At 31.9% G+C, this 48,713-nt stretch carries 47 protein-coding genes and 2 pseudogenes; 33 read left to right on the forward strand and 16 right to left on the reverse strand.

Going from position 1 to position 48,713, the window contains the following annotated elements:
• Positions 1 to 106: 106 nt before the first annotated feature.
• The gene (locus AC1RRU_RS09005; RefSeq protein WP_011275332.1) at positions 107 to 667 is read right to left on the reverse strand and encodes a thioredoxin family protein; all 561 of its coding nucleotides are present in this window, start codon (positions 665 to 667) and stop codon (positions 107 to 109) included.
• A 212-nt stretch (positions 668 to 879) separates the two neighbouring features.
• Between AC1RRU_RS09005 and AC1RRU_RS09010 the strand changes: the two genes are divergently transcribed.
• From AC1RRU_RS09010 to AC1RRU_RS09020, 3 genes are all read left to right on the forward strand, one after another.
• A complete protein-coding gene (locus tag AC1RRU_RS09010; protein ID WP_011275333.1) occupies positions 880 to 1,365 on the forward strand; it encodes a hypothetical protein in 486 nt (161 codons plus the stop codon).
• An 84-nt stretch (positions 1,366 to 1,449) separates the two neighbouring features.
• Positions 1,450 to 2,007: an HAAS signaling domain-containing protein gene (locus AC1RRU_RS09015; protein ID WP_046464813.1), complete on the forward strand. Its 558-nt coding sequence runs from the start codon at positions 1,450 to 1,452 to the stop codon at positions 2,005 to 2,007.
• Positions 2,004 to 2,846 carry a DUF4097 family beta strand repeat-containing protein gene (locus AC1RRU_RS09020; protein ID WP_049426421.1) on the forward strand — a complete coding sequence of 281 codons (843 nt, stop codon included), beginning with the start codon at positions 2,004 to 2,006 and terminating at the stop codon, positions 2,844 to 2,846. The genes AC1RRU_RS09015 and AC1RRU_RS09020 overlap by 4 nt, the downstream gene beginning before the upstream one ends.
• 71 nt (positions 2,847 to 2,917) lie before the next feature.
• Here the strand turns inward: AC1RRU_RS09020 and AC1RRU_RS09025 are convergent, their stop codons facing one another.
• Complete coding sequence (locus tag AC1RRU_RS09025) at positions 2,918 to 3,958, reverse strand: C45 family autoproteolytic acyltransferase/hydrolase (protein ID WP_011275336.1); 1,041 nt, start codon at positions 3,956 to 3,958, stop codon at positions 2,918 to 2,920.
• Between the two features lie 336 nt (positions 3,959 to 4,294).
• Between AC1RRU_RS09025 and AC1RRU_RS09030 the strand changes: the two genes are divergently transcribed.
• Together AC1RRU_RS09030 and pglS are read left to right on the forward strand one after the other, a co-directional pair.
• The gene (locus AC1RRU_RS09030) at positions 4,295 to 4,468 is read left to right on the forward strand and encodes a hypothetical protein (RefSeq protein WP_011275337.1); all 174 of its coding nucleotides are present in this window, start codon (positions 4,295 to 4,297) and stop codon (positions 4,466 to 4,468) included.
• Positions 4,469 to 4,609: 141 nt separating this feature from the next.
• Complete coding sequence (pglS, locus tag AC1RRU_RS09035; RefSeq protein ID WP_011275338.1) at positions 4,610 to 5,644, forward strand: 6-phosphogluconolactonase; 1,035 nt, start codon at positions 4,610 to 4,612, stop codon at positions 5,642 to 5,644.
• A gap of 51 nt (positions 5,645 to 5,695) precedes the next feature.
• Here the strand turns inward: pglS and AC1RRU_RS09040 are convergent, their stop codons facing one another.
• The 3 genes from AC1RRU_RS09040 to AC1RRU_RS09050 form a co-directional block, all read right to left on the reverse strand.
• Entirely contained in the window at positions 5,696 to 7,078 is a 1,383-nt protein-coding gene (locus AC1RRU_RS09040; protein WP_493196571.1) for an aldehyde dehydrogenase, read from the reverse strand.
• A gap of 166 nt (positions 7,079 to 7,244) precedes the next feature.
• Positions 7,245 to 8,174 (reverse strand): manganese-dependent inorganic pyrophosphatase, encoded by a 930-nt coding sequence (locus tag AC1RRU_RS09045; protein ID WP_016931031.1) that lies wholly within the window; start codon positions 8,172 to 8,174, stop codon positions 7,245 to 7,247.
• Positions 8,175 to 8,224: 50 nt separating this feature from the next.
• Positions 8,225 to 8,785, reverse strand: coding sequence for a cysteine hydrolase family protein (locus AC1RRU_RS09050; protein ID WP_011275341.1), 561 nt, complete (start codon positions 8,783 to 8,785; stop codon positions 8,225 to 8,227).
• A gap of 168 nt (positions 8,786 to 8,953) precedes the next feature.
• Here AC1RRU_RS09050 and AC1RRU_RS09055 point away from each other — a divergent pair, with 168 nt between their 5' ends.
• Positions 8,954 to 10,036, forward strand: coding sequence for a glycosyl hydrolase family 28-related protein (locus tag AC1RRU_RS09055; RefSeq protein WP_048667939.1), 1,083 nt, complete (start codon positions 8,954 to 8,956; stop codon positions 10,034 to 10,036).
• A gap of 158 nt (positions 10,037 to 10,194) precedes the next feature.
• On the opposite strand, the gene AC1RRU_RS09060 is transcribed toward AC1RRU_RS09055, so the two are convergent.
• Both AC1RRU_RS09060 and AC1RRU_RS09065 read right to left on the reverse strand, forming a co-directional pair.
• A complete protein-coding gene (locus AC1RRU_RS09060; RefSeq protein WP_011275343.1) occupies positions 10,195 to 10,995 on the reverse strand; it encodes a prephenate dehydratase in 801 nt (266 codons plus the stop codon).
• Positions 10,996 to 11,024: 29 nt separating this feature from the next.
• Positions 11,025 to 12,092, reverse strand: coding sequence for a nitric oxide synthase oxygenase (locus tag AC1RRU_RS09065; protein ID WP_016931030.1), 1,068 nt, complete (start codon positions 12,090 to 12,092; stop codon positions 11,025 to 11,027).
• A 179-nt stretch (positions 12,093 to 12,271) separates the two neighbouring features.
• Between AC1RRU_RS09065 and AC1RRU_RS09070 the strand changes: the two genes are divergently transcribed.
• The 10 genes from AC1RRU_RS09070 to AC1RRU_RS09115 all read left to right on the forward strand — a co-directional run bounded on the left by AC1RRU_RS09070 (position 12,272) and on the right by AC1RRU_RS09115 (position 23,757).
• Positions 12,272 to 13,741 (forward strand): nicotinate phosphoribosyltransferase, encoded by a 1,470-nt coding sequence (locus tag AC1RRU_RS09070; protein ID WP_016931029.1) that lies wholly within the window; start codon positions 12,272 to 12,274, stop codon positions 13,739 to 13,741.
• On the forward strand, positions 13,734 to 14,555 hold the full coding sequence (nadE, locus tag AC1RRU_RS09075) for an NAD(+) synthase (protein WP_493196573.1): 822 nt from the start codon (positions 13,734 to 13,736) through the stop codon (positions 14,553 to 14,555). The genes AC1RRU_RS09070 and nadE overlap by 8 nt, the downstream gene beginning before the upstream one ends.
• Positions 14,556 to 14,639: 84 nt before the next feature.
• Positions 14,640 to 15,248, forward strand: coding sequence for a DUF2179 domain-containing protein (locus AC1RRU_RS09080; protein ID WP_011275347.1), 609 nt, complete (start codon positions 14,640 to 14,642; stop codon positions 15,246 to 15,248).
• Positions 15,229 to 15,399, forward strand: a complete 171-nt coding sequence (locus AC1RRU_RS09085; RefSeq protein WP_011275348.1) for an NETI motif-containing protein — start codon at positions 15,229 to 15,231, stop codon at positions 15,397 to 15,399. The genes AC1RRU_RS09080 and AC1RRU_RS09085 overlap by 20 nt, the downstream gene beginning before the upstream one ends.
• 276 nt (positions 15,400 to 15,675) lie before the next feature.
• A complete protein-coding gene (gene purB / locus AC1RRU_RS09090) occupies positions 15,676 to 16,971 on the forward strand; it encodes an adenylosuccinate lyase (protein WP_011275349.1) in 1,296 nt (431 codons plus the stop codon).
• Between the two features lie 94 nt (positions 16,972 to 17,065).
• A complete protein-coding gene (locus AC1RRU_RS09095) occupies positions 17,066 to 17,368 on the forward strand; it encodes a YerC/YecD family TrpR-related protein (protein WP_011275350.1) in 303 nt (100 codons plus the stop codon).
• A 276-nt stretch (positions 17,369 to 17,644) separates the two neighbouring features.
• A complete protein-coding gene (gene pcrB, locus AC1RRU_RS09100) occupies positions 17,645 to 18,340 on the forward strand; it encodes a heptaprenylglyceryl phosphate synthase (protein ID WP_011275351.1) in 696 nt (231 codons plus the stop codon).
• Entirely contained in the window at positions 18,337 to 20,532 is a 2,196-nt protein-coding gene (gene pcrA / locus AC1RRU_RS09105; protein WP_011275352.1) for a DNA helicase PcrA, read from the forward strand. Before pcrB ends, pcrA begins: the two co-directional genes overlap by 4 nt.
• Positions 20,533 to 20,535: 3 nt before the next feature.
• Complete coding sequence (gene ligA / locus AC1RRU_RS09110; protein ID WP_070487611.1) at positions 20,536 to 22,539, forward strand: NAD-dependent DNA ligase LigA; 2,004 nt, start codon at positions 20,536 to 20,538, stop codon at positions 22,537 to 22,539.
• Positions 22,540 to 22,551: 12 nt separating this feature from the next.
• Positions 22,552 to 23,757 (forward strand): CamS family sex pheromone protein, encoded by a 1,206-nt coding sequence (locus tag AC1RRU_RS09115; RefSeq protein WP_011275354.1) that lies wholly within the window; start codon positions 22,552 to 22,554, stop codon positions 23,755 to 23,757.
• A gap of 58 nt (positions 23,758 to 23,815) precedes the next feature.
• Here AC1RRU_RS09115 and putP read toward each other — a convergent pair whose 3' ends face one another.
• Positions 23,816 to 25,354 (reverse strand): sodium/proline symporter PutP, encoded by a 1,539-nt coding sequence (gene putP / locus AC1RRU_RS09120; protein WP_016931028.1) that lies wholly within the window; start codon positions 25,352 to 25,354, stop codon positions 23,816 to 23,818.
• Positions 25,355 to 25,819: 465 nt separating this feature from the next.
• Here putP and gatC point away from each other — a divergent pair, with 465 nt between their 5' ends.
• The 7 genes from gatC (at position 25,820) to dinB (ending at position 33,586) form a co-directional block, all read left to right on the forward strand.
• Positions 25,820 to 26,122, forward strand: coding sequence for an Asp-tRNA(Asn)/Glu-tRNA(Gln) amidotransferase subunit GatC (gatC, locus tag AC1RRU_RS09125; protein WP_011275356.1), 303 nt, complete (start codon positions 25,820 to 25,822; stop codon positions 26,120 to 26,122).
• 1 nt (position 26,123) lies between these two features.
• The gene (gatA, locus tag AC1RRU_RS09130; RefSeq protein ID WP_011275357.1) at positions 26,124 to 27,581 is read left to right on the forward strand and encodes an Asp-tRNA(Asn)/Glu-tRNA(Gln) amidotransferase subunit GatA; all 1,458 of its coding nucleotides are present in this window, start codon (positions 26,124 to 26,126) and stop codon (positions 27,579 to 27,581) included.
• 12 nt (positions 27,582 to 27,593) lie between these two features.
• Entirely contained in the window at positions 27,594 to 29,021 is a 1,428-nt protein-coding gene (gene gatB / locus AC1RRU_RS09135) for an Asp-tRNA(Asn)/Glu-tRNA(Gln) amidotransferase subunit GatB (protein WP_016931027.1), read from the forward strand.
• Positions 29,022 to 29,269: 248 nt separating this feature from the next.
• On the forward strand, positions 29,270 to 30,262 hold the full coding sequence (locus tag AC1RRU_RS09140; protein WP_011275360.1) for a diacylglycerol kinase: 993 nt from the start codon (positions 29,270 to 29,272) through the stop codon (positions 30,260 to 30,262).
• A gap of 102 nt (positions 30,263 to 30,364) precedes the next feature.
• Complete coding sequence (gene rlmD / locus AC1RRU_RS09145; RefSeq protein ID WP_011275361.1) at positions 30,365 to 31,729, forward strand: 23S rRNA (uracil(1939)-C(5))-methyltransferase RlmD; 1,365 nt, start codon at positions 30,365 to 30,367, stop codon at positions 31,727 to 31,729.
• Positions 31,730 to 31,855: 126 nt separating this feature from the next.
• Positions 31,856 to 32,404, forward strand: a complete 549-nt coding sequence (locus tag AC1RRU_RS09150; protein ID WP_011275362.1) for a DUF3267 domain-containing protein — start codon at positions 31,856 to 31,858, stop codon at positions 32,402 to 32,404.
• A 105-nt stretch (positions 32,405 to 32,509) separates the two neighbouring features.
• Positions 32,510 to 33,586: a DNA polymerase IV gene (gene dinB / locus AC1RRU_RS09155; RefSeq protein WP_493196575.1), complete on the forward strand. Its 1,077-nt coding sequence runs from the start codon at positions 32,510 to 32,512 to the stop codon at positions 33,584 to 33,586.
• A gap of 57 nt (positions 33,587 to 33,643) precedes the next feature.
• Here dinB and AC1RRU_RS09160 read toward each other — a convergent pair whose 3' ends face one another.
• Together AC1RRU_RS09160 and ftnA are read right to left on the reverse strand one after the other, a co-directional pair.
• Positions 33,644 to 34,195, reverse strand: coding sequence for a 3'-5' exonuclease (locus AC1RRU_RS09160; protein WP_037551142.1), 552 nt, complete (start codon positions 34,193 to 34,195; stop codon positions 33,644 to 33,646).
• 256 nt (positions 34,196 to 34,451) lie between these two features.
• Entirely contained in the window at positions 34,452 to 34,952 is a 501-nt protein-coding gene (gene ftnA, locus AC1RRU_RS09165) for an H-type ferritin FtnA (RefSeq protein WP_011275365.1), read from the reverse strand.
• Positions 34,953 to 35,147: 195 nt separating this feature from the next.
• Between ftnA and murT the strand changes: the two genes are divergently transcribed.
• Positions 35,148 to 36,458 carry a lipid II isoglutaminyl synthase subunit MurT gene (gene murT, locus AC1RRU_RS09170; protein WP_016931024.1) on the forward strand — a complete coding sequence of 437 codons (1,311 nt, stop codon included), beginning with the start codon at positions 35,148 to 35,150 and terminating at the stop codon, positions 36,456 to 36,458.
• 2 nt (positions 36,459 to 36,460) lie between these two features.
• The gene (gene gatD / locus AC1RRU_RS09175; protein ID WP_016931023.1) at positions 36,461 to 37,180 is read left to right on the forward strand and encodes a lipid II isoglutaminyl synthase subunit GatD; all 720 of its coding nucleotides are present in this window, start codon (positions 36,461 to 36,463) and stop codon (positions 37,178 to 37,180) included.
• Positions 37,181 to 37,244: 64 nt separating this feature from the next.
• Here gatD and AC1RRU_RS09180 read toward each other — a convergent pair whose 3' ends face one another.
• Positions 37,245 to 38,234, reverse strand: coding sequence for an FUSC family protein (locus tag AC1RRU_RS09180; RefSeq protein ID WP_016931022.1), 990 nt, complete (start codon positions 38,232 to 38,234; stop codon positions 37,245 to 37,247).
• Between the two features lie 151 nt (positions 38,235 to 38,385).
• Here AC1RRU_RS09180 and map point away from each other — a divergent pair, with 151 nt between their 5' ends.
• A complete protein-coding gene (gene map / locus AC1RRU_RS09185) occupies positions 38,386 to 39,138 on the forward strand; it encodes a type I methionyl aminopeptidase (RefSeq protein ID WP_016931021.1) in 753 nt (250 codons plus the stop codon).
• A gap of 115 nt (positions 39,139 to 39,253) precedes the next feature.
• Here the strand turns inward: map and AC1RRU_RS09190 are convergent.
• Both AC1RRU_RS09190 and AC1RRU_RS09195 read right to left on the reverse strand, forming a co-directional pair.
• Positions 39,254 to 40,063: pseudogene (locus AC1RRU_RS09190) on the reverse strand (SDR family oxidoreductase); the annotation flags it as partial.
• Between the two features lie 119 nt (positions 40,064 to 40,182).
• Positions 40,183 to 41,187: pseudogene (locus AC1RRU_RS09195) on the reverse strand (HoxN/HupN/NixA family nickel/cobalt transporter).
• 213 nt (positions 41,188 to 41,400) lie between these two features.
• Between AC1RRU_RS09195 and AC1RRU_RS09200 the strand changes: the two are divergent.
• From AC1RRU_RS09200 to vraR, 4 genes are read left to right on the forward strand one after another with little or no spacing between them, the layout of a single operon-like run.
• Positions 41,401 to 41,787 carry a hypothetical protein gene (locus AC1RRU_RS09200; RefSeq protein WP_011275373.1) on the forward strand — a complete coding sequence of 129 codons (387 nt, stop codon included), beginning with the start codon at positions 41,401 to 41,403 and terminating at the stop codon, positions 41,785 to 41,787.
• 24 nt (positions 41,788 to 41,811) lie between these two features.
• On the forward strand, positions 41,812 to 42,513 hold the full coding sequence (vraT, locus tag AC1RRU_RS09205; protein ID WP_011275374.1) for a cell wall-active antibiotics response protein VraT: 702 nt from the start codon (positions 41,812 to 41,814) through the stop codon (positions 42,511 to 42,513).
• The gene (gene vraS, locus AC1RRU_RS09210; protein WP_011275375.1) at positions 42,510 to 43,556 is read left to right on the forward strand and encodes a sensor histidine kinase VraS; all 1,047 of its coding nucleotides are present in this window, start codon (positions 42,510 to 42,512) and stop codon (positions 43,554 to 43,556) included. Before vraT ends, vraS begins: the two co-directional genes overlap by 4 nt.
• Positions 43,546 to 44,175 (forward strand): response regulator transcription factor VraR, encoded by a 630-nt coding sequence (gene vraR / locus AC1RRU_RS09215; protein ID WP_011275376.1) that lies wholly within the window; start codon positions 43,546 to 43,548, stop codon positions 44,173 to 44,175. Before vraS ends, vraR begins: the two co-directional genes overlap by 11 nt.
• Before the next feature lie 63 nt (positions 44,176 to 44,238).
• On the opposite strand, the gene AC1RRU_RS09220 is transcribed toward vraR, so the two are convergent.
• The 3 genes from AC1RRU_RS09220 to AC1RRU_RS09230 form a co-directional block, all read right to left on the reverse strand.
• Positions 44,239 to 45,450, reverse strand: coding sequence for a YihY/virulence factor BrkB family protein (locus tag AC1RRU_RS09220; protein WP_011275377.1), 1,212 nt, complete (start codon positions 45,448 to 45,450; stop codon positions 44,239 to 44,241).
• A 196-nt stretch (positions 45,451 to 45,646) separates the two neighbouring features.
• On the reverse strand, positions 45,647 to 45,931 hold the full coding sequence (locus AC1RRU_RS09225) for a YtxH domain-containing protein (protein WP_011275378.1): 285 nt from the start codon (positions 45,929 to 45,931) through the stop codon (positions 45,647 to 45,649).
• A gap of 5 nt (positions 45,932 to 45,936) precedes the next feature.
• Positions 45,937 to 46,401, reverse strand: coding sequence for a low molecular weight protein-tyrosine-phosphatase (locus tag AC1RRU_RS09230; protein ID WP_011275379.1), 465 nt, complete (start codon positions 46,399 to 46,401; stop codon positions 45,937 to 45,939).
• 141 nt (positions 46,402 to 46,542) lie between these two features.
• Here AC1RRU_RS09230 and AC1RRU_RS09235 point away from each other — a divergent pair, with 141 nt between their 5' ends.
• The 3 genes from AC1RRU_RS09235 to AC1RRU_RS09245 are packed head-to-tail and all read left to right on the forward strand — an operon-like array spanning position 46,543 to position 48,579.
• Positions 46,543 to 46,752, forward strand: coding sequence for a DUF1128 domain-containing protein (locus AC1RRU_RS09235; protein ID WP_011275380.1), 210 nt, complete (start codon positions 46,543 to 46,545; stop codon positions 46,750 to 46,752).
• Positions 46,753 to 46,765: 13 nt separating this feature from the next.
• Positions 46,766 to 48,013: an aminopeptidase gene (locus AC1RRU_RS09240; RefSeq protein WP_011275381.1), complete on the forward strand. Its 1,248-nt coding sequence runs from the start codon at positions 46,766 to 46,768 to the stop codon at positions 48,011 to 48,013.
• Between the two features lie 32 nt (positions 48,014 to 48,045).
• Complete coding sequence (locus AC1RRU_RS09245; protein WP_011275382.1) at positions 48,046 to 48,579, forward strand: acyl-CoA thioesterase; 534 nt, start codon at positions 48,046 to 48,048, stop codon at positions 48,577 to 48,579.
• Positions 48,580 to 48,713 lie beyond the last annotated feature (134 nt).

Consider the following 48,713-nt stretch of genomic DNA (forward strand, 5'->3'; position numbering starts at 1 on the left):
CGCCATTTTTGTATTCAAACATAAAAATTGGACTGATGATTTTTAGTCATCAGTCCAATTTATTATAGAGCCATTTTGTTTTATTACCCTCTTACTATATATACTTTTATAGCATTAACTTACTGATTATAGAGTCATAAACTTGATTCCATAAGTCAGTATCTGATTTATATTTAGAAGTGATTTCATGATGTACTTCTTTTTCTTTATCCTCATAATTGTGTGCATCTTTAGGTGGTAGTTTTTCAGCTCTAAGTTGAGTAACAAATTCTTGGGCTTCACGAGCTCTAGGGCCCCAAACACTCACCTGTTCAAATTGATCATTCATAAAGATAAAGATTGGAATCGAGCGTGCTGTACCATTTGTTAAATATTGATCAATGAGATTTGTGTCTTCATCTCTATGGAATACGCGTACTTCTAGCTGTAGTGATTCACTTATACGCTTTAATATAGGTAAGTTCATCATAGCGTCGCCGCACCAATCTTCACTTATAACCAAGACTTTAGAATAAGAACTATCTTTAAGTTGATTGATTCTATCGTCAGACGAAGGTAGTGTGAATGCATTGTAAATTGTTAGTACATTATCTTTATTCACAGTCATGCTATCGATATATTCATCAAGTGGCTGACTATTATTAAAATATGTTTCTAAATTAGCCATAAATAAAACCTCCCCGTTAAATTTATATCATTATAACAATTTTTACTAAGAATGAATAATTATAAAACTTAAAATATATTAGTTTTATCACAATTAATAAGAACGTTAAAACAACGTTACAATTCTGTAAGAAATGATTGTAGTGGTTTAGATGTTTCTCAGTAAGTGGTTATGATATATTTAAGTTAATAAGAATAGAAGTGGTGGTACGGTTGCGCATTCAAAATCGATGGATAATCTTTAGTATTTTTACAATAATAGCTTTTATAGTGGTTACGTGTCTTACAATCTATAAAAATGAAAAAACAATTAATCTTACTGAAGTGAAGATAAATGATATTCAATTAAATGAACCATTTAATGAAAATGATTATGAGATAAATCATCACATAAAGTTGGATAGATACAAATTCTATAATGATAAAAAACATAAAGATTTAACTGTAAAAGTAAAAAATAAACACCAAACAGTAAAAGGGATCGTATTGATTAATGATCATGATGTAACAACAAACTTTGGTGTTAAAATTGGAGATAGAGTGGATCATGCAATCAATTATTTAGGTGATAATTATCGTAAAGATAAAGTAGGTAAGGGATATGATGCGTTAATTTATGTTGATAAAGAGCACCATATGAAGCTATCCATTTTATATAAGGATAATGTGGTTAAACGAATAGAATTTTTTAGTCGTTAAAAAGTGATACTTTTACAATGCACTTCAAAATAAGCTACTTTTCGATAAGATAGAGATAATTCAATTAAGAAAGTAAGTGAAATAATGGATAAGATTACCTTTTTAAATGAACTTGAATTAGAACTTGATGAATTACCAAGAAAAGAAAAAGATAAACTCATGGATGATTATGAAAATCATTTCTATGAACAAGAATCGAAAGGGAAATCAGAAAAAGATATTATATCGGATTTAAGAGAACCACATGATATAGGTAAAGAAGTTAAAGCCAAAGAAGCAATATCCTATGCTAAAGTAACACCTAACCTACGTAATATTATTAGGGCTATAATGGCTTCATTAAGTCTTGGCGTGCTTTCTTTTTTCTTCATCATCATCCCTATTGTAATATTTATAGCATTATTGATTGTAGTGTTTATATTCTCTGTTTTTTTAATTTCTCTTCCATTAATAATAATATCAATGAGTATCATTAAAGGGATTGTTGATTCGTTTAGCAATTTCTTATTTAGCATTTCATATGCCGGATTAGGTATCGTCTTATTTGTAGTTACCATGAAAATTACACAAAATTTATATCGACTTGTATTAAAATATTTAACTTGGTATATCCAAACGGTTAAAGGAAGAATTAAACAATGAAGAAGGCAATGATAACAGGCATAGTAATATTTGTAGGATTTTTCTTAGCAGCAACTTTAGTCTGGTTTGTGCATGATAAAGATGAATATAAAAAGCTAAAATATGATAGAGCATACAGTAATGTGAAAATGAATAATTTAAATATTGACAGCTATAATTCAGAACTCACAATTAAGCAAGGAGAACATTGTGGTGTTAAATATTATGGTGATAATGATGTTAAGGTATATCGCACAAAAGATACATTATATATAAAAGAGCATAAATCTGATAAGAGGGGTTATAGCGTTAATATTAATCCTTTTAATCAAAGTAAATCAAAAATTGAAGTTACACTTCCAAATAAAAACATTAATAATTTAGATGTATATTCAGGATTTGGAAATGTGAATCTTGATGGCATTAACGCGAAGAAAGGTTCGATTTATCAAGACAATAAATATTTAAAAATTCAAAATTCAAAATTTGATAATCTTTCCTTCAAGAGCGATGCTGGTGGAGTAAAAATTAAAAACAGTGATATCTTTAATAGTGAATTTAAGACAGGGGTAGGTAACGTCGAAGTAAATAATTCAAAGTTAAAAAAATCGTTATTTGTAAGTGAACTTGGTTATCTTAATTTCACAAACATGAATAGTGAAACAGATGTAAAAGGCTCAAGTAAGCTTGATTATATTCATTTGGACTATAAAGATGAACCTAAAAATACTTTATTAAAATTACACCCAGGTACAGGAGAGGCAAAAGTTGAAAATAAAGCTTTTAATAAAGGTAAGGTAGGAAATAGTAATAATGTAATTGAATTTTACACGGTAAAAGAAAATATCACAATAAAGTAAAATGATTGCCTACACAATAAGAGGCAATCACTTATATAAGTCGACGAACGATTTTAAAGTTCGTCTATTTTTTAATAATTTGCGAATGTTAAATCGGTATCAATTAGACCATTAAATTGTTGGATAGTTAACTCATTTCCATCTAACCAAGATTGAAAATTTATTGATGTGGGTGATTGATTTTCACCTAGTGTCATCCAAGCGGTTAAGTTTTGCGGTTCATACATTGAAGTGTGTATCGTACCTGACCAACTTTTAAATAATTTGCTATATATTTCGAATTTTGGATCATTAAATAATTTAAAAGCTGTATGTTTATCTAAGCTTTGTGAAGTTTGTGAGACAGTACGTTCTAGACGTTCACGTGATTCTTTTGTGTAATTTCGGTTTTCATGCGTTAAGATTTCGAAATGATTTGTACATACTTTATCATATCTGACATCAAAAGAACGTGGTGTAACCTCAACGATTGCGTGATTAAGCTTTCTATCCATTAAAATATAACTGAAAGAGCTTCTATGAGGGAGTTCTTTCAAGAATCTAACGGCTTCATCAACGTCTTTACAATATTCTAAAACAAGACGACCAATCATATAACATACAAAGCCATTAGCAGGGTGTTTACGATGCATAAAGTTATAGCCCATCGTCAAACCAGCTTCATTCATACCATCCATACGACCTGTTACTCTAGACGTAGGCCCAATTTGCGCTAGCCCTCCGTCATTAGGTTGGAATAATAAATATCTCCCATCGTATGTGGCAGGATGATAATCATAATTGCGCACCATAAAATCCTTACCTTGAAATACAGTACATCCACTTTCTTTTAAATCTGTGAAACGATAATGTGCAAAATTTAATATCATTTGTTTTGTAGGTAAGTTCAGTACTTCTTGCATACCCATTAACTCTTCCCATATTTCTGGCGCGTATGTTTGAAATACTTGATACGTTTCGTTAACATCTATATCAAATCGGGGCATACGTTTTTTCCATTCACGTTCACGATTTTGCAATAAGGGTGTTTGTTTTAGCCATAGCGCTGTTATGACCCCTAAATCATAATGCGATCCTCTAAACGTCATTATATCTGATTTCACTTGTTGCATGAGAAGGCCTCCTGAAAATTCTAAATATTGTAAAATAGCATTAATTGAAAACTAATATAATTATTATTATACTGAACATGATAGCAAGAAAAATTTAAAAAACAAGGAGGGGTACTATGTTTCAAGACGCTTATTTAAAAGTATATAACAAAGTAAAAGCTTGGTGGTTGTATTAAACTAATTTACAATTGAAAATTTATGAAGTTTTTGAATTTTGAAATTTATTTTATAGTTATTATTATAAGACGAAAAAAGGTATCTATTTAACCATAACAGTAAGTATGATAATATATAATATTGTAAACATACTTATATCTATTTAGAGGTGAAACATACATGTGGGATTTAATTAAAGGTTTATTCAAATTCTTATTAAGCTTAGTAGTTATTACATCAGTAGTAGTTGGTGTAGGTGTTGTAGCATTTGCTTACATCTTCAAGAAAGACTTTGAAGATATCGAAAGAAAAACTAAAGAAATCGTTTCAGATATCGAAAGTAATAACGCGTAATAATAGTAATTTAACCAGTGACTTCCGTTTTGAAGTTACTGGTTTTTTATTTCAATAAATTCAAACAATGATTAAGAATAATTGTCATAGACACCAATCTTTTAATAAAATAAAGGTAATTAGACAATAGGAGGTATTCTGATGACGACGAAGGGTTATATTGGTTCATACACAAAAAAAGAAGGTAAAGGTATTTACTTATTCGAATTAAATGAAGATAGTGGACAAATTAGTTCTGTTAATACTGGTTATGAGATTGAAGCATCTACTTATCTTGCTCAAACAGATGATTATTTATACGCAATCACTAAAGAAGGTGAACACTGCGGGGTAGCTGCTTTTAAAAAAGAAGCTTCTGGTTCGTTAACATTAATTAATAAATGCTTAGAATCTGTAGAGGGTACAGGTTGCTATATATCGGTATCATCTGACCACAATTTTTTATTTGAAGCAGTGTACGGCGCTGGTATCGCTAGAATATATCAATTGAATAAAGATACAGGTGAGATCATTAAGTTAATTCAAGAATTAAATCACGACTATCCACTTGGAAGTCATGAACGTCAAGAGCATTCACATGTCCACTATATAAATGAAACACCCGATTGCAAATATGTTGTAGCTACTGATTTAGGTACAGACAGAGTTGTAACTTATGAATTCAGTAATGAAGGTCTTAAAGAATACAAAGTTTCTAAATTTAAAGATCAAGATGGTCCAAGACATATTGCATTTCACAATAATGGTGAATATGCCTACATTGTTCATGAATTATCTAATTATGTTAGCGTAGCTAAATATAAAGATGGTCAATTTGAAGAACTAGAACGTCATTTAACTGTTCCTGAAGATTTTAATGATGACACTAAATTAGCGGCTGTTCGCTTATCGCATGATCAACAAACTTTATATATTAGTAACCGTGGTCATGATAGTATTGCGGTATTCACGATTACAGAGAATGGCGCGGGACTAAACCCTGTAGAAATCGTTAAAAGTGGGGACCAATTCCCAAGAGATTTTAATATTACTGAATCAGATGACTATCTAGTTTGTGCCCATCAAGAGGGTAATTATGAAATTACAGTTTTTAAAAGAGACACAAATACTGGTAAATTAACGCCAACAGATAATCAACAAATTGCACCTGAAGGTGTACATGTTAGTTTTATTTAAGTAAAATACTAAGCCACGGCAGTGTAAAATGTCGTGGCTTTTTGCAAATTTTTATAAGTTTTTAAAAAATGTTCTAATATATTTAAATTTACCTTTATAAGGCGGATACATAACACTTGAATCTAATCGCGTAGACCTAAAGATGTATGACTTGCTATGGCTAAAGGTTTGGAAAGTATATTTACCATGATATTGTCCAATGCCAGACATTCCGACACCACCAAATGGTAAATTAGGATTAGCAAGATGCATTAAAGTATCATTAATTGCACCGCCACCGAAAGATAATTCGTTTAATACACGGTGTGTAGTATTCTCATCTTCACTAAATAAATATAAACTTAACGGTTTAGCTTTACTCTGAATAATATCTACTGCCTCATTAAAATCATCATAAGTAATAATAGGTAATATAGGTCCAAAGATTTCATCTTGCATGATTTTAGAACTTGACGTAATACTATCTAAAATAGTTGGTTCTATATAGCGTGTTGTAGCATTTGCATTACCACCGAAAATAACATGGTTTTGGTGCACGTTAAGTAATTCATTTAAGCGATTAAAGTGTTTATCATTAACTATGCGACCAAAATCTGGACTTTCCTCTATGTTAGTACCATAAAATTCTTGAATACTTTGTTTAAGTGCTTCAACCAATTCGTTTTTGACCTTCTTATTAACTAATATATAATCCGGAGCCACACATGTTTGTCCTGCATTAGTAAATTTACCGAAACTAATACGATCACTAGCAACTTTAATATTAGCAGTATCATCTACAATAACTGGAGATTTACCGCCTAATTCAAGGGTAACAGGAACTAAATTTTTGCTTGCTGCTTCATACACGATTTGACCAACCTTGTCACTACCTGTAAAGAATATGTAGTCAAATGGCAGATTAATTAATGTTTGTGTTTCTTCTATACCACCCTCGATAACACCTATATAATCAGTAGTAAATACGTCTTCAATAATTTGACGAATGACCGTGGCAACGTGAGGTGTTAATTCAGATGGTTTTATAATAGCAGTATTTCCAGCTGCAATAGCCCCAATTAAAGGTTCAAATAGTAACTGTACAGGATAATTAAATGGACCAATGATTAATACTGTGCCATATGGTTCTTGTTTGATATAACTTTTTGCCGGAAACATAAATAGAGGTGTATCAACTTGTTTTGTTTTAGACCAATTTTTAAGTTCTTTTCTCGCAGTTTTAATACTTTTTAGTGTGATAGCAATTTCTGTGGCATATGCTTCAACAGGACTTTTTCCCAAATCAGTCTTTAGAGCATCTAGTAAATCATTTTCATGATTTTTAATACTTTTACTTAGAAGTTTTAATTGATGTTTTCGAAATTTTAAATCTTTCGTTTTATGTGTTTTGAAAAAAGCTTTACTTTCTTCAAATTGTTGCTCAATGCTTGGCAATGTGTGATACCTCCTAAATAGTAAAATCTATATTAAAGAATTAAATTAAAATAAATGATGTAATTCATCATATCTATACCCTAAATATTTTTCAATAAAAAACAGTTGAATGAAAAGATTCATTCAACTGCGTATATAAAGGCGATAACTAAATTGCCAATATGTTTTATTTAATTAGAGCATCTGTGATTTGAGGTACCACTTGTTTTTTACGTGATACAACGCCTGATAAGAATGCCATGCCATCATCTAATTGAACTTTAAATGCCTCGCCGACTTTATCTTTTTCAGCACCTACTACTAAGATTTTAGAATCACTATTAATAATGTCAGTAACTACTAATACAAATAAATCATACTTTTCATTAGCACTTGTTTCTAACATTGCTTTTTCAAGATCTTCTTTACGATTTAATACTTCATCAATGTCGACAGTATTTACTTGGGCAATGCGTGTAACATAGTCGCCCATATTAAATGATTTAGCATCCATGTCTAATAATTCCTCTGCAGATTTATCAGTAGTTGATGCACCAGCTTTTAACATTTCTAAGCCATATTCATCTAAATCAACATTTGCTAAATCTTTTAAATCTTTAGCAGCATTTACATCCTCATCAGTACAAGTAGGAGATTTGAATAATAAGCTATCAGAAATAATTGCTGAAATCATCAAACCTGCGATATGCGGTTTAATTTCAAAGCCACGTTCTTTGTACATTTTGTAAAGAATAGTAGCAGTACAACCAACTGGTTCTGCGCGGTACCAAAGCGGTGAAGCAGTTTCGAAATTAGCGATTCTATGATGATCCACAACGTGTTTAATCTCTGCGTCAGAAATTGTTTCAGCACTTTGTTGGAACTCATTGTGATCGACTAAGATTACTTCTTGACCATCTAAATTATCACTTAATAATTCTGGTGCTTTAACTTCAAAATGATCTAAAGCAAATTTAGTTTCAGGATTAATATCTCCTAAACGATATGGCGTCGCTTCAGAGTTACCAGTTAATTGTTCAAAATCAGCCATGATGATAGCTGATGCTATTGCATCTGTGTCTGGATTTTGATGTCCAAAAATATAAGTTTTTGCCATTGTTATTATCCACCCTTATCATTTAATTTTTCATCTTATTTTATCATGTTTCATTTAGCTACATCTACCTCTGCGCCTAATGAGTTTACAAAATGTCCTAAAGCCCATTTATGACCACTCTCATTGAATGAAGCAACACCATCTTTCGGAATAGTAATGTTATACCCCAAATTATAGGCTGAAACAGCAGTGTGTAAAATACAAATATCTGTACAAACACCCACAATTTCAATATCTTTTATATTTCTCTCTCTCAATAGACTATCTAGAGGTGTACCATAGAATGAATCATAACGACGCTTATTTAAATAATGAATATTACTGTTTCCACTAATGTTATTATAAAAGGCTTTAATCTTACCATATAATTCACGTCCTGCTGTGCCCTCAATATTGTGAGGAGGGAATAACTTTGTCTCAGGATGGAACATATCGTTCTCATAATGTAAATCCATCATAAAGAAAATATCTTGGCCTTCAGACTGATATGTCTCTAAACGTTTCAGTATAAAAGATTCAATATCTTGCCCAGGTTTACCACATGTTAATCGACCATCATCTGCAATGAAGTCATAAGAATAATCTACTACTATTAGTGCTTTTCTAGTCATAATCAATCTTCCTCTCTATTAAATGTTTGAGCTATTTAAAAATTGTATAATTATATAGAAACGATTAAATTATTACCTCATTAATCATTATATATATTATAGCTAATCCCATTCTAAAATGGTATATAGCAATAAAATAGGTTTGAAAGTTTAGATAGGGGATACGTTATGTTAATAAATGCTCAAGATTATGGATTAAAAGGATGTAATAAACGCAAAGACACTAAAGCAATACAACGAGCACTGAATAAAGCAAGATATGGTGAACACACTGTACTTATACCTAGCGGTACATATTATATTTCGAAAGCACTCATCATTTATGACTCAACAACTTTATTACTAGAAGATGATACGACATTACTAAGATGTGGTAAGGATGCACTTTTAAAAAATGGCCATCGTTTTGGTTTTTATAAAGGATATCAAGGTAATAGTCATATTTATATTAAAGGTGGAACGTTTGATATGAATGGCTCTAAATATCCATACAATAATACTGCGATGTCAATTGGACATGCAGAAGATATTCAATTAATAGGTGTAACAGTATTAAACGTAGTTGACGGACACGCTCTAGACGCTTGTGGTATCAATGGTTTGTATATCAAAAATTGCAATTTTAAAGGTTTTAATGATTTTGATGGGGATCGTTCATTTTCTGAAGCAATTCAATTAGATATTCAAGTACCTGGTGCGTTTCCTAAATTTGGGACGACAGACGGAACCATCACTAAAAATGTAGTCATTGAGAATTGTTATTTTGGGAATTCAGATGACCATCAAATGCGTCCATGGAATAGAGCAATTGGCTCACATGCAAGCAGGTATAATAAGTTCTACGAAAATGTGCATATAAAAGATAATTGTTTTGAGGGGACTGAAGACTATGCACTAACACCCCTAAAAGCTAAAAATATGATTATTTCACGCAATAAATTCAAAAATTGTAAAGGTGGTATTCGATTTTTAGGGGTAAAAGATGGAAAAAATGCTGCTGATCCTGTTACTGGCAAAGTCATGGAATCTCAAGCTGGTGAGAATTTCAGTGTGATTGGTAATCACTTTATTGGAGAAATGAAAAAAGATGCCATTCACATTAGAAGCTATAATAATGTAAAACATCAGCAAGTGTTTATCGCCGGTAATACTTTTGATAAAGCATCACAAACTATACATTTAGAAGATATAGAAGATTTAACCCTAAACCAGGGTGAAGATGTTACCATTAAAAAAATTAATGTAGACTGAGTAGAGATAATGTTTTCGAACACAACCCAACAATAAATAGCCAGTAAATACGTTTTGAAGACGCATTTACTGGCTATTTAATTTCGATACATCAGTGTTAAATAAGGACAAGACAGCAAATTTTTTATAATTTCGTCATAATGCCTTTCGATATTTATCTAATGGTGATTAAATGCACCTATAATTTTAACTTCAAAATCTAAAGTCTGTAATATTGTGATAACCTTATTGAGTTTTTCATTTTTCCCAATATCGGTTTGAACAAAAAATCTGTACATACCTAACTGCGTCTTAAGAGGTCTAGACTCAATCCATGACAAGTTAATATCAAATAAAGCAAATGTGTTAAGTATACTAGCTAATAATCCAGCTTTATCGTGTTTAGGTGTTATCAGTAATAGCGTACTAGAAGCAGATTCATTGTAGTGCTCGTTACTTTTTACTACTAAAAAACGAGTGACGTTATGTGGATAGTCTTGTATATGTGTATCTATCGGTTCGAAACCATATGACTCTCCGCTTCCTAATGGTGCAATAGCAGCGACATGTGTGTCAATTTTTTCTAAACTTTGAATCGTACTATCAACATAATCATATAAGAAATGATGTCGATGGATATATTGACTCGTTTGACTTATTGCAGGTGCAATGGAATAAACCTTTTTAATATCATCCAGTGAAGTACCTTTATTAGCGTATAAACCAAAATTAATATCTAAATGGATTTCGCCATGAGCGTATATATCTTCTTGTGCAAGTGCATCCGCAACAATATTAATAGTACCTTCAATTGAGTTCTCAATAGGTACGATACCTACAGCATCACTATGACTATTAACGGCTTTAATTACTTCATAAAGATTTGATTTAGGTGAATATGTAACTTCTTCCTCAGATAAATAAGTTTTTGCAGCTAAATAAGAAAATGTTCCCTTAGGGCCTAAATAATATAAACGCATCTTTGTTCGTCACCTCGTATTATCGAACACTAGTGAAATGGACATTTCATTGACTGTTTCTTTTTATAATGAAAATTAGGATCCTTGATTTCATTATTATAACCATGATGATAATTTGAAGTTAGGGTCGGTGAAAGTGGTGGGGCTAACCAAGACCATTTACCTGTGACATCACGGTTATTTGCTAGTTCCTTTTCTTCAAATAATTGAAATTGTTTTGATGCAGTAAGGTGATCAACAATAGAAACACCTTGAGATTTAAATGAATGGTATACAGCATAATTAAGTTCAACGAGTGTTCGATCTTTATTAAAAGAATTATTTTTTAGTGTACCAAATTCAAACGCTTCTGCAATACTTTCCAATAAATTATAGCGGTAAGAGTCAGTGAAATTGCGTACTGCAATTTCTGTTACCATATACCATCCATTAAACGGGGCAGTTGGATAAGTAATGCCACCAATTTTCAAATCCATATTAGAAATGATTGGAACACCATACCATTTTAAATTTAAATCCTTTAACTTTGGATAATGTTCATGTTCTATTTCAACTTCTTTTATTAATTCATGGGGTAACTCAAACCATTTTATAGAATCATTAGGTAATTGATAAATGAGTGGTAGTACATCGAAATCAGTACCTTTGCCTTTCCAACCTAAATGCTCAGCTAATTGTGTGATTTCACGTTCAGATGGATCACCGGCATGTTCATAACCAGCATATCTAATAAGTTGATTATTATAGATACGAGGTGCTTGATTAGGTGAAAAAATCGTTATATAAGGCTTGATCTTACCATTATTCGTCGCATGTTCAAGATGATGATTGATTGTATCTATAAAATCACGCTCATTATCAACGTTTCTAGCATCTTCTACATTTAAAGAATCCCAAAATAAGCGTCCAATACAGCGATTAGAGTTACGCCAAGCAAGTTTAGCGCCATACGACAACTCTTCCAAAGTATGCGTATATGTACCAGTATGTTCAATTTCTTTTTCTATCTCTTTTATTCTTTTATCAAAAATAGATGGATTGTAATTAAGTTCACGATACATCGTTTCGATAAAACTTCTTGCTTCTTCCAATAACATATAACCACCTCGGTTCATATTATAATCTAGACAATAAATTAACTCATTCAATTACATAGATTGTCACGAATTTGTCTTATTGATACTTATTTAAATTTTAATTGTATCAATAGGATGTGAATACGCACTTCTACTGAATTATGATAAAATGTACTAAAACATCGTTAGGAGAGATTGTGGTGTATCGTTACGAAGATGACAGTTTAATGTTACATAATGACTTATACCAAATTAACATGGCAGAGAGCTATTGGAATGATGGTATTCATGAACGAAATGCAGTATTTGATTTGTATTTTAGAAGTATGCCATTTGAGAGTGGATATGCAGTTTTTAATGGTTTAAAAAGAGTAATTCAATTTATTGAACATTTTCATTTTAGTGATTCTGATATTGAATATTTACAGTCAATAGGTTATAAAAATGATTTCTTAAACTATTTAAAAAATTTAAAGTTCACTGGTAATATTCGCTCAATGCAAGAAGGTGAATTGTGTTTTGGAAATGAACCATTACTTAGAGTGGAGGCACCATTAATTCAAGCGCAACTTATAGAAACCGTATTACTTAATATAATCAACTTCCATACATTAATTTCGACTAAAGCAAGTAGAATTCGTCAAGTAGCACCTGATGATACATTAATGGAATTTGGAACTCGCCGTGCACAAGAGTTAGATGCTGCGTTATGGGGGGCTAGAGCTGCTTATATCGGTGGTTTTGATTCTACTAGTAATGTGCGTTCCGGTAAATTATTTGGTATACCCGTTTCTGGTACGCATGCACACGCTTTAGTTCAAACATATGGTGATGAATATAAAGCTTTTAAAATTTATGCAGAACGCCATAAAAATTGTGTGTTCTTAGTTGATACGTTCCACACGCTTAAATCAGGTGTTCCTACAGCTATTAAAGTAGCGAAAGAACTAGGGGATAAAATCAATTTCATTGGTATCCGTTTAGATTCTGGAGATATTGCTTATTTATCTAAAGAAGCACGCAGAATGTTAGATGAAGCGGGATTCAAAGATGCTAAAATCATCGCATCTAATGACTTAGATGAACAAACGATAATGAGTTTGAAATCTCAAGGAGCTAAAGTTGACTCATGGGGTGTAGGTACGAAATTAATTACTGGTTATGACCAACCAGCACTTGGTGCAGTATATAAACTAGTAGCAGTTGTAGATGACAACGGCCGATATGTTGATAGAATTAAACTGTCCAACAATGCAGAAAAAGTGACAACACCTGGTAAGAAGAAAGTGTATCGCATTATAAATACTAAAACAGGTAAAGCAGAAGGCGACTATATTACTCTAGAACATGAGAATCCTAATAATGAAAAACCTTTAAAAATGTTCCATCCAGTTCACACGTATAAAATGAAACATATCAAACACTTTGAAGCGATTGACTTGCATCATTCAATCTTTGAAAATGGGAAACTTGTTTACCAATTACCGAGTGAAAAAGAGGCACAAGAATACTCTAAAAAGGCATTATCTAAATTATGGGATGAAAATAAACGTTATTTAAATCCTCAAGAATACCCTGTGGATTTAAGTACAGCTTGTTGGGACAACAAACATAAGCGTATTTTCGAAGTTGCAGAACACGTAAAAGAGATGGAGGAAGACAATGACTAATTTACAAGATATTGTAGTCAATGAAATGAAAGTGAAGAAACATATTGATAGTGAACAAGAGTCACGTGAAATTATTCAATTTATTAAAAGCTATGTGCAATCACATTCATTTATTAAATCTTTAGTGTTAGGTATTTCTGGTGGTCAAGATTCTACTTTGACTGGTAAATTAGCTCAGCTAGCAGTTGAAGAATTACGTAATGAAGGGCGAGATTGTCAATTTATTGCTGTGAAATTACCATATGGTGTGCAGAAAGATGCAGAAGAAGTTGAAGATGCATTAAACTTTATTCATCCCGATGAAATCATTACTGTCAATATTAAACCTGCTGTTGATCAAAGTGTTAAATCTTTAAACGAGGCTGGTATTGAATTAACAGATTTTCAACGTGGTAACGAAAAAGCACGTGAACGTATGAAGGTTCAATTTTCAATCGCATCAAATCGTAGTGGTATTGTTATTGGTACGGATCATTCTGCAGAGAATATTACAGGATTTTATACTAAGTACGGTGATGGTGCTGCTGATATCGCACCTATCTTTGGTCTAAATAAAAGACAAGGAAGACAGCTACTTAAATATTTGAACGCACCAAAGCATTTATACGAAAAAGTTCCCACAGCAGATTTAGAGGATGATAAACCACAATTACCTGATGAAGAAGCTTTGGGTGTTACTTATGATCAAATTGATGACTATTTAGAAGGTAAACGTATATCTAGTGAAGCCCGTGATACGATTGAAAATCACTATGTCAAAAATGCACATAAACGTGAATTAGCCTATACGCGTTATACTTGGCCTAAAAATTAAAAAAAGATTTTCTAGTGACAAAATAAAAATTCACTGATAAAATTATTTCGATTTTAGATATCCATGTAAGAAAAGGGGATTAGTATGTCAGTGATAACTTCAAATCCATGGTCAATGGTATTAGCGATATTCGTCATCAACGTTTTTTATGTTACATTTTTAACAATGCGTACAATATTAACGTTAAAAGGTTATCGTTATATGGCGGCTGCAGTAAGTTTCCTTGAAGTGTTAGTATATGTAGTTGGTCTTGGTATGGTAATGTCTAGTTTAGACCAAATTCAAAATATCTTTGCTTATGCGTTTGGTTTTTCGATTGGGATTTTAGTAGGTATGAAAATTGAAGAAAAACTCGCATTAGGTTATACAGTCGTAAATGTAACCTCATCAGAGTATGAAATTGATTTACCAAATGAGTTAAGAAATTTAGGTTATGGTGTTACACACTATGCAGCACATGGTCGCGATGGTAGTCGAATGGTAATGCAGATTTTAACGCCAAGACGTTATGAACGTAAATTAATGGAGACAGTACGAAATTTAGATGAGAAAGCGTTTATTATAGCGTATGAGCCAAGAGCGATTCACGGCGGTTTCTGGACTAAAGGCGTTCGAACTCGAAAAGTAAAAGCATACGAAGTAGAAGAAATAGAAAGTGTTGTGGAGCATGACGATGAAGTTCAAAGTAAATGAAAATGAAACAATCTCAGAATGTTTAACACGTATGCGTGAAGAAGGCTATATGCCAGTTAAACGAATTGAAAAACCTATATACACTGAAGATGAAAAAGGTAATGTAGTAGTATTAAGACAGGATATTCAATTTGTTGGTAAAAAGCTTTGATTTAATAATATAAATTACAACTCAAATTAATTTTATTAAGAGTGAAAAGAAGCTAAAGTACAACTTCTTTTTACTCTTTTTATTATCGGATTATTGTTAGATAAGTGTATTATTTAGATAAAATCCATTATACTAAGTTTGTAAAAAAAGATTTATACATTTGATTAATTATCTGTTAAACTAAAAATGAAGTTTTAAAAACGAACTTTTCCCAATAATTTACGTTTAATGTACAGTTTTGAATTATAAATTTATACATAGAATAGGAGATTAGAAATGATTGATCGTTATTCAAGAGAAGAAATGGCAAATATTTGGACTGATCAAAATAGATATGAAGCTTGGTTAGAGGTTGAAATCTTGGCCTGTGAAGCTTGGAGTGAATTAGGCCACATTCCTAAAGAAGATGTAAAAAAAATAAGACAGAACGCTAAAGTAGATGTGAAACGTGCTCAAGAAATCGAACAAGAAACAAGACACGATGTTGTGGCATTTACTAGACAAGTATCGGAAACGTTAGGTGACGAACGTAAATGGGTTCATTATGGCTTAACTTCTACAGATGTAGTTGATACAGCGCTAAGTTATGTTATAAAGCAGGCCAACGAAATTATTGAGAAAGATATTGAACGTTTCATAAAAGTTTTAGAAGAGAAAGCTAAAAATTATAAATACACATTGATGATGGGGCGTACACATGGTGTACATGCTGAACCGACTACATTTGGTGTTAAAATGGCATTATGGTATACAGAAATGAAACGTAATCTAAAGCGTTTCAAAGAGGTACGTAAAGAAATAGAAGTTGGTAAAATGAGTGGTGCAGTTGGTACATTTGCTAACATTCCTCCTGAAATAGAACAATATGTATGTGACCATTTAGGCATTGATACTGCATCCGTTTCTACTCAAACATTACAACGTGACCGTCATGCATACTATATCGCTACACTAGCACTAGTAGCTACATCTCTTGAAAAATTTGCGGTAGAGATACGTAATTTACAAAAAACAGAAACACGTGAAGTTGAAGAAGCATTTGCAAAAGGTCAAAAAGGGTCATCAGCTATGCCTCATAAAAGAAATCCTATTGGTTCAGAAAATATAACAGGTATTTCAAGAGTGATTCGAGGTTACATTACAACGGCTTATGAAAATGTGCCTTTATGGCACGAACGTGATATTTCTCACTCTTCAGCTGAACGTATCATGTTACCAGATGTTACAATTGCTTTAGATTATGCTTTAAATAGATTCACTAATATTGTTGATAGACTAACTGTTTTTGAAGACAACATGAGAAATAATATCGATAAAACATTTGGACTAATCTTCTCACAACGTGTATTACTAGCGTTAATTAATAAAGGCATGGTTCGTGAAGAAGCATATGATAGAGTGCAGCCTAAAGCAATGGAATCTTGGGAAACTAAAACACCATTCCGTCAATTAATAGAAAAGGATGAGTCTATCACTAATGTGCTTTCTAAAGAAGAATTAGATGAATGTTTCAACCCTGAACATCATTTAAATCAAGTTGATACAATCTTTAAACGTGCAGGTTTAGAGTAATAAGTTAACGGTTTTCAATAAAAATACTACACTTTAACTATTTAATGCGTTAAAATGAGATTATATTGAAAACGGATTATAGGGGTTGTTTGAGATGCAAATAGAGAAATTACGAGGACAAGCGTTAGATGAACTTTTTGATGCGATTCTTACACTTGAAAATAGAGAAGAATGTTATCAATTCTTTGATGATTTATGCACTGTCAATGAATTACAATCATTATCTCAAAGATTACAAGTTGCTAAGATGATTAAACAAGGGTATACTTACGCAACAATCGAAAAAGAATCTGGTGCTTCTACAGCAACAATATCTAGAGTAAAACGATCATTACAATGGGGTAATGACGCATATACAATGATATTAGAACGATTAAATATAGAAACAAAAAAATAATATTACGTTTAACATATATTTATAAATTGAAATGCTCCCTTCAAAATTGACAATAATTTGGATATTTTGATGGGAGCGTTCTGTTTTATATTGAATTTATACAGGCTAATAGTAAGTAAACAACTTTTAATTTACTTAATTTTTAACAAATAAACTTATAAGATATTAGGTCTTTCGTTCTTTAATAGACAGTATAGATTCTAATGATTCTGTTTAGAATTGGTACACTAAAAATGATATAATTTAGTGTATGTTAAAAAAAGGAGTTAAAGGATTATGTATGACATTAAAGCGTGGCAACATGTGTTTAAATTAGATCCCGCCAAAGAAATAAGTGATAATGATTTAGATGCACTATGTATGTCAGATACTGATGCTATCATGATTGGTGGCACAGATAATGTTACCGAAGATAATGTCATTCATTTGATGAGTAGAGTAAGAAGATATCCATTACCATTAGTCCTCGAAATATCTAATATTGAGAGTATTATTCCTGGTTTCGATTTTTATTTTGTACCAACAGTTCTAAATAGTCAGGATACTACATATCATAATGGAATGATGCATAAAGCTCTAAAGCAATTCGGATTCATGGTTAATTTTGATGAAGTCGTATTAGAAGGGTATTTAGTTTTAAATCCTGATAGTAAAGTAGCAAAATTAACGCAATCAAATACTAATATAGATATTGAAGATGTAGAGGCATATGCGCAAATGGTTAATGAGATGTACAAACTACCGTTGATGTACTTAGAATATAGTGGTCAGTATGGCGATGTTGAAAAAGTGGAAGCCGCATCCAGATTATTAACAAATACACAATTGTTTTATGGCGGTGGCATTACATCTATAGAACAAGCCAGAGAGATGGCACAATATGCTGACACTATTGTAGTAGGTAATATTATTTATGACGATATTAAAAAGGCTATTAAAACAGTAAAAATAAAAAAGGAGTCTAATAAATGAATTCATTAGTTAATAATATGAATAAAGAGCAAAGTGAAGCGGTAAGAACTACAGAAGGTCCATTACTAATTATGGCCGGCGCTGGTTCAGGTAAAACGAGAGTATTAACACATCGTATCGCCTATTTATTAGATGAAAAAGACGTTTCTCCTTACAATATATTAGCAATTACTTTTACAAATAAAGCAGCTAAAGAAATGAAAGAACGTGTTGAACAATTAGTAGGAGAAGAAGCACAAGTGATTTGGATGTCTACATTCCACTCTATGTGCGTAAGAATATTAAGACGTGATGCAGATAGAATAGGCATTGAACGTAATTTTACTATTATTGATCCTACTGACCAAAAATCCGTCATAAAAGACGTTCTAAAAAATGAAAATATTGACAGTAAACGCTTTGAACCAAGAATGTTTATTGGGGCGATAAGTAACTTAAAAAATGAACTTAAAACACCAGAAGATGCAATAAATGAGGCTAATGACTTCCATTCGCAAATGGTAGCTACTGTTTATAGTGGATACCAACGTCAATTGACTCGAAATGAAGCACTTGATTTTGACGATTTAATTATGAAAACAATTCAGTTGTTCGAACGCATTCCAGATGCACTTGAATATTATCAAAACAAATTCCAATATATTCACGTAGACGAATATCAAGATACAAATAAAGCACAATATACATTAGTAAAGTTGTTAGCTAGTAAATTTAAAAATCTTTGTGTAGTTGGTGACTCAGATCAGTCAATTTATGGTTGGAGGGGTGCAGATATTCAAAATATCCTATCTTTTGAAGAAGATTACCCTGATGCTAAAACGATATTTTTAGAACAAAATTATCGTTCTACAAAGACCATCCTAACTGCTGCAAATGAAGTCATTAAACATAACTCAGAAAGAAAGCCTAAAGGTCTGTGGACTGCAAATACTGGTGGCGAAAAAATTAAATATTATGAAGCAATGACTGAGCGTGATGAAGCTGAGTATGTGGTTAGAGAAATAATGAAACACCGTAAAGCTGGAAAAGATTATAGTGATATGGCAATACTTTATAGAACCAATGCACAGTCACGTGTTTTAGAAGAAACATTTATGAAATCTAATCTTCCTTATACGATGGTTGGAGGCCAAAAATTCTATGACAGAAAAGAAATTAAAGACTTATTAAGTTATTTGAGAGTAGTAGCTAATAGTAATGATGAAATTAGTTTACAACGCATAATCAATGTTCCAAAACGAGGGATAGGACCTTCATCAGTTGAGAAAATTCAACGCTATGCGAATGATAACAATATAAGTATGTTTGACGCATTGGCAGAAGTAGATTTTATTGGTCTTTCAAAAAAAGTAACTCAAGAGTGCATTAAATTTTATGAACTAATTCAAAACTTAATTAAAGAACAGGAATTTTTAGAGGTAAGTGAAATTGTTGTTGAAATATTAGATAAATCTGGGTATAGAGATATGCTTGAACGTGAACAAACACTGGAATCACGTAGTAGACTTGAAAATATAGATGAATTTATGTCTGTGCCTAAAGATTATGAAGAGAATACACCATTAGAAGAACAATCCTTGATTAACTTTTTAACGGATTTATCACTAGTAGCAGACATCGATGAAGCTCAAATTGAAAGTGGCGTAACCCTTATGACAATGCACTCGGCGAAAGGTTTAGAATTTCCAATTGTGTTCCTTATGGGAATGGAAGAATCGCTATTTCCACATATACGTGCAATTAAGAGTGATGATGACCACGAAATGGAAGAAGAACGTCGGATTTGTTATGTAGCAATAACAAGAGCTGAAGAAGTTCTATATATTACGCACGCGACGTCTAGAATGTTATATGGACGCTCACAATCTAATATGCCTTCTAGATTTTTACGTGAAATCCCGGAAGATCTATTAGAAACACCATCTAAGCAGCAGCGTCAAACGATTACCCCAAAAACTTCAACCAAACAACCTAAGCGTGGATTTAGCAAACGTACAACGTCTTCTAAAAAACAAGTTTCTGCTTCTGATTGGAAAATAGGAGATAAAGTTACGCATAAATCATGGGGTGAAGGCATGGTAAGTAACGTTAATGAGAAAAATGGCTCAGTTGAATTAGATATTATATTTAAATCAGAAGGACCAAAGCGCCTGTTAGCTCAATTTGCTCCAATCGAGAAAAAGGAGGATTAATTTATGGGCAATATCAAAAGTCGTGTGAATGAATTACATGATTTATTAAATCAATATGGTTATGAATATTATGTACAAGATAATCCTTCAGTGCCAGATAGTGAATACGATAAATTATTAAGAGAATTAATAGATATAGAAGAGGCACATCCTGAATTTAAGTCACCTGATTCTCCTACTGTACGTGTAGGAGGAGAGGTGCAATCTTCTTTCGAAAAAGTCAACCATGATACACCAATGTTAAGTTTAGGTAATGCTTTCAATGAACAAGAATTACGTCGTTTTGATCAACGTATTCGTGAACAAGTCGGTAGTGTTGAATATATGTGTGAATTGAAAATTGATGGATTAGCTGTGTCCCTTAAATATGTAGAAGGTCGCTTCGTTCAAGGTTTAACTCGAGGTGATGGTACTACAGGTGAAGATATCACTGAAAATTTACGCACCATTCATGCTATTCCATTAAAGATTAATGAACCATTAAGTTTTGAAGTGCGTGGCGAAGCTTACATGCCTCGTAGTTCTTTTATAAGACTAAATGAAGAAAAAGAAAAGAATGAAGAACAACCATTCGCTAATCCACGAAACGCAGCAGCGGGATCGTTAAGGCAACTTGATCCCAAATTGGCAGCTAAACGTAAATTAAGTGTATTCTTATATAGTGTTAATGATTTTACAGATTTTGATGCAACTACTCAGAGTGGTGCGTTGGATGAATTAGATCGTTTAGGATTTAAGACAAATCATGAGCGTATGCGCGTGGGTGATATTGAAGGTGTATTAGAATATATTGAGAAATGGACAAAACAACGTGAACAATTATCCTATGATATTGATGGCATCGTTATAAAAGTGAATGACATTGAACAACAAGATGAAATGGGATACACGCAGAAATCTCCAAGATGGGCGATTGCATATAAGTTTCCTGCCGAAGAAGTGGTAACAACATTACAAGATATTGAGTTAAGTATTGGTAGAACAGGTGTTGTAACACCAACTGCGATTCTTGATCCTGTAAGAGTTGCTGGGACAACTGTATCTAGAGCATCTTTACATAATGAAGATTTAATACATGAGAGAGATATCAGAATTGGGGATAGTGTAGTAGTTAAAAAAGCTGGCGATATTATACCAGAAGTAGTGAAAAGTATTACGGAACGCCGACCTGAAGGTACATTACCGTATTCAATGCCAACACATTGTCCGAGTTGTGACCATGAGTTGGTAAGAATTGAAGGGGAGGTTGCATTACGTTGTATAAATCCAAAGTGTCAGGCTCAACTTGTAGAGGGGTTGATTCACTTTGTATCACGTCAAGCCATAAATATTGATGGCTTAGGAACTAAAATTATACAACAACTCTATCATCACAATGTGATTAATGATGTGGCCGACATCTTCTACCTAACTGAAGACGATTTATTACCTTTAGAGCGTATGGGTTCCAAAAAAGTTGAAAATCTACTAAAAGCGATTGAAGATGCTAAAGCCAATTCTCTAGAGCATCTATTATTTGGTTTAGGAATACGTCATCTAGGAGTTAAAGCAAGTCAAGTTCTAGCTGAAAAATACGAAACAATGGATAGACTACTTGAAGTAACTGAAGAAGAACTTATTAGTATTCATGATATTGGAGATAAGTTAGCTCAATCTGTTGTAACATATTTAGAAAATGAAGATATTAAAGCATTAATTGAAAAATTAAAATATAAAAATGTCAATATGGTTTATAATGGAATTAAAACTTCTGATATAGAAGGTCACCCTGATTTTAAAAATAAAACAATTGTTTTAACAGGTAAATTACAACAACTGACACGAAAAGAAGCATCTGCCTGGTTAGAATTACAAGGCGCAAAAGTTACAAGTAGTGTAACTAAAAAAACAGATTTAGTAATTGCTGGTGAAGATGCAGGTTCTAAATTAACTAAGGCAGAAAAGTTTGGTACTGAAATTTGGACAGAAGAGCAATTCGTGGCTAAACAAAATGAAATATCTAGTTAGAGGAGAACGGCAATGAAGCGGACCCTATTCTTAATTATAACGTCGATTGTGTTGTTAACGGCATGTGGCAATAACAATGATAATAAAAATAACCAATCTGTGAATAAACAAGAAACTAAAACTGACTCAAATAATGTGAAAACAATAGCAACAGATAAAAACGTACAAGGTGATAATTACCGCACGATTTTGCCATTCAAAGAAAGTAAGGCCCGTGGTGTATTACAAGATAACATGGCAAATAGTTACAATGGTGACGATTTCGAAAGTGGTTTATTGACACTAAGCAAAGATGTATTTCCAACTGATGATTACCTTTATCAAGACGGCCAATATCTAGATAAAGATACTCTTAATAGTTATTTAAATCCCAAATACACTAAAAAAGAAATAGATAAAATGAGTGAAAAAGAGAAAGAATCCAATAAAGCGAGTGAGAATTTAGGATTAAATCCATCACACAAAGGTGAGGATGATCCAGAAAAAATCGCAGAACAATCTCCAGCTTATTTATCTAATATTCTTGAACAAGATTTTTACGATAGTGGGGATACTAAAGGAAAAAATATTAAAGGTATGACAATTGGCTTAGCCATGAATAGTGTTTATTATTATCAAAAAGAGAAAGATGGAGAGACTTATAGCAAAGAACTTGATGATAAGGAAATTGAAAAACAAGGTAAACAAATGGCTTCAGAAATCTTAACAAGATTAAGAGCCAATGATGATTTAAAAGATATTCCTATTCATTTTGCAATTTATAAACAATCCGATCAAAATTCAATTACACCAGGAGAATTTATTGCTAATACTACAGTTGATGATGATCAAACTAAAATTAATAAATGGAAAAAAATTGATCAAGTGTCAGCATTATTACCATCTTCAACAGCAAAAAAATACAATGAAAATTTGAATAATAATTTTAAACAATTCAATGACAACCTACAATCTTACTTTACTAACTTCACTCAAGCAGTAGGTAAAGTTAAATTTGACGGTAAAAAACCAACACAATTAACTATAGATTTACCTATTGATTATTATAGTCAAGCTGAAACGATTGGTATTACCCAATATGTTACAGAACAAGCTAGAAAATATTTTGACAATATCGATAGCTATGAAATTCGAATTAAAGACGGAAATACACCAAGAGCTTTGATTAGTAAATCTAAAGAAGATAAAGAGCCCCAAGTTCATATTTATAATAATTAACATAAAACTACGGATAACGCCTACAAGTTGGGTTATCCGTAGTTTTTGTTTAATATTATTATTTTTCACGAACAATAGATTTAACTTTTTCAATATCTCTTTCAACAAAGTCACCTGGATGTTGAGTCAATAAACTCACTACATATGTAACGATGACACTAATAATGAATCCTGGAATAATTTCATACATTCCGAAAATTTCATTTATACTCGCTAAAGGTTTAATCCAAGCAATCCATATAATTACCACAAGGGCACCTGCTACCATACCGCTGATAGCACCAGCTCGTGTAAGCTTTTTCCAATAAAGTGAGAATAATACTAATGGACTGAAAGAAGCTCCAAAGCCGGCCCATGCGTTACCAACTAAGTTAAGTATTGTATCATTTGGAGACCAAGCAATCGCAATTGCTACAATTGCCACAACTAATACAGACAATCTACCAACTAACACGAATTCTTTTTGATGTGTTTTCACACGCTCTTCACCACGTATTAATTTATAAAAGTCTTCAGTTAATGAACTTGATGTTACTAATAGTTGTGATGAGATAGTGCTCATGATAGCTGCAAGAATGGCAGCTAATAAGAACCCGCCTACTAAAGGATGAAATAAAATTTGACTCATAATGATGAATAGTGTCTCAGGATCATCCATCTTAATATGATTATCTGGAATGAATGCGATACCAGTTAACCCTACGCCTACAGCACCAAGTAACCCTACAGTCATCCAACTTATACCTAAACGGCGAGCTTTGGGTAGCATTTTTTGTGACTTTATAGACATAAATCTTACGATGATATGAGGTTGTCCAAAATAACCTAGACCCCATGCAAATAATGAAACAATGCCAAGAAAAGTTGTCCCTCTAAATAAATCCATATTTGTTGGCTTCATTTCAGCAACTCGAGAAAACGTATCCCACCCATTAAGTTGTAACATTGCAACAATAGGGACCATAACCATTGCAATTAACATGATTACACCTTGGAAGAAATCAGTTATAGATACGGCTAAATATCCTCCGAAAAAAGTATAAGCGATAACGATAACTGCAACTAAAATTAATCCAAAATGGTAATTTAGTCCAAACGCACTTTCAAATAGTTTACCACCTGATACAAACCCAGAGTGTGTATAAAGAGTAAAGAATACAACTATTATTAAACCAGAAATGATTTTAATAATATTTTCTTTATCGTTAAGTCGATTTTTGAAGAAATCAGGAAGGGTGATTGCATCACCTGCCACTTCAGTATAAACTCTCAACCTTGGTGCAACGACAAGATAGTTAACATATGCACCTAATGTGAGACCAATTGTTATCCATATTGCTGATAAACCAGTGCTATAGACAGAACCAGGTAGTCCCATTATCATCCAGCCACTCATATCTGATGCACCTGCAGATAAAGCAGTGATATATGGTCCGATACTACGTCCACCAAGCATATATTCACTTAAATTACCTGTAGCTTGTTTGTAGCCGTAATATCCAATGATAAGTAAAATAATAAAATAAATCGCAATCATTATGTATGTTTGCCAATTGGTATTAACTTGACTAGGCAAGCTTGCTCCTAAAATAAGCATAAAGAAATACCCCCTTTTTTTATATGGTGTAAAGACTTAGATGACTTATAAACATTAGTAAATTTCAATTACATGAGTATGCAACTTTTTTAAATGATTTAGTTACATGTAATATTATACAATGTGGTGAATGGTTTAGAGAAGTATAAATTTTAATTTTTAAAAAGAAAAATACTTTCAAAGCACAATAGTAAGCGTTTTCAAAATGTAAAAAAGTTTATTGATTTTATTATACGTAATATGCATATTAAAGATTATAAATATTTTTTATATATAATTTAGGTCAGTATTTTCGTTAAATTAATAATTGAGTTACATTATTTATAAAGTGTTTATTAATTACTTACCTATGAATTAATCATCAATAATGTCATGAAGTTATGTTGTCTCAATAAATATTTAGATTTTTAAGTGAAAATTTGATACAATTTTATGATGAATGAGTAATAAGGAGGCTTTTAATAAATGACTAAAGTTACACGTGAAGAGGTTGAACATATAGCACATTTAGCAAGACTTCAAATTTCTGAAGAAGAAACTGAAGAAATGGCTAATACACTTGAAAGTATCTTAGATTTTGCTAAACAAAATGACACAGCAGATACAGAAGGTATTGAACCAACTTATCATGTATTAGATTTGCAAAATGTGTTACGTGATGATGAAGCAATCGAGGGCATTCCTCAAGAACTTGCATTAAAAAATGCTAAAGAGACAGAAAATGGTCAATTTAAAGTACCAGCTATCATGAATGAGGAGGAAGCTTAAGATGAGTATTCGTTATGAATCAGTTGAAAAATTATCAGAAATGATTAAAAACAATGAGATTAAGCCTTCAGAAGTTGTCAAAGACATCTATGATGCAATTGAAGAAACGGATCCTACTATTAAATCATTTTTAGCACTAGATAAAGATAATGCTATTAAAAAAGCGAAAGAATTAGATGAATTACAAGCAAAAGGTCAAATGGAAGGTAAATTGTTTGGTATTCCTATGGGAATTAAGGACAACATCATTACTAAAGATGTGGAAACAACATGTGCTAGTAAGATGTTAGAAGGATTTGTTCCAATCTATGAATCTACTGTAATGAACAAACTACATGATGAAAATGCGATTCTAATCGGTAAACTGAACATGGATGAATTTGCTATGGGTGGTTCAACTGAAACATCATATTTCAAACAAACTGTTAACCCATTCGATCATACAGCTGTACCAGGTGGTTCGTCAGGTGGTTCAGCAGCAGCAGTTGCAGCAGGTTTAGTACCATTCAGTCTAGGTTCAGATACTGGTGGTTCAATTCGACAACCAGCAGCATATTGTGGTGTAGTTGGTATGAAACCAACTTACGGACGTGTATCACGTTTCGGTTTAGTTGCTTTTGCATCTTCATTAGACCAAATTGGTCCAATTACAAGAAATGTTAAAGATAACGCTATCGTTCTAGAGACAATTTCAGGCGTTGATAGAAATGATTCTACAAGTGCACCAGTTGAAGACGTTGACTTTACTTCAGAAATTGGTAAAGACATTAAAGGCTTAAAAGTTGCTTTACCAAAAGAATATTTAGGTGAAGGTATCAATGAAGATGTTAAAGAAGCTGTTAAGAATGCAGTTGAAACACTTAAATCTCTAGGTGCAGAAGTTGATGAAGTATCACTTCCAAATACGAAATATGGTATTCCATCATATTATGTTATCGCGTCATCAGAAGCATCAGCGAACTTAGCTCGCTTTGATGGTATACGCTATGGCTACCATTCAAAAGAAGCCCAATCATTAGAAGAATTATATAAAATGTCTAGATCTGAAGGATTTGGTGCTGAAGTTAAGCGTCGTATCTTCCTAGGTACATTTGCATTAAGTTCTGGTTATTATGATGCTTACTATAAAAAATCACAAAAAGTTAGAACATTAATCAAGAATGACTTTGATAAAGTTTTTGAAAACTATGATGTTGTTGTAGGTCCAACTGCACCAACTACTGCGTTTAACTTAGGTGATGAAATCGATGATCCATTAACTATGTATGCTAATGACTTATTAACTACACCTGTTAACTTAGCTGGTTTACCAGGTATTTCTGTTCCTTGTGGGCAATCAAACGGTAGACCAATTGGCTTACAATTTATCGGTAAACCTTTTGATGAAAAGACGTTATATCGTGTGGCATATCAATATGAAACACAATTCAATTTACATGACGCATATGAAAAATTATAAGGAGTGGAAATAATGCATTTTGAAACAGTTATCGGACTTGAAGTTCACGTTGAGCTAAAAACAGACTCAAAAATGTTCTCTCCATCACCAGCACATTTTGGAGCTGAACCTAACTCAAATACAAATGTTATTGATTTAGCATATCCTGGTGTATTACCGGTTGTTAATAGACGTGCTGTAGACTGGGCTATGCGTGCATCAATGGCTTTAAATATGGATATCGCTACAAATTCTAAATTTGACCGTAAAAACTATTTCTATCCAGATAATCCTAAAGCTTATCAAATTTCTCAATTTGATCAACCAATTGGGGAAAATGGTTATATTGATATTGAAGTAGATGGTGAAACAAAACGTATCGGAATCACACGTCTTCACATGGAAGAAGATGCTGGTAAATCAACACATAAAGATGGATACTCTTTAGTAGACTTAAACCGTCAAGGTACACCATTAATTGAAATTGTATCTGAACCAGATATTAGATCCCCTAAAGAAGCTTATGCTTATTTAGAAAAATTACGTTCAATTATTCAATATACAGGTGTATCAGACTGTAAAATGGAAGAAGGCTCATTACGTTGTGATGCCAACATTTCATTACGTCCTTATGGACAAGAAGAGTTCGGTACAAAAACTGAATTAAAAAACCTAAATTCATTTAACTATGTTAGAAAAGGTTTAGAGTACGAAGAAAAACGCCAAGAAGAAGAATTATTAAACGGCGGTACAATTGGACAAGAGACGCGCCGCTTTGATGAATCAACTGGTAAAACAATCCTTATGCGTGTTAAAGAAGGCTCAGATGACTACCGTTACTTCCCTGAACCTGACATTGTACCTTTATACGTAGATGAAGAATGGAAAGAGCGTGTACGTCAAACAATCCCTGAATTACCAGATGAGCGTAAAGCTAAATATGTAAATGATTTAGGTTTACCTGAATACGATGCGCACGTATTAACACTTACTAAAGAAATGTCTGATTTCTTTGAAGGTGCTATTGAAAAAGGTGCAGACGTTAAGTTAACTTCAAACTGGTTAATGGGTGGCGTTAATGAATATTTAAATAAAAACCAAGTTGATTTACAAGATACTAAATTAACACCAGAAAACCTTGCTGGTATGATTAAACTTATTGAAGATGGTACGATGAGTAGTAAAATCGCTAAAAAAGTTTTCCCAGAATTAGCTGAAAATGGTGGCGATGCTAAACAAATTATGGAAGATAAAGGTTTAGTTCAAATTTCTGATGAAGCTACTTTAACTAAATTCGTCACTGAAGCTTTAGATAATAATCCTCAATCTGTTGAAGATTATAAAAATGGTAAAGGGAAAGCAATGGGCTTCTTAGTTGGTCAAATTATGAAAGCATCTAAAGGCCAAGCTAATCCTCAAAAAGTAAACCAAATATTAAAACAAGAATTAGATAAACGTTAATTAAAGATTTAAACATAATGAATTAAAGCATCATTTAAGGTTTGTTTCCTATCATGGTTAGGGAACAAGCCTTTTAATTTTGGTGTGTGGTGTTTTTAGTTCAATTATTTTTAATGTTATAACTGCTTTGATTATTTAATTGTAAATAGTGTAATAAATGTATTTTAAAGATTATTGATTTAAATACTTCCAACTCTCCTATAAATCATTTAATATAAGAATATGTATAAAAAGATGAGGGATAATTTATGAGAAAATGTGCAAGAATCATTTATAATCCAACTTCTGGAAAGGAACTTTTTAAAAGAACTTTACCAGATGTTTTAATTAAATTAGAACGTGCCGGTTATGAGACAAGTGCTTATGCTACTGAGCGTGAAGGCGATGCAACGCTTGAAGCTGAACGTGCACTTAAAAGAGATTATGATATTATTATAGCAGCTGGTGGAGATGGCACACTTAATGAAGTTGTTAATGGCATAGCTGAACAACCCAATCGTCCTAAATTAGGTATCATCCCTATGGGGACAGTGAATGATTTCGGTAGGGCCTTACACTTACCAAGTGATATTATGGGTGCTGTTGATGTTATTATTGATGATCACACGACAAAAGTTGATATAGGAAAAATGAATAATCGTTATTTCATCAATTTAGCAGCTGGTGGTCAATTAACTCAAGTTTCATATGAGACGCCAAGTCGATTAAAATCAATTGTAGGTCCCTTTGCGTATTACATTAAAGGATTTGAAATGTTACCTCAGATGAAAGCTGTAGATTTGCGTATAGAATATGATAATCAAGTTTTTCAAGGTGAGGCATTATTATTCTTATTGGGACTGACAAACTCAATGGCAGGATTTGAGAAATTAGTTCCAGATGCTAAGTTAGACGACGGGCATTTCACATTAATTATTGTAGAAAAGGCTAACCTTGCTGAATTAGGACACATTATGACTTTAGCATCTCGCGGAGAACACATTAAACATCCAAAGGTTATTTATGAGAAAGCTAAATCAATTAATATCTCATCCTTTACTGAAATGCAACTGAATGTAGATGGTGAATATGGTGGTAAATTACCAGCTAATTTCTTGAATTTAAAAAGACATATCGAAGTATGTACGCCAAAAGATATATATAATGAAGAATTAACTGAAGATCAACAAGTCGAAGATGGCATTATTGAAGAGAAGCCATCGAATGAAGAAATTATTAAAAACAATGAAATATCAGAGTAAATTATACAGTTGAAGAGGTTGAGCAATAGTTTTGATGTCTTAGGTATGAAAAACAAAACCAAGATTAAACTACTCTAACCTCTTTTTATGTGGGGTGAAATAATGGAAACCATAAATAAAAATGAAATAAAACAAGGTAACGTTGTTGATTTAACACATGAAGGGCATGGTGTCATTAAAATCGACCGTTATCCGATATTTGTGCCAAATGCGTTAATTGGTGAAGTAATTAAATACAAAATTATTAAAGTGAAGAAAAATTTTGCTATTGGTAAGCTTCTTCAAGTTATTAAACCAAGTGAGCAACGCGTGGAACCGCCATGTAAATACTATTGGAAGTGTGGTGGTTGTCAATTGCAACACATGACTTATGATGCCCAATTGGCTATGAAGCAGTCACAAGTTACCAACTTATTCCATAGAAAAGCACAATTTAGCAATACAATCATTAACAAAACTATCGGTATGGATCATCCTTGGCATTACAGAAATAAATCACAGTTGCCAATTGGTAAAGATAGAGATGGAAAAGCAATTATAGGATATTATCGACAAAGAAGTCACGATATTATCGATATGGATAGTTGCTTAATTCAAGATGATGTACACCAAGACATTATGAATCACGTCAAACAATGGATTATTGATTACGATATTAGTGTTTATAATGAGAGTACAAAAAAAGGACTTTTAAGACATTTAGTTATTCGCACAGGTTATTATTCTGATGATAAGATGGTAGTTTTTGTAACAAATGGTAAAAATTTCCAGCAAGCTTCAATTTTAGTTGAAAAACTGAAAGAAACTTTTCCTAACATAACTAGCATTAAACAAAATATTAATAAAAGTCATTCTAATGTTATTATGGGGGAACAGTCTGTAACGTTATACGGCAAAGATAAGATTGCAGATCAACTTAGTGATACTACATTTAAGATAAGTGACCAATCATTCTACCAAATAAATTCTTCACAAACTGAAAAATTATATCAACAAGCAATAGAGTATGCGCAATTGACAGGTGAAGAAACAGTTCTTGATACATATTGCGGTATTGGTACGATAGGTTTATATATGGCTCCAGTAGCGAAACATGTTTATGGTGTTGAGGTTGTACCGTCAGCGATTAAAGATGCACAACAAAATGCGACTTTAAATGGATTTGAAAATACAACTTTTGTCTGTGGTAAAGCAGAAGAAGTCATTATAAAATGGAAACAACAAGGTATCAAACCAGATGTTGTTATGGTAGATCCACCTAGAAAAGGGTGCGATGAAACCTTCTTACAAACACTGCTCAAACTAAATCCTAAGCGTATTGTCTACATCTCTTGTAATCCTTCTACGCAACAAAGAGATGCTCAAATATTAGATTCACAATATGAATTGCAAGAAATTACACCTGTCGATATGTTTCCTCAAACAACACATGTAGAGACAGTTGCATTATTTGAAAGAAAATCTTAAACGTGAAATTTTAATACAAATATTAAGAAATGGTTACAGAGCATTAAATCTTATAAAAAAGTTTTTTTCTCAACATCGACTGTGTATACTATGGTTGAAAATTAACAGAGATTGGAGGTTATTATTGTGCAGAAAATTGATTTTTCACCAAATAGAATCAACTTACCTAAATTTATGGCAACTCAATTAGTAGTAATTTTATTTATGATAGTGTTTACTTATAAATGGGCATTTATGTTTACAACTATTCATGAACAAACATTTTTAGCTAACTTATTATACGGTATTTTAGGGTTTATAGTTATTTTAGGACTACATGAACTCATTCATAGAATTTCATTTTTTATTTTTTCAAGAGGGGAACAGCCTCATTTTAAATATAAAAAAGGTTTTCTTTTAGTACATATTTCCAAAAAATATTTTAATAAATGGCAATTTTGCACAATAATGCTAGCTCCAATGTTTATATTAACAGGATTATTAATGTTTATATTCAGTATTTACGCATACTCCTCAATTATTATTATGTTAAGTATACATATTGGATATTGCTTAATCGATTTATATTTAGTAGGTATTACATTTACTAATAAATTTGAATATGTACATCCATCAGATGAAGGTTTAATTATGTATCATCAACGACCAATACAAGCTAATAACGAATTTGAATAAATAGTGAGTCTCAATATAATTATTTATGTGCACATTTCATGAGTTTTGTTGCTAGTCACATTATAATTATATTGAGGCTTATTTTATTTTAAAAGAGGTGAGACTATGGCTGAAAGAAGGATTATTCATATTGATATGGATTACTTTTTTGCACAAGTAGAAATGCGAGATAACCCTACATTAAAAGGTAAACCTGTAATTGTAGGTGGTAAGGCAAGTACTCGTGGCGTGGTTTCTACTGCTTCTTACGAGCCTAGAAAATATGGGGTTCATTCTGCAATGCCAATGTCTCAAGCGCATAAATTATGTCCTAATGGATATTATGTAAGAGCAAGATTTGACGCTTATAGAGAAGCCTCTGCCGTGATTATGTCTATATTTAAAAGTTATACAGATATTGTAGAACCAATGTCATTGGATGAAGCGTATTTAGATATTACTCACCTTGTTAGACCTGACTTGTCTGCATCTAAAATCGCAACGTTTATTCGACGCGATATATTTGAACAAACTGGTTTAACTTCTTCTGCAGGTGTATCTTATAATAAATTTTTAGCAAAATTAGCAAGTGGTATGAATAAGCCTAATGGCATGAAGGTTATCGATTATAATAATGTAAACGATATTTTAATGAATCTAGATATTGGTGACTTTCCAGGTGTGGGTAAAGCGTCGAAAAAAGTCATGCATAACCATGATATTTATACAGGTAAAGATTTGTATGATAAAACTGAATTTGAATTAATACGTTGGTTCGGAAAAAGAGGTCGTGGCTTATATCTTAAAGCGCGAGGAATTGATCATAGTGAAGTAAAAGCAACGAGAGTGCGTAAATCTGTGGGTACTGAACGAACATTTTCAACTGATGTGAATGATGATGAAGAAATTTTACAAAAAATATGGGAACTATCTGGCAAGACAGCAGAACGTTTATCCAAGTTACAAAAATCAGGTAGTACGGTAACAGTTAAATTAAAAACTTATCAATATGAAACATTTTCTAAACAAAGAAGTTTAAGAGAGGCAGTAAGTAGAGATATTGATATATATAATGTAGCTTATGATTTGTATAATGATTTGAAGGATCCTGATGTTCCAATAAGGTTAATCGGTGTAACGGTTGGCAATTTAGAACAGTCAACATATGAGAATATGACGATTTATGATTTTATAGAAAGATAAAAAGGTTCATGATGACATTAGCAATTAAACTAAACCAGTAATTGCAATTCATGTGGGTTAACCTTTATCTTTTAAATTTTTGCCATAAATTTGGAGCATACTTTGTAAATTGTCATAGTGTTTTAATAATCTAAACGTAATCATTGCACATGCTTTAGCATCGTTGAGTGCATCATGATGACCGTGAAAATCTAATTTATAATGTTTCATTAAATGTTTTAGTCCGTAACGATATGCATCAATTGTACGTTTAGCAAGTTGATATGAACAGAAGTAAATCATGGAGGGTGTTTCTATATTTAACTGTTTTAAACTTTGATGAAGTACATTCATATCAAAAGCAGCATTGTGAGCAACAACAGGTAATTTACCAATAAATTGCATCATATAAGGGAATACATATTCAAAACTGGGAGCATCATTCACGTCTTCAGGTGTAATACCGTGAACCTCAATATTCGTCTGAGAGAAATAATCAAAAGGGTTAACTAAAGTATAAAAAGATTCCACAATCTCATTGTTAACTACTTTGACCATACCAACTGAACAGATACTTGTACGTTTACCATTTGCAGTTTCGAAGTCTAATGCTATAAAGGCATTTTCCATTCCTAACACTGTCCTTTCAAGTATTGATTCTTTTATTTTAGCTAAAAATATAAATTTATTTCCAGAATGTTGCATTCATAAAATAAAAAAAGAGTAGAAATGAATTCATTTCGAATTCATTATCCACTCCATTAATATTTATGAGTCTTGAGAATAACTAGCATTACACCTTTTTGTGCATGTTAGTTAGTTACAATGTACTAGGCAAGCAATAAAAATAGTTTGTCTCAATCACAATTAAACCTTGAGATAAAAGTTATTCTTCATCAAATGAACGAGCTGCTAATTCTTTTTCATATAAATATAAAGTATTGCAGTCATCACCAATACGATTTAAATAATCAATATGTGTTTCAAATGTTGATTCTTCTTCAACTTGCTCATCTAAGAACCAGTTTAAGAAAGAAATCGTAGCATAGTCTTTATCTTTTTGAGCTATTTCAGATAAATTGTAAAAACGACGAGTAACATCTTGTTCCTGTGCTAATCCATCTTTAAATGTTTCAAGGATAGATTTAAATTCAGTTTTAGGCGCTGGTATTGATTTAAATTCAGCATGTTCACCACGATCATTGATATAATCATAGATTTTTTTACCGTGGAAACGTTCTTCTTTAGCTTGTTGGATATAGAAGTTAGCGAAACCTTCATATGAAGCATCATCGCAATAAGCTGCCATTGCCATATAAGCATGAGCTGCGAAATATTCATGGTTCATTTGATCATTAAGTGCTTCTAACAAGTCTTTACTTAGCATAATTAAGTCACCTCTATTTAAGATTTTATAATTGATTTTGCCTTTGTTCATTAGAAGTATAACAAATCTATTCTCATTAGTAAATAATAATTATTATAATCTAGAATGTAACTTGCTATTTTTAATTGAGAATGTTTTTTGTTATACCCTTTACGTGTTATAATTATTCATGTGATTTATATGAGGAGGAAGCACATGAGACAATGGACTGCAACGCACTTAGCGAAATTGGCTCGTAAGGCTAGTATCGCTGCTGGGAAAAAAGGTACAGATTTACCTGGACAAGTTGCCCGCAAAGTGGATCAAAATATATTAAGAAAATTAGCTGCACAAGTAGATGACATCGTTTTTATTAGTGGGACTAATGGTAAAACGACGACATCTAATCTTATAGGACATACATTAAAAGCAAATCATATTGATATTATACATAATAATGAAGGTGCTAATATGGCAGCAGGCATCACATCTGCCTTTATCATGCAAAGCACTAAAAATACTAAAGTAGCGGTTATTGAAATCGATGAAGGATCTATTCCTCGAGTTTTAAAAGAAGTCACTCCATCAATGATGATATTTACTAATTTCTTCCGTGATCAAATGGATCGCTTTGGCGAAATAGATATAATGGTAAATAACATAGCTAAGTCAATTAGTAATAAAGGAATTAAATTGTTACTCAATGCGGATGATCCTTTTGTAAGTCGACTTAAAATAGCTAGTGACTCTATCGTTTATTATGGTATGAAAGCACACGCACATGAGTTTGAGCAAAGTACTATGAACGAGAGTAAGTATTGCCCAAATTGTGGCAAATTATTAGCATACGATTACATTCATTATAATCAAATCGGTCATTACCATTGTTCATGTGGATTCAAACGTGAATTACCTAAATATGAAGTTTCATCATTCACAGTATCTCCGTTCTTAGCATTAAATATAAATGAAACAACATTTAACATGAAAATTGCCGGAGACTTCAACGCTTATAATGCATTAGCTGCCTATACTGTGTTGAGAGAATTAGGACTCAATGATGAGTCTATTCGAATTGGTTTCGAATCATATACTTCAGATAATGGTCGTATGCAATATTTCAAACTTGATCATAAAGAAGCCATGATTAATTTAGCTAAGAATCCTGCAGGTATGAATGCTAGTTTATTAGTAGGAGAACAGTTAGTAGGTAAAAAAGTATATGTCATTAGTCTAAATGATAATGCAGCTGATGGTCGTGATACTTCTTGGATTTATGATGCCGATTTCGAGAAATTAAGCGAACAAAATATTGAAACGATTATTGTTACAGGGACTCGAGCTGAAGAATTACAATTACGTCTGAAATTAGCCGAAGTAAATGTTCCAATTATACTTGTAAAAGATATTTATAAAGCAACTGCGATGACAATGAATTATGAAGGTTTCACGGTAGCTATTCCTAACTACACATCTTTATCTCCAATGTTAGAACAACTTAATCGTTCATTTAAAGGAGGGCAATAAATATGAATGAATTAACCGTTTATCATTTTATGTCAGATAAATTAAATTTATATAGTGATATAGGAAATATTATTGCACTCAAACAAAGAGCAAAGAAACGTGGTATTCAATTAAATGTAGTAGAAGTTAACCAAACTGAAGGTGTGACGCTTGATAATTGTGATATATTCTTTATCGGCGGTGGCAGTGATAGAGAACAAAGTATTGCTACTAAGGAATTAAGCAAGATAAAGACTACACTTAAAGATGCTATTGAAGATGGTATGCCAGGATTAACGATTTGTGGTGGTTATCAATTTTTAGGAACAAAATATATTACGCCTGATGGAACTGAACTTGAAGGTTTAGGTATCTTAGATTTCTATACTGAATCACGAACTGAACGATTAACTGGTGATATAGTAATCGAGAGTGATACATTTGGAACGATAGTTGGCTTCGAGAATCACGGTGGTCGAACACATCATAATTTTGGTACGTTAGGACATGTTACGGTTGGTCACGGTAATAATGATGATGATAAACAAGAAGGTATTCACTATAAAAATTTATTAGGAACATATTTACATGGACCTATCCTTCCAAAGAATCATGAACTGACTGATTATTTATTAGAAAAAGCCTGTGAACGTAAAGGTATACCTTTTGAACCTAAACAATTAGATAACACTGAAGAAGAAGCGGCTAAAAGAGTTATTATAGAAAGATCATCAAAAAAATAACAAATATAATAAGCAATTAAAAATGACGTACCGGATTTATAGAAATTTTCCAGTACGTCATTTTTTATTTGTCATTATATCTACTATCTAATAATTTATAGATTAGAAGTATTTCATAAATGACATGACTTTTGATTTGATTCTGATCAAATTTTTCTAAGCGTTTAACAGAAGATTTAAGTGTTGATGCAGATGAGCGGTGAGGTTCAAAATGATTGCTTTTGATAATATTATTGACGCTATTACTAATTTTAATAATAGCTATTTTTTCCTCAGGTGTAAAAACTAAATGTATGTGCTTAGGTAAATATATAATATTTGATAGGTGAGTAGCCAGTAATCTATCGATATAGGAACGGTTCGAAATATTTTTTAATCGTTTCCATTCATCTTCTTTGTTTTTATGATAACGTAATTCGTCTTTTTGATAGCCAGTTAAAGTTTCAGTCTTGTTTATAACACCCATCAACTTATTTAAAAGATCATTACTATGATCAGAATCAAATTTTCCTAATAATAATTCGTTACATCTTGAAGAGAACAACTCATACATTTTATATTCGGATTGCGTTAAATTATCTTCAATTTGCTGATAATATTTAGGAGGCAGAACTATAAAATTGACCAATCCTGCTGTAACCAAACCGATTAATGCAGTTAATAATCTTGAAAAAAAGTTGAATAAATAGGCGTCGTGTATGCCGGGTATCATGGCAACCGATGTTAACACCGCAACAGTAGTACCAACTTGCAGGTTTAATTTAGTACAAACTAAGATAGTAAAAAGTGCACTAAACGTATACGTTAAAGCCGATTGGTCACCAAAAATAAAAGTAAAAAGTACAGCAAATAATGCACCAATTACCGTTGCGGGCAATCTTCTATAACCTTTTTTTAATGACGCCTTTGCAGTAGGTTCGATAGTTACAATAGCAGTTAATATAGCGAAGATTGGAGTGAGATCAAGCATCAAACAAAATAGCGATGTTAAAAAGGTCGCTAGGCCAGTTTTGATTGTTCTCGCTCCTATAATTTTCTTGTACCATTTATCCATATGATAAATCCTCTCGTTGTACGAAAATAACAATTATAATTTTATCTTTTAAACAGAAATTATTTTGCGCTTCATTTTTTGTATGTTTAGTATATCAAAATTTTTTTGGTATAATAAGGTGTAATCACAATTTAAAAAGGAACGGGATATTATGATTATAAAAACAGAAGAAGAATTACAAGCCTTAAAAGAGATAGGTTACATTTGTGCTAAGGTTAGAGATACTATGCAAGAAGCTACTAAACCTGGTATTACAACTAAAGAATTAGACAACATAGCTAAAGATTTGTTTGAAGAACATGGTGCTATTTCAGCACCTATTCATGATGAGAATTTCCCTGGGCAAACATGTATAAGTGTTAATGAAGAAGTAGCCCATGGCATTCCTGGCAAACGAATCATCCGTGAAGGAGATTTAGTTAATATAGATGTATCAGCTCTAAAAAATGGTTATTACGCTGATACTGGTATTTCTTTTGTTGTGGGTGAAGCAAGTGACCCACTTAAACAAAAAGTATGTGATGTTGCACTAATGGCATTTGAAAATGCAATGGCAAAAGTTAAACCTGGAACTAAATTAAGTAATATCGGTAAAGCAGTACATGCAACAGCACGTCAAAATGATTTAACTGTCATTAAAAATCTAACTGGGCATGGTGTAGGTCAATCACTACATGAGGCGCCTAACCATGTTATGAACTATTATGATCCTAAAGATAAAACTTTACTTAAAGAAGGGGTTGTAATTGCAGTAGAGCCATTTATTTCTTCTAAAGCAACTTTTGTAACAGAAGGTAAAAATGAATGGGCCTTCGAAACTAGAGATAAGAGTTTTGTCGCTCAAATCGAACATACGGTTATCGTTACTAAAGATGGACCATTATTAACTACAAAAATTGATTAATTTCATATTTAATTACTATTAATTAAAAATTCGATATATATATAAATTAACCAGTAAAAGAGATGACAACGCTCATTTACTGGTTTTTTAGTTTATACTAGTTAGTTTTATAAAGTTATTTAACTAATAATTTATAGACTTGTTTCTGCTGTTGTTTGCCATCTGGGTCTAGTTTGGTTTTAATTTTTGTGAAAGTTTCAGACCAATCAGACGTACGCGTTCTGATAGGTGGTTCTTTCATTTCAATTGTTTTTAAAATGACTTGCGCAACTTCATGTGAACTTTGAGAAGCATCATGCCCATAATTTTCTTTAATACCACTAGTATATGAATTGTATAAGTGCGTATATTCATCTTCTTGTATGCCACCAGTTTGAGTTAAGTGGTTCATAATGTTGGGCATAAATTCAGATTGTATGCCTCTGGGTTCAATAATAGTAAATTTAATATTGAATTCAGGTTGAATATAACTTGCTAAAGATTCTGTATAACCTTCAACACCAAACTTAGCGGCACAATATATTTCGTTGAAAGGTTGTCCAACTAGGCCTCCAACTGACGAAATATTGATAACACGACCTTCTCTTTGTGATCTCATGATTGGTAATACAGCTTTGGTCATTCGAATAACAGCCATTAAATTTAAATTAAGTTGTCAATTTATTTCTTCATCGGTTGCTTGTTCTGTAGTTTTATTAAAGCCGGCGCCAGCATTGTTAATCAAAATGTCTATACGAGCTTCTTCTTGTATAATGAATTCAACAGTAGATTTAATACTATCTAATTTGGTTACATTCAATTCTAAAATGGTTAGGTCTACATTTCTTTTAGTAGCTTCATTTTTTAAATCTATTTGTTTTTCTAAATTACGCATCGTGGCATATACTTGAAATCCTTTTTCAGCAAGCATGAGCGATGTTTCAAATCCTAGTCCTGATTAAGCACCAGTAACTAGAGCAATAGTTTTAGTCATAACATAATCTCCTTTGTGAAAGTCAATAAAGTATTAACTATTCTACGAATAATGTCCAAGAAATGAATCTATTAAGACCATCGTTGTTCAACTTTGCCAAATTTCCAAATTAAAGTAGAAATGAGCCAACTGATAATAAATAAAATCACTAAAATATAACCTATATTATCAAATTGTATGTTTTCAATAAATTCCCAGATAGAACCTTTTAATTGAAGCTTATCAACTAGTATTTGTAGTAATTCAACAGTGCCAATTAATAGCGCAGCGATAACAGATATAGCAGTAATTGTAATATTGTAATAAATTTTTCGAATAGGAGTGAAGAATGCCCAATTATAAGCAGAAATCATAAGTATACCGTCTAATGTATCTAGCAAACTCATTCCGGCAGCAAACAATATAGGTAAAGATATTATACCTACGAATGAAATTGCTTGCTGTGATGCACCTGAAGATAAAGATAGCAATGAGATTTCACTAGCAGTATCCAATCCTAAAACAAATAGAAAGCCTGGTGGCAAGACATGCCAAATATGACTAATAAATTTAAAGTATGGTCCGAACATACGAGAAACAAAGCCACGTGTATCTAATAAATCATTTAACTTCTCATCATTAATTTTGTCTTTGCGAAACTTTAAAAATAAAGTTATTAAAGAAATTAATATCATTAGATTTAATATACCTATGATAATTAAAAATGTTCCTGAAACGAGAGTGCCAATAATTCCACCAATTTCTTGAAAGTGGGGTAATGCATCTTTAGCCTATTTAAGTTAAATGCCTAAAAAGACAGCCATAAAAAAGACTACTGTCGAATGTCCAATTGAGAAGTAGAAACCTACACATACTGGATTACGTTATTGTTGGAATAATTTACGCACTGTATTATCAATAGCAGCTATATGGTCTGCATCAAAAGCGTATCGAAGTACTAATGTATAAGCAAATAATCCCATACCTAGTAGTAAATGATTAGTATTTGCTAAATAGAGGAGGCCAAAACACAGAATGTGAAGTGAAATCACAACAAGTACATAAGGAAGCCAATTAAGACGATGTGTGTTAATCATTGATGTTACCTTCGTTCAAAAATAAATATAATTAATCATAGACCTGTTTAAGTTGAAAATAAAATTTGAGGTGTAACTTACATGAATTTTATATAAATTCTATAGAAATAATAAACATCGTACTAAAGTATGAGAGTAAGATGGTCCTAGAGCCTATATGAGTTTGAGTCACTTTAAACTATAATTGAGCTTAATCAAGGACGAGGTGGTTCTATGAATTATATGGACTTATATTTACAACACTTTCTTAAAGTAGTTATTAAACGAAACATTAATGATTACAAAATCAGTTTAGATCGTAAATTAAAGAGCATTGAAAATTATATTGAATATTTAAAAGAAAAGAAAACACAAATGAATAAGTTGATTGACAGTTTAACTGCAACATTAGAAAATAAATATATTGATATTACTAATACGTATAATATTAAACATGCACAAGAAATTAATAATTATGAAATTGAAGGTCTTAAAAGACAGCTTGATTTATTTGAAGCCTATTGTGCAAGAATTGAAGCGGATATTCATCGTTGCTCAAAAGAAAAGATCACAACACAAGGGCAATGTGACATAATTGAACAAATGAGTGTAGTAGCTTAATTGAGAGGAATAGGGGGCGACACATTGACTCGAAAATATATATCGACAGAGTTATTAATCATATTTACGGCATTAATGATTATTGCCAATTTTTATTACATCTTTTTTGAGAAAATAGGCTACCTATTTGTATTACTTTTAGGATGTATATTAGTTTATGTAGGCTACCTTTACTTTCATAAAGTAAGGGGTCTCTTAGCGTTTTGGATAGGTGCATTGCTTATAGCATTTACTTTATTGTCGAATAAATATACCATCATAATATTATTTGTCTTTCTAGTTATCGTAATCATTAGATATCTCATTTTTAAGTTTAAACCTTTAAAAGTGATTGCTTCAGAAGATGAAGTTACATCACCTCAATTTATTAAACAAAAGTGGTTTGGAGAGCAACGCACACCAGTATATGTTTATAAATGGGAAGATGTACAAATTCAACATGGTGTTGGTGATATACACATCGATATGACAAAAGCTGCAAATATTAAAGAGAATAATACAATAGTAGTAAGACATATTTTAGGGAAAATTCAGTTAGTGGTACCATTGAATTATAATATTAATTTACACATGGCTGCTCTATATGGAAATGCTTATTTAAATGGCCAATCTTATAAAGTTGAAAATAATCATATCCAAGTTGAAGAGAAGCCTAAAGAAGAGAATTATAATGTCAATGTTTATGTTTCAACATTCATAGGAGATGTTGAGGTGATTTACCGATGAACCACTACTTAAGAGCTATCGGTTCAATGCTTATACTAGTTTATAGCATGTTAACCGCGTTCTTATTTATAGATAAAGTATTTGTTAATATTATCTATTTCCAAGGTATGTTTTATACTCAAATTTTTGGGATACCTGTTTTTCTATTTTTAAATTTAGTCATCATTTTACTTTGTATTATAGTAGGTTCAATTCTCGCATATAAAATTAATCAACAAAATCAGTGGATTAAGTCGCAAATTGAGCATGCCATTGAAGGAGAAACAGTAGGTATCAATGATCAAAACATTGAGCTCTATAACGAAACCATAGATCTTTATCAAACATTAGTTCCTCTAAATCAAGAGTTGCACCGTTTACGAATGAAAACGCAAAACTTAACTAATGAAAATTACAATATGAATGATGTCAAAGTTAAGAAAATCATTGAGAATGAACGACAGAGATTAGCTCGCGAGTTACATGACTCTGTAAGTCAACAACTTTTTGCAGCAAGTATGATGTTATCTGCTATAAAAGAAACAAAATTAGAGGCACCGCTTGATCAACAAATACCAGTTTTAGAGAAAATGGTTCAGGAATCTCAACTTGAAATGCGCGCATTATTACTTCATTTGAGACCTTTAGGACTAAAAGATAAATCACTAGGTGAAGGTATCAAAGATTTAGTTATTGATTTGCAAAAGAAAGTGCCTATGAAAGTCATACACGATATTCAAGATTTCAAGGTTCCTAAAGGTATAGAAGATCATTTATTTAGAATTACACAAGAGGCTATATCAAATACGTTAAGACATTCTAATGGAACTAAAGTCACAGTGGAATTATTTAACCAACAAGATTATCTATTACTTCGAATTCAAGATAATGGTAAGGGATTCAATGTTGACGAGAAATTAGAACAAAGTTATGGATTAAAAAATATGAGAGAACGCGCATTAGAAATTGGTGCGACATTCCATATTGTTTCGTTACCGGATTCTGGAACGAGAATAGAAGTTAAAGCACCATTAAATAGGGAGGATGATAATAATGACGATTAAAGTTTTGTTCGTTGATGACCATGAAATGGTTCGAATTGGGATATCAAGTTATCTATCAACACAATCTGACATTGAGATAGTTGGAGAAGGGGAATCTGGTAAAGATGCCATTGCAAAAGCTCATGAATTAAAACCTGATTTAATTCTTATGGATTTATTAATGGATGATATGGATGGCGTTGAAGCAACTACTCAAATCAAAAAAGATTTGCCACATATTAAAGTTGTAATGTTAACTAGTTTTATTGAAGATAAAGAGGTATATAGAGCATTAGATGCTGGTGTAGATAGCTATATTTTAAAAACGACTAGTGCTAGTGATATAGCCGACGCAGTACGCAAAACTTTTAATGGTGAATCCGTATTTGAACCAGAAGTTTTAGTTAAGATGCGTAACAGAATGAAGAAACGTGCAGAATTATATGAAATGCTGACTGAGCGTGAAATGGAAATTTTATTATTAATTGCAAAAGGTTATTCAAATCAAGAAATAGCGAGTGCTTCTCATATTACAATTAAAACCGTTAAAACTCATGTAAGTAATATATTGAGTAAATTAGAAGTACAAGATAGAACACAAGCCGTAATTTATGCATTCCAACATAATTTGATTCAATAAAAAAAGGTTGAGGCAATAAACCGATGCCTCAACCTTTTTTTAATTTAATTAGTCATTAAACACTTATTTTTTATTATCATCGTCATTATTAGTAAATTTATCTTTAATTTTCTCAGTTAATGAAGCATCTTCTTCATGTTTATCTTCAGGATCTTTATCGACTTTATAGTCTTCATCTTTGCCAGTAGCTGTATGTTTATATTCATAAGTAGTATCTTCATTATAGTGGTTTTGGTTATTATCATCATGGTCGAGCGCTGCTTCTTCAGGAGTTTGTCCATTAATGACATGTCTTTGGTGGATGATTGCATTAATTTCAGCACCAATAATAATGATAAAACTTGTTAAATATAACCAAATTAATAAGATAATAATACCTGCGATACTGCCATAAGTCTTAGAGTAGTTTCCAAAATTTGAAATGTAGAAACCAAATGCGAAAGACCCAAGTAACCAGATAACTGATGTAAATATAGCTCCTGGTAATACTGATTTTAGTTTAGTTTTAACGTTTGGAGCTACTGAGTATAGAATTGTAAATAGAATCAAAATAATAATTAATGGTAATACAACTCTTATTAAACTAAAGATCCATTTAACTTGACTATCCAATCCAAGAGGACCGAATAAGAAATGAGCAATAACTGACCCCATAGTAGGTAATGCCATCGCAACTAAAAATACGACGCCTAACACAATTGTGAAAATAACACTTAGTATCTTTAAAAGAATACCATTTCTATTATCTTCAACATCATAAGCTACATTGAATGAATTCATAATTGCAGTCATACCATTTGAAGCTGACCAAATTGCTAAGATTAACCCGATAGAAAGTAAACCGCCACTAGAATTTTTAGTAACATCGCTAATTACACCTTTAATAAGACTCGATGTGTCAGCAGGTGCATTACTTAATAAACCGGTGATTTGGCTTTGGTCTAAGTTAAATAATGGTAACAATGTTAATAGGAAAATTAACATTGGGAACATAGCTAATACAAAATGGTAAGTCATTTGTGCTGCTAAACCTGAAGCGTCATCTTTGCCTATTCGATAAATTAAATAAGAAAGAAAATTAGATTTTTTTGTATACTTAGCTGGTTTGTTTAACCGTGAAACGAAAAAGACTTGATTGTCTTTTTTTGGTTCTTTAGATTGAAATTCTTGAGGCTCTACATATGTACGATCAACATTTATTTTATCTTGGTTCTTCTCTTGCTCGTCTTTAATAGAGTTAAGATACTTCGAGTTTGATTTATTTTCTTTTGACATAACAATCTCCTTTGCTTTAACCACATACATTAATTTAAATAGTAAAATAAGCGGGACAGAAACCTGTTATATAATAAAGATTTCATTGTCCCGCCTTACTATGAGTGAAAAACAAAAATATTTTACTTTTCACTTTCAGTTAGTTTCTATTTTAACTAAAGTTATAAAAAAAGATTTAGCTAAAATAAACAATCAATTATTGACCAATGCGGTTATTCTTACGTTCAACGAAAGTATCTTTAGCATCTTTAATTGATTTTTCTAATTCTGGGTTATTACGACGAATTTCTTCAATTGTATCTTTCCAATATAAAACTTCGTCTTTAATAGAATTGAATTTAGAAGGTTTGCGTGAACGATTACCTTCTTTAACATCTTTTACAGATTGAACTAAAGCGTTACGTGTTGATTTATCAGCTAAAGTAGCAGCACCACCAACAATAGCGCCAATTAAAATACCAGGAATTAATTTGTTTTCCATTTTATTTACCCCTCTTTCAAATTTGCATCTTTGACGATGAAATCAATTAGATTGTCACAAGATGATTGTACCATTTCATATACACCTTCAAAATTATTAGTGTAATAAGGATCTGGCACATCACTCTCTTCCATGTTACTAAATTCGAGCAATTTGAACAATTTTCCTTTTATATTAGGATTGATGTTTTGGATATTATCAACATTGCTTTGATCCATAGCAATAATATAATCAAAATCATCACTTGATTCAAATAACTCACTAATCATACCATCAAAAGGTATATTATGGCGATTAAGAATATCTTGAGTCCCTTCATGGGGAGGTTCTCCAAGGTTCCATTTACCTGTTCCTTTTGAGTAAACGTTAACGCCTGAAATGTTTCTATCTATCAAACGTTGACGCATGATTGCTTCAGCCATAGGAGAGCGACATATGTTTCCTAGACATACAAATGCTACATCTACCATATTCTATTCCCCCTATTTAATCCTATATAAACCATTTTATAGTTATTTTAAAATTTTATAAAGACATAATAATACTATATCCGATAAAAGTTTGTTAAATTATCATACTTTGATAGAATATTGTATTAAAGAGGTGATAACGTGAGTCAAAATAATAATGAAACAATGATTGCAGATATTAGAAAAAAATTAAATATTGTTAATCAAGGTTTGTTAAATCCAGATAAATTTAAAAATGCTAATCAGCAAGATATAGAAGAAATTCATAATTTTGTTATGTCTAAAGATTCTTTTTCACCAAGCGAAGTTACAGCAATTGCTGATGAGTTGGGGAACTTACGTCAAGATTAGGGAGGATGATGATATGACTTCATTAAGTTATAACGAGAAATTACAACAGTATGCAGAATTATTAGTTAAAATAGGTATGAATGTACAACCTAAACAACCTGTTTTTATTAGATCTTCAGTTGATGCCATCGATTTAACACGTTTAATTGTTGAAGAATCATATAAAGCTGGAGCTTCAGACGTAAAAGTAAATTATTCAGATTCTAAATTAAATAGACTTAAATTTGAGTATGAATCAGTAGATTACTTTGAAAATCAGGCAGTTAAATCGTATGAAGTAGATGAACGAATGGATTATGCTAATCGTGGCGCTGCAAATTTAGCTTTACTTAGTGGTGATCCAAACTTGCTAAATGGTATAGACCCTGAAAAACTCAAAGCCAATCAAATAAGTTATAGTCAAGCATTCAAAGGATATATGGAAGGAAGTCAGAAGAATCGATTTCCATGGGTTGTTGCTGCTTTTCCTTCTAAAGATTGGGCTAGACGTGTTTATCCAGATTTAGATGAAGAAATTGCATTAGAAAAGTTTATTGATGAAGTGTTTGATATCGTAAGAATTGATGGGAACGATCCTATTGAAAATTGGAAAAAACATATAGAAAACTTAAGTGTACATGCTAAATTGATGCAAGAAAAAAATTATAAAGCGTTACATTATCAATCCGAAGGAACAGACTTAGTTGTAGGACTTCCTAAAGGACATATTTGGGAAGATGCTACGAGCTATGTTAATGGTAATCAACAAGCTTTTATAGCTAATTTACCAACTGAAGAAGTTTTTACAGCTCCTGATCGTAACAACGTTAATGGATATGTAACAAATAAATTACCATTAAGTTATAATGGTACAATCATTGATGGCTTTACATTAACGTTTAAAGATGGACAAATCGTAGATTTCAAAGCAGACAAAGGCGAAGATATGCTTAGAGATTTGATCAATACTGATGAGGGTTCTAAGCGACTAGGAGAAGTCGCTTTAGTACCTGATGATTCTCCAATTTCAAATCGTAATACTATTTTCTACAACACGTTATTTGATGAAAACGCATCATGTCATTTAGCTATTGGTTCGGCATATGGCTTTAATGTTGAAGGTGGTACTGAAATGACGACTGAAGAAAAAATTGCCAGTGGTCTTAATGATTCAAATGTCCATGTTGACTTCATGATAGGAAGTGCAGATTTAACGATTTATGGAATTAAACAGGATGACACTAAAGAATTAGTGTTTAAAAACGGCAATTGGGCTCAATAAAAATAGAAATTAAAATAAAAGGGGTATAACGCATGTCAAATTCTCAAGGTATTCGTAAATCAATGTCTGAATCAAAAAGTTATAAAGCTAAACAAGTATTTCCTCAAGACACCAATCATCACCACACAATGTTTGGTGGTTCATTGATGGCTAACATAGATGAAATTGCAGCCATTACTGCAATGAAACATGCTAATGCCCAAGTAGTTACAGCATCAACTGATTCTGTAGATTTTTTAAGACCAATTAAAACAGGTGATATTACTTCTTATGAAGCGATGGTTAGTTATGCAGGTACAAGTTCAATGGAAGTTTGTGTTCAAATAATTATTGAGGATGTATTAAATAAAGAAAGACATTTAGCAGCCTTAAGTTTCTTAACTTTTGTTGCATTAGATGATAATGGTAAGCCAGTCCAAGTACCAGATGTCTATCCGGAATCAAAAGTTGAAAAATGGTTCTATGAAAGTGCGCCTAAGCGTGTACAACGTAGAAAAGATAGAAGAGAAGAAAGTAAAAATACGATTGAATTTTTATCAAATGCACAACATATTGAAGAATTATAAATCACGGACAAGTTAAACGTTGTAACTAGTATATTATAATTCTCATAAAACAGAACTAAGAGTCTGGGACATAAACCCTAGAGAAATAGCCAGTAAATGAGTTTTAACAAATTCATTTACTGGCTTCTTTATTT

This window comes from Staphylococcus sp. GW821-FHT11H10, assembly GCF_058807855.1.

Excerpts from the sequence above, each read along its gene's own strand:
- AC1RRU_RS09005 (WP_011275332.1), bottom strand. The coding sequence starts at position 667 with ATGGCTAATTTAGAAACATATTTTAATAATAGTCAGCCACTTGATGAA.
- AC1RRU_RS09015 (WP_046464813.1), top strand. The coding sequence starts at position 1,450 with ATGGATAAGATTACCTTTTTAAATGAACTTGAATTAGAACTTGATGAA.
- AC1RRU_RS09020 (WP_049426421.1), top strand. The coding sequence starts at position 2,004 with ATGAAGAAGGCAATGATAACAGGCATAGTAATATTTGTAGGATTTTTC.
- AC1RRU_RS09025 (WP_011275336.1), bottom strand. The coding sequence starts at position 3,958 with ATGCAACAAGTGAAATCAGATATAATGACGTTTAGAGGATCGCATTAT.
- AC1RRU_RS09030 (WP_011275337.1), top strand. The coding sequence starts at position 4,295 with ATGTGGGATTTAATTAAAGGTTTATTCAAATTCTTATTAAGCTTAGTA.
- pglS (WP_011275338.1), top strand. The coding sequence starts at position 4,610 with ATGACGACGAAGGGTTATATTGGTTCATACACAAAAAAAGAAGGTAAA.
- AC1RRU_RS09045 (WP_016931031.1), bottom strand. The coding sequence starts at position 8,174 with ATGGCAAAAACTTATATTTTTGGACATCAAAATCCAGACACAGATGCA.
- AC1RRU_RS09050 (WP_011275341.1), bottom strand. The coding sequence starts at position 8,785 with ATGACTAGAAAAGCACTAATAGTAGTAGATTATTCTTATGACTTCATT.
- AC1RRU_RS09055 (WP_048667939.1), top strand. The coding sequence starts at position 8,954 with ATGTTAATAAATGCTCAAGATTATGGATTAAAAGGATGTAATAAACGC.
- AC1RRU_RS09060 (WP_011275343.1), bottom strand. The coding sequence starts at position 10,995 with ATGCGTTTATATTATTTAGGCCCTAAGGGAACATTTTCTTATTTAGCT.
- AC1RRU_RS09065 (WP_016931030.1), bottom strand. The coding sequence starts at position 12,092 with ATGTTATTGGAAGAAGCAAGAAGTTTTATCGAAACGATGTATCGTGAA.
- nadE (WP_493196573.1), top strand. The coding sequence starts at position 13,734 with ATGACTAATTTACAAGATATTGTAGTCAATGAAATGAAAGTGAAGAAA.
- AC1RRU_RS09080 (WP_011275347.1), top strand. The coding sequence starts at position 14,640 with ATGTCAGTGATAACTTCAAATCCATGGTCAATGGTATTAGCGATATTC.
- AC1RRU_RS09085 (WP_011275348.1), top strand. The coding sequence starts at position 15,229 with ATGAAGTTCAAAGTAAATGAAAATGAAACAATCTCAGAATGTTTAACA.
- purB (WP_011275349.1), top strand. The coding sequence starts at position 15,676 with ATGATTGATCGTTATTCAAGAGAAGAAATGGCAAATATTTGGACTGAT.
- AC1RRU_RS09095 (WP_011275350.1), top strand. The coding sequence starts at position 17,066 with ATGCAAATAGAGAAATTACGAGGACAAGCGTTAGATGAACTTTTTGAT.
- pcrB (WP_011275351.1), top strand. The coding sequence starts at position 17,645 with ATGTATGACATTAAAGCGTGGCAACATGTGTTTAAATTAGATCCCGCC.
- pcrA (WP_011275352.1), top strand. The coding sequence starts at position 18,337 with ATGAATTCATTAGTTAATAATATGAATAAAGAGCAAAGTGAAGCGGTA.
- ligA (WP_070487611.1), top strand. The coding sequence starts at position 20,536 with ATGGGCAATATCAAAAGTCGTGTGAATGAATTACATGATTTATTAAAT.
- AC1RRU_RS09115 (WP_011275354.1), top strand. The coding sequence starts at position 22,552 with ATGAAGCGGACCCTATTCTTAATTATAACGTCGATTGTGTTGTTAACG.
- putP (WP_016931028.1), bottom strand. The coding sequence starts at position 25,354 with ATGCTTATTTTAGGAGCAAGCTTGCCTAGTCAAGTTAATACCAATTGG.
- gatC (WP_011275356.1), top strand. The coding sequence starts at position 25,820 with ATGACTAAAGTTACACGTGAAGAGGTTGAACATATAGCACATTTAGCA.
- gatA (WP_011275357.1), top strand. The coding sequence starts at position 26,124 with ATGAGTATTCGTTATGAATCAGTTGAAAAATTATCAGAAATGATTAAA.
- gatB (WP_016931027.1), top strand. The coding sequence starts at position 27,594 with ATGCATTTTGAAACAGTTATCGGACTTGAAGTTCACGTTGAGCTAAAA.
- AC1RRU_RS09140 (WP_011275360.1), top strand. The coding sequence starts at position 29,270 with ATGAGAAAATGTGCAAGAATCATTTATAATCCAACTTCTGGAAAGGAA.
- rlmD (WP_011275361.1), top strand. The coding sequence starts at position 30,365 with ATGGAAACCATAAATAAAAATGAAATAAAACAAGGTAACGTTGTTGAT.
- dinB (WP_493196575.1), top strand. The coding sequence starts at position 32,510 with ATGGCTGAAAGAAGGATTATTCATATTGATATGGATTACTTTTTTGCA.
- AC1RRU_RS09160 (WP_037551142.1), bottom strand. The coding sequence starts at position 34,195 with ATGGAAAATGCCTTTATAGCATTAGACTTCGAAACTGCAAATGGTAAA.
- ftnA (WP_011275365.1), bottom strand. The coding sequence starts at position 34,952 with ATGCTAAGTAAAGACTTGTTAGAAGCACTTAATGATCAAATGAACCAT.
- murT (WP_016931024.1), top strand. The coding sequence starts at position 35,148 with ATGAGACAATGGACTGCAACGCACTTAGCGAAATTGGCTCGTAAGGCT.
- gatD (WP_016931023.1), top strand. The coding sequence starts at position 36,461 with ATGAATGAATTAACCGTTTATCATTTTATGTCAGATAAATTAAATTTA.
- AC1RRU_RS09180 (WP_016931022.1), bottom strand. The coding sequence starts at position 38,234 with ATGGATAAATGGTACAAGAAAATTATAGGAGCGAGAACAATCAAAACT.
- map (WP_016931021.1), top strand. The coding sequence starts at position 38,386 with ATGATTATAAAAACAGAAGAAGAATTACAAGCCTTAAAAGAGATAGGT.
- AC1RRU_RS09200 (WP_011275373.1), top strand. The coding sequence starts at position 41,401 with ATGAATTATATGGACTTATATTTACAACACTTTCTTAAAGTAGTTATT.
- vraS (WP_011275375.1), top strand. The coding sequence starts at position 42,510 with ATGAACCACTACTTAAGAGCTATCGGTTCAATGCTTATACTAGTTTAT.
- vraR (WP_011275376.1), top strand. The coding sequence starts at position 43,546 with ATGACGATTAAAGTTTTGTTCGTTGATGACCATGAAATGGTTCGAATT.
- AC1RRU_RS09220 (WP_011275377.1), bottom strand. The coding sequence starts at position 45,450 with ATGTCAAAAGAAAATAAATCAAACTCGAAGTATCTTAACTCTATTAAA.
- AC1RRU_RS09225 (WP_011275378.1), bottom strand. The coding sequence starts at position 45,931 with ATGGAAAACAAATTAATTCCTGGTATTTTAATTGGCGCTATTGTTGGT.
- AC1RRU_RS09230 (WP_011275379.1), bottom strand. The coding sequence starts at position 46,401 with ATGGTAGATGTAGCATTTGTATGTCTAGGAAACATATGTCGCTCTCCT.
- AC1RRU_RS09240 (WP_011275381.1), top strand. The coding sequence starts at position 46,766 with ATGACTTCATTAAGTTATAACGAGAAATTACAACAGTATGCAGAATTA.
- AC1RRU_RS09245 (WP_011275382.1), top strand. The coding sequence starts at position 48,046 with ATGTCAAATTCTCAAGGTATTCGTAAATCAATGTCTGAATCAAAAAGT.